This window comes from Cellulosimicrobium composti, from assembly GCF_009711085.1.
GTDB lineage: Bacteria > Actinomycetota > Actinomycetes > Actinomycetales > Cellulomonadaceae > Cellulosimicrobium > Cellulosimicrobium composti.
The window spans coordinates 1-57,671 of record NZ_WMKA01000008.1; the positions used below are offsets into that span (position 1 = coordinate 1).

Annotated in this window: 45 protein-coding genes (1 of these 45 running past the window's edge); 19 read left to right on the forward strand and 26 right to left on the reverse strand. The window is 75.5% G+C overall.

Going from position 1 to position 57,671, the window contains the following annotated elements; all coding sequences use genetic code 11:
• Window positions 1-68: 68 nt before the first annotated feature.
• Window positions 69-836, reverse strand: coding sequence for a PAQR family membrane homeostasis protein TrhA (gene trhA, locus GJV82_RS05330; RefSeq protein ID WP_404812926.1), 768 nt, complete (start codon window positions 834-836; stop codon window positions 69-71).
• Between the two features lie 279 nt (window positions 837-1,115).
• Here trhA and GJV82_RS05335 point away from each other — a divergent pair, with 279 nt between their 5' ends.
• From GJV82_RS05335 to GJV82_RS05345, 3 genes are all read left to right on the forward strand, one after another.
• The gene (locus GJV82_RS05335) at window positions 1,116-1,877 is read left to right on the forward strand and encodes an isoprenyl transferase (protein WP_318657308.1); all 762 of its coding nucleotides are present in this window, start codon (window positions 1,116-1,118) and stop codon (window positions 1,875-1,877) included.
• 56 nt (window positions 1,878-1,933) lie between these two features.
• Window positions 1,934-2,446 carry a MarR family winged helix-turn-helix transcriptional regulator gene (locus GJV82_RS05340; protein WP_155098512.1) on the forward strand — a complete coding sequence of 171 codons (513 nt, stop codon included), beginning with the start codon at window positions 1,934-1,936 and terminating at the stop codon, window positions 2,444-2,446.
• A gap of 79 nt (window positions 2,447-2,525) precedes the next feature.
• Window positions 2,526-3,728: a glycerate kinase gene (locus GJV82_RS05345; RefSeq protein WP_318657309.1), complete on the forward strand. Its 1,203-nt coding sequence runs from the start codon at window positions 2,526-2,528 to the stop codon at window positions 3,726-3,728.
• Window positions 3,729-3,833: 105 nt separating this feature from the next.
• Here GJV82_RS05345 and GJV82_RS05350 read toward each other — a convergent pair whose 3' ends face one another.
• Genes GJV82_RS05350 through GJV82_RS05365 form a run of 4 tightly spaced genes read right to left on the reverse strand, consistent with a single transcriptional unit; the run spans window position 3,834 to window position 9,100 of the window.
• The gene (locus GJV82_RS05350) at window positions 3,834-4,241 is read right to left on the reverse strand and encodes a RidA family protein (protein WP_024839438.1); all 408 of its coding nucleotides are present in this window, start codon (window positions 4,239-4,241) and stop codon (window positions 3,834-3,836) included.
• A gap of 40 nt (window positions 4,242-4,281) precedes the next feature.
• Complete coding sequence (locus GJV82_RS05355; RefSeq protein ID WP_155098513.1) at window positions 4,282-5,637, reverse strand: alanine racemase; 1,356 nt, start codon at window positions 5,635-5,637, stop codon at window positions 4,282-4,284.
• The gene (locus GJV82_RS05360) at window positions 5,634-7,328 is read right to left on the reverse strand and encodes an N-acyl-D-amino-acid deacylase family protein (RefSeq protein WP_318657310.1); all 1,695 of its coding nucleotides are present in this window, start codon (window positions 7,326-7,328) and stop codon (window positions 5,634-5,636) included. Before GJV82_RS05360 ends, GJV82_RS05355 begins: the two co-directional genes overlap by 4 nt.
• Entirely contained in the window at window positions 7,325-9,100 is a 1,776-nt protein-coding gene (locus GJV82_RS05365; RefSeq protein WP_318657311.1) for a beta-N-acetylhexosaminidase, read from the reverse strand. The genes GJV82_RS05360 and GJV82_RS05365 overlap by 4 nt, the downstream gene beginning before the upstream one ends.
• 108 nt (window positions 9,101-9,208) lie before the next feature.
• Here GJV82_RS05365 and GJV82_RS05370 point away from each other — a divergent pair, with 108 nt between their 5' ends.
• The 5 genes from GJV82_RS05370 to GJV82_RS05390 all read left to right on the forward strand — a co-directional run bounded on the left by GJV82_RS05370 (window position 9,209) and on the right by GJV82_RS05390 (window position 15,971).
• Window positions 9,209-10,240 (forward strand): LacI family DNA-binding transcriptional regulator, encoded by a 1,032-nt coding sequence (locus GJV82_RS05370; protein WP_155098514.1) that lies wholly within the window; start codon window positions 9,209-9,211, stop codon window positions 10,238-10,240.
• A 382-nt stretch (window positions 10,241-10,622) separates the two neighbouring features.
• A complete protein-coding gene (locus GJV82_RS05375; RefSeq protein WP_318657328.1) occupies window positions 10,623-12,332 on the forward strand; it encodes a glycoside hydrolase family 13 protein in 1,710 nt (569 codons plus the stop codon).
• A gap of 88 nt (window positions 12,333-12,420) precedes the next feature.
• Window positions 12,421-13,818, forward strand: a complete 1,398-nt coding sequence (locus tag GJV82_RS05380; protein ID WP_024839432.1) for an ABC transporter substrate-binding protein — start codon at window positions 12,421-12,423, stop codon at window positions 13,816-13,818.
• A 252-nt stretch (window positions 13,819-14,070) separates the two neighbouring features.
• Window positions 14,071-14,913, forward strand: a complete 843-nt coding sequence (locus GJV82_RS05385) for a carbohydrate ABC transporter permease (protein ID WP_155098562.1) — start codon at window positions 14,071-14,073, stop codon at window positions 14,911-14,913.
• Window positions 14,910-15,971, forward strand: coding sequence for a carbohydrate ABC transporter permease (locus GJV82_RS05390; RefSeq protein WP_024839430.1), 1,062 nt, complete (start codon window positions 14,910-14,912; stop codon window positions 15,969-15,971). The genes GJV82_RS05385 and GJV82_RS05390 overlap by 4 nt, the downstream gene beginning before the upstream one ends.
• Before the next feature lie 158 nt (window positions 15,972-16,129).
• Here GJV82_RS05390 and GJV82_RS05395 read toward each other — a convergent pair whose 3' ends face one another.
• Window positions 16,130-17,422 (reverse strand): alkaline phosphatase, encoded by a 1,293-nt coding sequence (locus GJV82_RS05395; protein WP_225873122.1) that lies wholly within the window; start codon window positions 17,420-17,422, stop codon window positions 16,130-16,132.
• A gap of 165 nt (window positions 17,423-17,587) precedes the next feature.
• Window positions 17,588-18,601, reverse strand: coding sequence for a DUF2804 domain-containing protein (locus tag GJV82_RS05400; protein WP_318657312.1), 1,014 nt, complete (start codon window positions 18,599-18,601; stop codon window positions 17,588-17,590).
• Between the two features lie 194 nt (window positions 18,602-18,795).
• On the opposite strand from GJV82_RS05400, the gene GJV82_RS05405 reads away from it, so the two are divergent.
• The 3 genes from GJV82_RS05405 to GJV82_RS05415 all read left to right on the forward strand — a co-directional run bounded on the left by GJV82_RS05405 (window position 18,796) and on the right by GJV82_RS05415 (window position 21,764).
• Window positions 18,796-20,013 carry a ferrochelatase gene (locus tag GJV82_RS05405; RefSeq protein WP_155098515.1) on the forward strand — a complete coding sequence of 406 codons (1,218 nt, stop codon included), beginning with the start codon at window positions 18,796-18,798 and terminating at the stop codon, window positions 20,011-20,013.
• Between the two features lie 17 nt (window positions 20,014-20,030).
• Window positions 20,031-20,765 carry a hydrogen peroxide-dependent heme synthase gene (gene hemQ / locus GJV82_RS05410; protein ID WP_115943030.1) on the forward strand — a complete coding sequence of 245 codons (735 nt, stop codon included), beginning with the start codon at window positions 20,031-20,033 and terminating at the stop codon, window positions 20,763-20,765.
• 165 nt (window positions 20,766-20,930) lie between these two features.
• The gene (locus GJV82_RS05415; RefSeq protein ID WP_024839425.1) at window positions 20,931-21,764 is read left to right on the forward strand and encodes a tryptophan-rich sensory protein; all 834 of its coding nucleotides are present in this window, start codon (window positions 20,931-20,933) and stop codon (window positions 21,762-21,764) included.
• Window positions 21,765-21,844: 80 nt separating this feature from the next.
• On the opposite strand, the gene GJV82_RS05420 is transcribed toward GJV82_RS05415, so the two are convergent.
• The 3 genes from GJV82_RS05420 to GJV82_RS05430 form a co-directional block, all read right to left on the reverse strand.
• Window positions 21,845-23,203: a Glu/Leu/Phe/Val family dehydrogenase gene (locus GJV82_RS05420; RefSeq protein ID WP_024839424.1), complete on the reverse strand. Its 1,359-nt coding sequence runs from the start codon at window positions 23,201-23,203 to the stop codon at window positions 21,845-21,847.
• Window positions 23,204-23,355: 152 nt separating this feature from the next.
• Window positions 23,356-24,150, reverse strand: coding sequence for an aldo/keto reductase (locus GJV82_RS05425; protein WP_024839423.1), 795 nt, complete (start codon window positions 24,148-24,150; stop codon window positions 23,356-23,358).
• Window positions 24,151-24,239: 89 nt separating this feature from the next.
• On the reverse strand, window positions 24,240-24,989 hold the full coding sequence (locus GJV82_RS05430) for a helix-turn-helix transcriptional regulator (RefSeq protein ID WP_115943027.1): 750 nt from the start codon (window positions 24,987-24,989) through the stop codon (window positions 24,240-24,242).
• A gap of 579 nt (window positions 24,990-25,568) precedes the next feature.
• Between GJV82_RS05430 and GJV82_RS05435 the strand changes: the two genes are divergently transcribed.
• The gene (locus tag GJV82_RS05435) at window positions 25,569-28,655 is read left to right on the forward strand and encodes a proline dehydrogenase family protein (protein ID WP_404812927.1); all 3,087 of its coding nucleotides are present in this window, start codon (window positions 25,569-25,571) and stop codon (window positions 28,653-28,655) included.
• Between the two features lie 2 nt (window positions 28,656-28,657).
• Here the strand turns inward: GJV82_RS05435 and GJV82_RS05440 are convergent, their stop codons facing one another.
• From GJV82_RS05440 to GJV82_RS05470, 7 genes are all read right to left on the reverse strand, one after another.
• Window positions 28,658-29,857 (reverse strand): DNA glycosylase AlkZ-like family protein, encoded by a 1,200-nt coding sequence (locus GJV82_RS05440; RefSeq protein ID WP_155098516.1) that lies wholly within the window; start codon window positions 29,855-29,857, stop codon window positions 28,658-28,660.
• 44 nt (window positions 29,858-29,901) lie between these two features.
• A complete protein-coding gene (locus GJV82_RS05445) occupies window positions 29,902-30,918 on the reverse strand; it encodes a LacI family DNA-binding transcriptional regulator (protein ID WP_024839419.1) in 1,017 nt (338 codons plus the stop codon).
• A gap of 66 nt (window positions 30,919-30,984) precedes the next feature.
• The gene (locus GJV82_RS05450; RefSeq protein ID WP_024839418.1) at window positions 30,985-32,538 is read right to left on the reverse strand and encodes a glycoside hydrolase family 1 protein; all 1,554 of its coding nucleotides are present in this window, start codon (window positions 32,536-32,538) and stop codon (window positions 30,985-30,987) included.
• Window positions 32,539-32,674: 136 nt separating this feature from the next.
• Window positions 32,675-33,595: a carbohydrate ABC transporter permease gene (locus tag GJV82_RS05455; protein WP_155098517.1), complete on the reverse strand. Its 921-nt coding sequence runs from the start codon at window positions 33,593-33,595 to the stop codon at window positions 32,675-32,677.
• Window positions 33,592-34,716: a carbohydrate ABC transporter permease gene (locus GJV82_RS05460; RefSeq protein WP_024839416.1), complete on the reverse strand. Its 1,125-nt coding sequence runs from the start codon at window positions 34,714-34,716 to the stop codon at window positions 33,592-33,594. Before GJV82_RS05460 ends, GJV82_RS05455 begins: the two co-directional genes overlap by 4 nt.
• A gap of 116 nt (window positions 34,717-34,832) precedes the next feature.
• Window positions 34,833-36,164 carry an ABC transporter substrate-binding protein gene (locus GJV82_RS05465; protein WP_024839415.1) on the reverse strand — a complete coding sequence of 444 codons (1,332 nt, stop codon included), beginning with the start codon at window positions 36,162-36,164 and terminating at the stop codon, window positions 34,833-34,835.
• Window positions 36,165-36,416: 252 nt separating this feature from the next.
• Window positions 36,417-36,917, reverse strand: a complete 501-nt coding sequence (locus GJV82_RS05470) for a DUF2505 domain-containing protein (protein ID WP_024839414.1) — start codon at window positions 36,915-36,917, stop codon at window positions 36,417-36,419.
• 144 nt (window positions 36,918-37,061) lie between these two features.
• Between GJV82_RS05470 and GJV82_RS05475 the strand changes: the two genes are divergently transcribed.
• Window positions 37,062-38,543, forward strand: a complete 1,482-nt coding sequence (locus tag GJV82_RS05475) for a sensor histidine kinase (RefSeq protein WP_024839413.1) — start codon at window positions 37,062-37,064, stop codon at window positions 38,541-38,543.
• Window positions 38,544-38,812: 269 nt separating this feature from the next.
• Here GJV82_RS05475 and GJV82_RS05480 read toward each other — a convergent pair whose 3' ends face one another.
• Window positions 38,813-39,061: a WhiB family transcriptional regulator gene (locus tag GJV82_RS05480; RefSeq protein ID WP_021481972.1), complete on the reverse strand. Its 249-nt coding sequence runs from the start codon at window positions 39,059-39,061 to the stop codon at window positions 38,813-38,815.
• Window positions 39,062-39,297: 236 nt separating this feature from the next.
• Here GJV82_RS05480 and GJV82_RS05485 point away from each other — a divergent pair, with 236 nt between their 5' ends.
• The gene (locus GJV82_RS05485; RefSeq protein ID WP_155098518.1) at window positions 39,298-39,753 is read left to right on the forward strand and encodes a hypothetical protein; all 456 of its coding nucleotides are present in this window, start codon (window positions 39,298-39,300) and stop codon (window positions 39,751-39,753) included.
• Between the two features lie 49 nt (window positions 39,754-39,802).
• On the opposite strand, the gene GJV82_RS20670 is transcribed toward GJV82_RS05485, so the two are convergent.
• From GJV82_RS20670 to GJV82_RS05510, 5 genes are all read right to left on the reverse strand, one after another.
• A complete protein-coding gene (locus tag GJV82_RS20670) occupies window positions 39,803-44,629 on the reverse strand; it encodes an FtsK/SpoIIIE domain-containing protein (RefSeq protein WP_155098519.1) in 4,827 nt (1,608 codons plus the stop codon).
• A gap of 118 nt (window positions 44,630-44,747) precedes the next feature.
• Entirely contained in the window at window positions 44,748-47,282 is a 2,535-nt protein-coding gene (locus tag GJV82_RS05495) for an ABC transporter permease (RefSeq protein WP_225873124.1), read from the reverse strand.
• 23 nt (window positions 47,283-47,305) lie between these two features.
• Entirely contained in the window at window positions 47,306-48,115 is an 810-nt protein-coding gene (locus GJV82_RS05500) for an ABC transporter ATP-binding protein (protein WP_318657313.1), read from the reverse strand.
• 296 nt (window positions 48,116-48,411) lie between these two features.
• Window positions 48,412-49,143 (reverse strand): response regulator, encoded by a 732-nt coding sequence (locus GJV82_RS05505; RefSeq protein ID WP_115943021.1) that lies wholly within the window; start codon window positions 49,141-49,143, stop codon window positions 48,412-48,414.
• A 57-nt stretch (window positions 49,144-49,200) separates the two neighbouring features.
• A complete protein-coding gene (locus GJV82_RS05510) occupies window positions 49,201-50,706 on the reverse strand; it encodes a sensor histidine kinase (protein WP_155098521.1) in 1,506 nt (501 codons plus the stop codon).
• Window positions 50,707-50,811: 105 nt separating this feature from the next.
• Here GJV82_RS05510 and GJV82_RS05515 point away from each other — a divergent pair, with 105 nt between their 5' ends.
• Both GJV82_RS05515 and GJV82_RS05520 read left to right on the forward strand, forming a co-directional pair.
• A complete protein-coding gene (locus tag GJV82_RS05515) occupies window positions 50,812-51,495 on the forward strand; it encodes a response regulator transcription factor (RefSeq protein ID WP_024839406.1) in 684 nt (227 codons plus the stop codon).
• Window positions 51,496-51,538: 43 nt separating this feature from the next.
• Window positions 51,539-52,867, forward strand: a complete 1,329-nt coding sequence (locus tag GJV82_RS05520) for an ATP-binding protein (protein WP_024839405.1) — start codon at window positions 51,539-51,541, stop codon at window positions 52,865-52,867.
• Between the two features lie 96 nt (window positions 52,868-52,963).
• Here the strand turns inward: GJV82_RS05520 and GJV82_RS05525 are convergent, their stop codons facing one another.
• The gene (locus tag GJV82_RS05525; protein ID WP_155098523.1) at window positions 52,964-53,476 is read right to left on the reverse strand and encodes a GtrA family protein; all 513 of its coding nucleotides are present in this window, start codon (window positions 53,474-53,476) and stop codon (window positions 52,964-52,966) included.
• Between the two features lie 114 nt (window positions 53,477-53,590).
• Between GJV82_RS05525 and GJV82_RS05530 the strand changes: the two genes are divergently transcribed.
• From GJV82_RS05530 to GJV82_RS05540, 3 genes are read left to right on the forward strand one after another with little or no spacing between them, the layout of a single operon-like run.
• The gene (locus GJV82_RS05530) at window positions 53,591-54,832 is read left to right on the forward strand and encodes a 5-(carboxyamino)imidazole ribonucleotide synthase (protein ID WP_318657314.1); all 1,242 of its coding nucleotides are present in this window, start codon (window positions 53,591-53,593) and stop codon (window positions 54,830-54,832) included.
• Window positions 54,829-55,365: a 5-(carboxyamino)imidazole ribonucleotide mutase gene (gene purE, locus GJV82_RS05535; protein WP_155098524.1), complete on the forward strand. Its 537-nt coding sequence runs from the start codon at window positions 54,829-54,831 to the stop codon at window positions 55,363-55,365. Before GJV82_RS05530 ends, purE begins: the two co-directional genes overlap by 4 nt.
• A gap of 47 nt (window positions 55,366-55,412) precedes the next feature.
• Window positions 55,413-55,970 (forward strand): hypothetical protein, encoded by a 558-nt coding sequence (locus GJV82_RS05540; RefSeq protein ID WP_155098525.1) that lies wholly within the window; start codon window positions 55,413-55,415, stop codon window positions 55,968-55,970.
• Window positions 55,971-55,999: 29 nt separating this feature from the next.
• Here GJV82_RS05540 and GJV82_RS05545 read toward each other — a convergent pair whose 3' ends face one another.
• Both GJV82_RS05545 and GJV82_RS05550 read right to left on the reverse strand, forming a co-directional pair.
• Window positions 56,000-57,448 carry an LCP family protein gene (locus tag GJV82_RS05545; protein WP_155098526.1) on the reverse strand — a complete coding sequence of 483 codons (1,449 nt, stop codon included), beginning with the start codon at window positions 57,446-57,448 and terminating at the stop codon, window positions 56,000-56,002.
• A gap of 4 nt (window positions 57,449-57,452) precedes the next feature.
• A protein-coding gene (locus tag GJV82_RS05550) for an LCP family protein (RefSeq protein ID WP_318657315.1) crosses the window boundary here: on the reverse strand, window positions 57,453-57,671 show its 3' portion. 1,074 nt of this gene lie beyond the right edge of the window; only the last 219 of its 1,293 coding nucleotides appear in the window; its start codon lies beyond the right edge, outside the window; its stop codon occupies window positions 57,453-57,455.

Below are 57,671 nucleotides of genomic sequence, written 5' to 3' on the forward strand. Positions count from 1 at the left end.
GCGGCGCGCCGGGGTCGTGGGGCGCGCGCCGGTCGGGTGGGTCGGCGTGCGGCTCGCCTCGGGCGGGGTCAGCGGGCGGCGACGGCCGCGATCATGATGGCGGCGAAGTGGCACGTGAAGCCGATGACGGTGAGCACGTGGAAGATCTCGTGGAAGCCGAACCAGCGGGGACTCGGGTTAGGGCGTTTGATGCCGTAGACGACGGCGCCGAGCGTGTAGGCGAGGCCGCCCACGGCGACGAGCCAGACGACCGCGGGGCCGTTCGTCGTCGTCCAGAACTGCGGCATGTATCCCACGGCGACCCAGCCGAGCGCGACGTAGATCGGGACGTACACCCAGCGCGGGGCGTCGAGCCACAGGATGCGGGCGAGCAGCCCGAGCACGGCGCCGCCCCACACGATGCACAGCAGGATCGTCGCGGTGCGCTGGGGAAGGAGGAGCACCGCGAGGGGGGTGTAGGTGCCCGCGATGATGAGGAAGATGTTCGAGTGGTCGGCGCGCCGCAGGATGCCCGCGACGCGGGGCGACCACGTGCCACGGTGGTAGACGGCGCTCGTGCCGAACAGCAGGCACGCGCTGAGCCCGAACACGGCGCACGCGACCTTGCCCGCCACGGGCGGGGCGACCACGACGAGCACGATGCTCGCGACGAGGGCGAACGGGAACGTCCCGGCGTGGATCCAGCCGCGCAGACGCGGCTTGACGGCCTCGGCGACCCTCTCGACCGCGTCGCCCACGCTCTCGCGGACGCCGCCCAGCGCCTGCGCCGGCACGTGCGACCGCTCGCCGTCGTCGGTCGGGCGCGGCGTGCGGTCGGGGTCGGTCGGTCGGTCCACGGCGTCTCCTCGTGACGGGCCGGCGGGCGGCGGGGCGGGTCACGATGCGCGACGGCGTCGCGCACTCGAACCTACGCCATCGTAAGTTACGGCATCGTAGGTTCGCGACCGGTGACCTCCGCACCGTGTGAAGATCCTGGGCAGGGGCGTGCGCGGCGCTCGACGGCCTGCGGTCGAGGGCCGACCGGGCGGTAGCGTGTGCCCGTTCGGCCCGCGCGTCCCGACCAGGGACCAGCCCGCCGGGCGACACACCCGTCCGCCCATGCCCGAGGAACCGTCGTGCGTCTGCCCCGCCCCGTCTACGGACTCTACGAGCGTCGCCTTGCCGCGACCCTCTCGCACGAGAGCGTCCCTCGCCACGTGGGCGTCATCCTCGACGGGAACCGCCGGTGGGCGCGCTCGTTCGGGGAGTCCACGGCGACCGGTCACCGCCGGGGCGCGGACAAGATCGCGGAGTTCCTCGGCTGGAGCGAGGACCTGGGTGTCGAGGTCGTGACGCTGTGGATGCTCTCGACGGACAACCTCTCCCGCTCGCAGGAGGAGCTCTCCGCGCTGCTCGACATCATCGAGGACGCGGTCCGCGACCTCGCCGACTCGGGCCGCTGGCGGCTGCGCGTCATGGGGCGCCAGGACCTGCTCCCCGAGCGGCTCGCGGGCGCGTTGCGGGACGCGCAGCAGCGCACGGCCGCGGTCGACGGTCTTCAGGTCAACGTCGCGATCGGCTACGGCGGGCGGCACGAGATCGCCGACGCCGTGCGGTCGTACCTGCGCGAGCAGGCCGACGCGGGCGCGCGACTGGAGGACCTCGCGGAGAACCTCGACGTCGAGCACATCGAGGAGCACCTGTACACCAAGGGCCAGCCGGACCCGGAGCTCGTCATCCGCACGTCCGGGGAGCAGCGGCTCGGGGGCTTCCTGCTCTGGCAGAGCGCGCACTCGGAGTTCTACTTCTGCGAGGCGTACTGGCCCGACTTCCGCCGGGTCGACTACCTGCGCGCGCTGCGCTCGTACTCCCAGCGCGAGCGCCGCCTCGGGCGCTGACACCCGGCACGCGCCGGTAAGGTCGATGCGAACGCATCGACCGCTCGGAGGCGCACATGGGGGAGCAGGGCCACGGCGGCGCCCGCCGGGCCGTCCAGACCTGGGAGTCGCTGTTCCGCGCGCAGGTCACGATCATGCGGCGGCTGCAGTCCGACCCGGTGTGGGACGGCGTGACGCTGCGCGAGTACGACGTGCTCTTCTCGCTCACCAAGGGCCCCGACGAGGGGATGCGCCTGCGCGACCTCAACGAGCTCATCCTGCTCAGCCAGCCGTCGCTGAGCCGCATGGTCGACCGTCTCGCGTCGCGCGGGCTCGTCGAGCGCCGGTCCGCGCCCGACGACGCGCGCGGCACCGTCGTGCGGCTCACCCCGGCCGGCGCACGCGTGCAGCGGTCGGTCGGCCGCGCGCACGCGCGTGCGATCGCGACCTACGTGGGCGGGGCGCTCGACGACGACGAGCTCGCGACCCTCCAGGACCTGCTCGAACGCCTGCGTGCGGCGCAGGCGTCCATCCCCGACGTGGCGCCCCCTGCGGCGTCCGACGCCGGCGAGGACGCTCCGGGCGCGTGAGCGCTGTGTGGCGGGGAACACGTCCGGTCCGTCCGTTCCCCCGCTGACCGGGACGGACCCCGCTGCCTAGGATGCGAGCGTGTCCTCAACGCCGAGCACCCACCCGACCCCCGCCGTCCCGCGTCGCCCCGACGGCCCGCTGCGCGTCGTCGTCGCGCCCGACTCCTTCAAGGGCAGCCTGAGCGCCGCGGACGTCGCGCACGCCGTCGCCGTGGGCGTGCGCAGCGTCGTCCCCGACGCCCAGGTCGTCGAGCTCCCCATGGCCGACGGCGGCGAGGGCACCCTCGACGCGCTCCTCGCCGTCTGGGGGGTCCCCGCGCGCGAGGTCGAGACGGTCGACGCGATCGGCCGCCCGCGCACGGCCCGCTACGGCGTCTCGCGCGACGGCCGGCTCGGGGTGGTGGAGCTCGCGGAGGCGAGCGGTCTGCCGCAGGTGAGCGACGTCGCGCTCCAGCCTCTGCACGCGCACACGCGCGGCACGGGCGCCGCGGCCGCGGCCGTGCTCGACGCCGGGGTCGACGAGGTGATCGTGTGCCTCGGCGGGTCGGCGTCGACCGACGGCGGCGCGGGCATCCTCACGGGGCTCGGCGCGCGGCTCCTCGACGAGCAGGGCGAGCAGGTGCCCGACGGCGGAGAGGGGCTCGCGCGGGTCGCGCGCCTCGACCTCGCGGGCCTGCACCCGCGGGCGCGCGACGTGCGGTGGCGGCTCGCGGTCGACGTGACCAACCCTCTGCACGGCGAGCGCGGCGCGGCGCACGTGTTCGGCCCGCAGAAGGGCGCCCAGGAGGCCGACGTGGCGTTCCTCGACGCGGCGCTGCGGCGCTGGGCGAGCGTGCTCGTCGAGGAGGCGGGCTTCGACGTGTCGGAGCTCGCGGGCGCCGGCGCGGCGGGCGGGGTGCCCGCGGCGATGGTCGGGGTCCTCGGCGCCGAGCTCGAGCCGGGCGCACGCCTCGTCGCGGAGGCGATCGGGCTGCCGCAGGAGATCTCCCGCGCCGACCTGGTCGTCACGGGCGAGGGGTCGTTCGACTCGCAGTCGGTCAACGGGAAGGTCGCGGACGCGATGGGCGCGCTCGCCGCCGAGGCGCCGCACCGGCCGCCGGTCGTCGTGCTCGCGGGGCGCGTGCTCCTGCCCGCGCACCAGGCGCGCGACGCGGGCATCGCGGCGGCGTTCAGCATCGCGCCCGGGCCGATCGAGCTCGACGAGCTGCTCGACCGGACGGCGTCGCGGCTCACCGACCTCGCCGCGACGGTCACGAGCCTGCACGTCGCGTCGCGGCGCTGACCCGCGGCCACACCCTCGACGGCGGCGCCTCGGTCGGCCACGGCCGTCGACGACGCAGGGCCCGGCCCCCGTGCGGGGACCGGGCCCTGCGCGGGCGTGGCCGGGTCAGTCCGTGATCGCGAACGCGTCGATCTCGACGAGCATCTCCTCGCGCGGCAGGCCCGTGAACACCGTGGTGCGGCTCGGCAGGACGCCCTTCGTGGTGTGCTGCGCGACGAACGCGCCGTACGCGTCGTTCATGACCGGGAAGTCCTCGCGCTTGGTGAGGTAGACGCGCAGCATGACGACGTCGTCGAACGTCGCGCCCGCGGCCTCGACGATGGCCTTGACGTTCTCGAGCGTGCGCGTGGTCTGCGCCGCGACGTCCCCCGGGTGGAGGTACTCGTTCGTCGCCGGGTCCACCGGGCCCTGGCCGGAGACCTGGACGAACGGGCCCTTGCGCACCCCCTGGTGGAACGTGTGCGCGGGCGCCGGGGCGTCGGGGGTCGAGATCGCGGTCTTCTCGCTGGTCATGCGGTGTCCTCTCGGGATGTGCCGGGTCGGGTCGGGGTGGTCACAGGTCGATCGTCGCGAGGTCCACGACCTCGTCGCCGCGCACGACGGCGGCCACGCGCCACCGGTCGAACGTCGTGCACGGGTGGGAGATGCCGAACCCGACGACGTCGCCGGGCCGCACCTGGGCCGTCGCCGGGCCCGTGGTCGCCTCGCCCGCGGCGAGCGCGAGGTAGAGGTGCTGGTCGTTGAGCGCGGTGACGCGCGTCCCGGCGAGCTCGCGCGGGGCGAGCCAGCCGTCGTCGGACTGCGAGCGCAGCCACAGCGCGACGGGCAGGTCGATGTCGAACGACACGTCGCGGCGCCCGACGCCGCAGATCGCGAGACCCGGCTCGGGCACGGAGAGGACCTGGCCCCACACGGTCGCGGCGCCGCGCAGCGGCTCGGCGCCGGGGATGCGGCTCCACGGGTCGGTGCGCCCGTAGAACCCGTGGTCGTGCGTCACGTACGCGCCCGAGCGCACGACGACGCGCGTCGCGACCTCACGCCCGTCGGGGCCCGGGACCGGCCCGGGGAGCGCGGCGAGCACGACGTCGAGGAACGAGCTGCCGCCCGCCGAGAGCACGAGCGGCTCGTCGACGCCCGCGAGGCTCTCCCGGGCGAACGCCGTGCCGAGGTCCCGCAGGTCGTCGCACCACGCGGCGACAGCGGCGAGCTCGTCGTCGCTCGTGCCGCCCGCGACCGACCCCTCGTACCCCGTGACGCCGAGCAGCCGGAGCCCGGCGGCCCGGACCGCGCGCGCGAGGTCGAGCGCCGCCGCGGTGCTCCGCACGCCGGTGCGCCCGCCCGGCACGCCGAGCTCGACGAGCACGCCGACGCGCGCGCGGGTCGCGTCGTCCGCGCCCGCGAGCCCGCGCACCAGCAGGTCGACGCCGTGCGTCGAGTCGACGCACAGCCAGACCTCGTCCTCGGCGCCGGCCGCGACGCGCGCGAGGTCGTCGCGCAGCCACGCGATCTCGCGCGGGTCGAGCAGCTCGTTGGCGAGCAGGACGCGTGGCACGCCCCAGTCGCGCACCGTGCGCAGCTGCGCGGGCGTCGCGACGGTCGCCCCCCACGCGCCCGCGGCGGCCTGGCGCGCGTAGAGCGCGCGCGACATCGTCGTCTTCACGTGCGGCGCGTGCTCGACGCCCCGCTCGGCGCACACGCGCGCCACGACGCCGACGTTGTGGTCGAGCGTCGCGTCGTCGAGCGTGAGCAGCGGCCAGGAGAACGGGTCGTCAGTCACGCGCGGCGTGCCCGCGACGACGTCCGCGACGGTCGCGAGGCCCGCGAGCCGCAGTCCCTTCGTCCGGGGCCCGACGACGTCACCCGCCCACGGGCGGTCGGGCTGGGCTGGTCCGGTCGTGGAGCCGGTCATGCGGTCCTCCGGGTGTCGGTGGTCGGGGCGGGTCGGGCCGGGCGCAGCGGGCGGCCCGGGAGCGCGTCGGTCAGGCGGCCGTCGCGCAGGACGGGCACGCCCGCGACGAGCACGTCGTCGACGCCCGACGCCGGGCGGCGCGGGTCCTCGTACGTCGCCTCGTCGCGCACGCCGTCCGGGTCGACGAGCGCGAGGTCCGCGACCGCGCCCGGGGCGACGACGCCGCGCCCGGCGAGCGCGAAGCGCTGCGCGGGCCGGGTGGACAGGTGCGTGACCGCGTCGTGCCACGTCCAGTCCCCGAGCCTACGCACGTGCTCGGCGAGGAAGCGCGCGAACGCGCCCCAGCCGCGCGGGTGGGGGCGGCCGCCGCCCCCGACGGGCGCGTAGATCGCGTCCGATCCGCCCACGTGCGCCGGGTGGCGCAGGAGGGCGCGCACCGACTCCGGGGAGTTGGTGGGCGGCTGCGCGAACACGCACGACGCGCGCAGACGCGTCGCGACGAGCAGGTGCACCGCCGCGTCGGCGGGGGACAGGCCGAGGCGCGCCGCGACGTCGGGCAGCGCCACGCCCTCGGTCCACGCGAGGTCCGCGGCGGGCTCGTCCGCGGGCGCGCCGGCGGCCGGCCCGGTGGGCACCGCCGCCATCGTCACGCGCGGCCACAGGTCGGCGAGGGCCGGGAAGTGCTCGCGGTGGAGGCGGTCGAGCACCGCGGGGTCGCGCAGCGCGCGCACCGTCGCGTCGACGTCCGCCACGGGGAGCCACGTCGGCAGCGAGACCATCGACAGGATCGAGCACCCGCGCAGGTACGGGTAGGAGTCGAACGTGACGTCGAGGCCCTGGGCGCGGGCGTCGTCGACGTAGCCCAGGAGCTCGGCCGCCGGCCCGTGGTAGTGCGACACGTGCGTCGCGGCCCCGGACGCGCGCGCGACGCGCACGAGCTCGGCGAACGCCGGACCCGCCCTGTCCTCGTACCCGCGCATGTGGGACACGTGCGGGAGCCCGCGCGCGGCGAGCACGCTCGTGAGCGCGACGAGCTCCGCCTCGTCGGCGTAGGCCGCCGGGACGTACTCGAGGCCCGTCGACATGCCGAGCGCGCCGTCGTCGAGCGCGCCGGCGAGCAGGGCCACCATGCGGTCGACCTCGCCGCGCGCCGCCGAGCGCGCCGCCGGGCCGAGGACCGCGTAGCGGATCGTGCCGTGCGGGGCGAGGTAGCCCACGTTGACGCGCGTCGTGCCGTCGTACGTCGCGAGCAGGTCGGCGACCGGTCCGCCGCGGAACGTGGGGTGCTCGCCGTTGATCGCGGCGAAGTAGCCCGACGCCCAGGCTGCCGCGTCGTGCAGGCTCCCGCCCGGCTCCGTGCCCGCGCCCCCCGCGGTCGACTCGCCCGGTCGGGGCGACGGCGCCCACGAGACGCCGTCCTGGCCCACGACGACGCTCGTCACGCCCTGGCGCAGCATCGCGAGCTGCACGTCCTCGTCGAGCACCGCGGCCTCGCCGTGCACGTGCGCGTCGACGAACCCCGGCAGCAGGAGGCGCCCGCCCGCGTCCAGCGCCGCGGCGGCGTCGGGCGCGCCCGCCGCGGCGGGCGCGACGCTCTCGACCCGGCCCGCGCGGACCGTGACGTCGACGGGCGGGGAGGCGGCGCCGTCGGGCTCGACGAGCCGGGCGCCCCGGATCACGAGCGCGCTCACGCCGGTCCCCCCGCGCCCTCGTCGCGGCCCTCGACCCAGCCACCGACGCCGCGCAGGCCGCCCGCGGCGAGCTCGGCCTCGCGGTCGCGCGGCCAGCCCGCGACGCCCGGGCGGGTCTGCCACGGGTGCGGCCCGTCGAGCGGGCGGTACTCCACGCCGGCCGCGTCGAGGCGCGGCAGGTGGTGGGCCTCCAGGCGCTCGCGGAACGCGCGCGACGCGGGCGACCCGGGGGAGCGGTCGGTCTCGGGCGACCACATGACCTCGGCGAACGCGGCGAGGCGCGGGAACGCGGCGTAGTCGACGCGACGCGCGGAGTCGAGGTGCTCGGACCACAGCTCGGCCTGGCCGCCGAGGAGGCGCCCCGGCGTCGTGCCGTCGTCGCCGGAGGGCGCGACCGCGGCCGGGAGCGGCTCGAACGCGTAGACGTCCTCGAGCGTCGTGAGGAAGCCGACCGGCACGGGCTCGTCCGGGGCGTCGCCGCCGCGGTGGTCGAGGTAGACGACCTGCTCGGGGGCCATGACGACGTCGTGCCCCGCGGCGAGCGCGTCGGCACCGACGGCCCAGCCGCGCCACGACGTGACGACGACGTCGCGCGGGAGCGCGGGCCCGAACGCCTCGTCCCAGACGACGGCGCGCCGGCCGCGGGACGCGACGTGCTCCGCGAGGCGCGCGAGGAACCAGCCGTGCAGGCCGCCCACGTCGTCGAGCCCGAGCGCCTGTGCGCGCGCGACGATCGCCGGGTTCTCGCGCCACAGGGTGGTCGGCACCTCGTCGCCGCCGATCGCGACGAACGGCGCGTCGAAGACCTCCAGCACCTCGTCGAGCACGTTCCGGAAGAACTCCAGGGACTCCTCGGACGGGTCGAGCACCTCCGTGCTCACGCCCCACGTGGTGCGGACCTCGTGCGGCCGCTTGCGCGTGCCGAGCCCGGGGTACGCCGCGACCGCGGCCTCGACGTGACCGGGCACGTCGATCTCCGGCACGACCGTCACGCCGCGCTCGCGCGCGTACGCGACGACCTCGCGCAGGTCGTCCTGCGTGTAGTAGCCGCCGTGCGGGCGGCCGTCGAAGACCCCGGCCCGCCACGTGCCGACCCCCGACTCGCGCCGCCACGCCCCGACCTCCGTGAGCCGCGGGTACCGCTCGATCTCGACGCGCCACCCCTGGTCGTCCGTGAGGTGGAGCTGGAGCACGTTGAGCCGGTGGGCCGCGGCGAGGTCGACGAACCGCAGCACGTCCGCGAGCGGGAGGAAGTGGCGCGCGACGTCGAGCAGCACGCCGCGCCACGCGAACCGCGGGTGGTCGGTGACGGTGACGTGGGGGAGGACCAGCGGGGGCGTCGTCGTACCGGGCGCCCGTCGCCCGGGGGCGCGGCGGAACGCGGCCGGGCCGGCGAGCTGGCGCAGCGTGTGCGCGGCGGCGTGCGCGCCGTCGAGGTCGGCAGCGGCGACGCGGACGCCCGCGTCGTCGACCGCGAGCCGGTAGCCCGACGCCGGGAGCGCCGCGTCGAGCGCGAACGTCACGGCGGGTCGGTCCGCGGCGCCGGGGTCGTCCGGGCCGCCCACGGGCGCGAGGTCGAGGCCGAACGCGTCCTCCGTCGCGCGCCGCCACCGCCGTGCGGCCGGGCGCAGCGCGGGGTCCGTGGCGACCCGGGTCCCGTCGGGGAGGGCGACGACGCCGTCGCCCGGCGACACCGACACGGGGGCGGGGACGAGCCCGAACGGGTCCGTCGCGGGCTCGGGGGACGACGCGGTCACCTTTTGGAAGGACACCGAACGAGCCTAGCCGCATCTCCCGACGCCGGGGAGCGCCGACGCAAGGATTCGTTTGGCGCCCGCGAATCACGCAAGCGGCTTGCAGTCGCGCGTATAGTCGGCGGCATGTCGAGACGTCTGGCGGAGGTCGCCACCAAGGTCGGTGTCAGCGAGGCCACCGTGAGCCGCGTGCTCAACGGCAAGCCCGGGGTCTCGCAGGCCACGCGCGACGCGGTGCTCACCGCGCTCGACGTGCTCGGCTACGAGCGGCCCACCAAGCTGCGCGGCGAGCGCGGCCGCCTCGTGGGCCTCGTGCTCCCCGAGCTCGTCAACCCCATCTTCCCGGCGTTCGCCGAGGTCATCGGGGGTGCGCTCGCGCAGCAGGGCTTCACGCCCGTGCTGTGCACGCGCACCGCGGGGGGCGTCACCGAGGCCGAGTACATCGACCTGCTCCTGGGGCAGCACGTGTCCGGCGTGATCTTCGCCGGCGGCTTCTACGCCGAGCGGCAGGCGGACCACGCGCACTTCCGCCGGCTCGAGAAGCTCGGGCTGCCCGTCGTGCTCATGAACGCGTCCATCGAGGACCTCGACTTCCCGCGCGTCTCGTGCGACGACCTCGTCGCGATGAACCAGGCGCTCGGCCACGTGCTCTCGCTCGGGCACGAGAGGGTCGGCCTCCTGCTCGGCCCCGCCGACCACGTGCCGTCGGAGCGCAAGCTCGCGGCGGCGCAGGCGTTCGCCGAGCGGCAGGGCCACGCGCTCGACCCGGCGCTCGTCGTGCACAGCCAGTACTCGCTCGAGAGCGGCCAGGCCGCCGCGAACCGGCTCCTCGAAGCCGGCGCGACCGCGATCGTGTGCGCGAGCGACCCGCTCGCCCTGGGCGCGATCCGAGCCGTGCGACGGGCCGGCCTGGACGTCCCGGCGGACGTGTCCGTCGTCGGCTACGACGACTCGAACCTCATGAACTCCACGGACCCGGCGCTGACGACCGTGCGCCAGCCGATCGAGCCCATGGGCCGGGCGGCGGTGGACCTGCTCGCGAGCATGATCGCGGGCGCCGACGTCTCGCGCGACGAGCTCCTGTTCGAGCCGGAGCTCGTCGTGCGCGGGTCGACCGCCGCGGCCCGCGGCGCCGGCCGCGAGGCCGTCGGGTCGTAGCACACGCACCCTTGTTCTCCCGGGCCCCGGCCCGGCGCCGTCGCGCGCCGGGCCGGGGCCCTCGTCGTGCGCGGGTCGATCGCCCTCCTCGCACGCCGCGTCAGTCTCTCGGCGTCGAGAGATAGCATTTCGATAACGGCCTTGTCGGGTTCTTGCGCGCTTCCTGTCGTCTAGTTACAGTCGTCTCGACGGCGCGGTCGACACCCCGGTGCACGACGGCCGTCCCGGGGCCCGCCCCGGTCCGGCACCGCACGCGGTGCAGCAGCAGGCGAGACGTGCCCCGCGCGCCCTCGCTCCCGAACTCACGGAAGAGGACGCGGTGAGCAACGACCACCCCCGAGTCGCCGACGGCGCACCCACCCCCGAGGCGACCGCCGGTCCGGTGGGAGCGGAGCGGGCGGCGTCGACCGACTGGTGGCGCAGCGCCGTGATCTACCAGGTGTACGTGCGCAGCTTCGCCGACGGGAACGGCGACGGCACGGGCGACCTCGCGGGCGTGCGCCGGCGCCTGCCGTACCTGCGCGACCTCGGCGTCGACGCGATCTGGTTCACCCCGTGGTACGTGTCCCCGCTGGCCGACGGCGGCTACGACGTCGCGGACTACCGCGCGATCGACCCGCAGTTCGGCACGCTCGCCGAGGCGGAGGCGCTCATCGCGGAGGCCCGCGCGCTCGGCATCCGCACGATCGTCGACGTCGTCCCGAACCACGTGTCGTCCGAGCACGAGTGGTTCCGGGCCGCGCTCGCCGCCGGGCCGGGGTCGCCCGAGCGCGAGCGCTTCTGGTTCCACCCGGGCAAGGGCGAGGACGGGTCGCAGATCCCGACGCGCTGGGTCTCGGAGTTCCAGGGCAGCACGTGGACGCGCACGACGGACCCCGACGGCACGCCCGGCGAGTGGTACCTGCACGTGTTCGCGCCGGAGCAGCCGGACCTCAACTGGAACCACCCCGACGTGCGCCGCGAGCACGAGGACATCCTGCGGTTCTGGTTCGACCGCGGCGCGGCGGGCATCCGCATCGACTCGGCGGCCCAGCTCGTCAAGGACCCCGCGCTGCCCGAGGTGCCCGCGCACCCGGGCCCGGGGGAGCACCCGCACGTCGACCGCGACGAGCTGCACGACATCTACCGCGGCTGGCGCGCCGTCGCCGACTCGTACGAGGAGCCCCGCGTCCTCGTGGGCGAGGTGTGGCTCGCCGACCGCGCGCGGTTCGCGCAGTACCTGCGCCCGGACGAGATGCACACCGCGTTCAACTTCGACTTCATGGCGCGCCCCTGGGACGCGAAGGCCCTGCGCGAGTCGGTCCAGACGACGCTCGACGCGCACGCGCCCGTCGCCGCGCCCGCGACGTGGGTGCTGTCGAACCACGACGTCACGCGCCCCGTGACGCGCTACGGCCGCGAGGACAGCTCGTTCTCGTTCGCGGCCAAGCGCGCCGGGACGCCGACCGACCTCGACCTGGGGCGCCGCCGCGCCCGCGCCGCCGCGCTGCTCTCCGCCGCGCTGCCCGGGTCGCTCTACGTCTACCAGGGCGACGAGCTCGGGCTCCCCGAGGTCGAGGACCTCCCGCCCGACGCGATCCAGGACCCCATGCACGCCCGCTCCGGCGGTGTCGACCCCGGCCGCGACGGCTGCCGCGTGCCCCTGCCGTGGACGCGCGGCGGCACGAGCCACGGGTTCGGGCCCGACGGCGGGGCGCAGCCCTGGCTGCCCCAGCCGCCCGGCTGGGGAGAGGTGTCGGTCGAGGCCCAGTGGGACGACGACGCCTCGATGCTCGCGCTCTACCGTCGCGTCCTCGCGACGCGGCGCGCCGAGCCCGCGCTGCACGGCGGCGCGTTCCGCTGGCTCGACGCCCTCGACGGCGTCGCGCTCGGCGACGACGTGCTCGCCTTCACCCGGGGCGACGGGCGTGACGCGGTCACGTGCGTCGTCAACCTCGGGGCCGAGGACGTCCCGCTGCCGGCGGACGCCGTGGTCCTCGTGCGCAGCGACCTCGCCGCCGACGCCTCGGGCGGTCCCGGCGCGCCGCAGCCACCGGCGCCCCTGACCACCGACACCGCGGTCTGGCTCCGCGCGACCCCGTCGCGCCCCTGACCGCCACACCGGCGCGCCCCACCGGGCGGGCCGGCGACCCGCACCCACCCCACCCAGCACCCAGCACCACCGGAACCCAGGAGTGACGATGAAGTCCACACGTCAGGCGATCGGCCTCACCCTCGCGGGGGCCCTCGCGATCAGCACGCTCGCCGCGTGCTCGAGCGGCGGCTCGGGCAGCGACGACGAGAGCAGCGGCTCGGACGACGGGAAGGTCACCCTCTCGGTGGTGTCCCTGCTCCCGGGCTCCGAGCAGGAGGCGATCGACGCCTTCAACGCCCAGGTCGAGGAGTTCGAGGCCGCGAACCCGGACATCGACGTCGTGCCCGAGGAGTACGAGTGGAAGGCGACGACGTTCGCGCCCCAGCTCGCGGGCGGCACGCTGCCCGACGTCTTCGAGATCCCGTTCACCGACGCGAAGACGCTCGTGGAGAACGGCCAGCTCGCGGACCTCGACGAGCAGTTCCGCACCCTGCCGTACGCCGACCGCTTCAACCCGGCCATCCTCGAGGCCGGCACGGGCGCCGACGGCCACGTCTACGCGATCCCCGCCAAGAACGTCTACGGCGTGGGCCTGCACTACAACCGGGCGCTGTTCGAGTCGGCCGGCCTCGACCCCGACCAGCCGCCGACCACGTGGGACGAGGTCCGCGAGTACGCGAAGAAGATCGCGGACGCGAACCCCGGCGTCGCGGGCTACATGCAGATGTCGCAGAACAACACGGGCGGCTGGCAGCTCACGGTGAACACGTTCGCGCGCGGCGGCCGCACGCAGGAGGTCGCGGACGACGGCACGGCCACGTCGACCCTCACGAACGACGGCACGAAGGCCGCGCTCGAGTGGCTGCAGGCCATGCGCTGGGAGGACAACTCCCTCGGGAGCAACTTCCTCCTCGACTGGGGCACGATGAACCAGGCCTTCGCCGCCGGCCAGGTCGCGATGTACACGTCGGGCTCCGACGTGTTCACCTCGCTCGTGCAGACGAACGCGCTCGACCCGTCCACGTACGGCCTCGCCGCGCTCCCGCTCGAGGGCGACGACGCGGGCGTCCTCACCGGCGGCACGCTCGCCGCGATGCCGGCGACCGTGGACGAGGCGAAGAAGGAGGCCGCGATCAAGTGGATCGACTTCTTCTACCTCGGCAAGCTCGTCGACGAGAAGCGCGCCGTCGCCGACGCCGAGGTCCTCGTCGCGAACGACCAGCCCGTGGGCACCCCGGTCCTGCCGATGTTCTCCCAGGAGCAGTACGAGCAGAACCAGGAGTGGATCGCGGACTACATCAACGTGCCGCTCGACCAGATGACGAGCTACACGGACACGATGTTCGACCTGCCGCTCGTGGGCGAGCCGTCGCAGAAGACGCAGGAGATCTACGCGCTGCTCGACCCGGTCGTCCAGGCCGTCCTCACGGACGAGAACGCCGACGTGGACGCGCTGCTGGAGCAGGCGAACACCGAGGCGCAGGCCCTGCTCGACCAGGGCTGACCCCGCCGGGTCCGCAGCCCGGGCCGGCCGGCAGCGCCCCCTGCCGGCCGGCCCGACCCCACCGGTGCTCGACGGCGCGACGCACCTCGCGCCGTCGAGCACCTCCCACCGCACCGAAGGACGTTCTCCGTGACCGCCACCACCGCCCCGCCGCGACGGGGACCCGCCTCGCACGCGCGGGCCGACCGGACCGGCCGACGCCGCAGCCCCGTGACGTGGTTCCGCGGCGGCGGCCTGAGCAACCTCGTGTTCATGCTGCCGCTGATCCTGATCTTCGGCGTCTTCTCGTGGTTCCCGATCGTGCGCGCGGTGATCATGAGCGTCCAGGAGACGAACCTCGTGAGCGACCCGACGTTCGTCGGGCTGGACAACTTCCGCCAGGTGCTCGCCGACCCGCTCCTGGGCAAGGCCGTGCGGAACACGCTGTACTTCGCGTTCCTCGCCCTGCTGTTCGGGTACCCGGTCCCGCTCGTCGCGGCCGTGCTCATGCGCGAGGTCCGCCGGGCACGCGGCCTGTACTCGGCGCTCGCGTACCTGCCGGTCGTCGTGCCGCCGGTCGTGGCCGTGCTGCTGTGGAAGTTCTTCTACAACGGCAGCCCCACGGGCGTGTTCAACACGATCCTCGGCTGGGTGGGCCTCGGCCCGTACCCGTGGCTCCAGGACGCGTCGACCGCGATGCCGTCGCTCGTCCTCGCGGCCACGTGGGCCGGGGCGGGCGGCACGATCATCATCTACCTCGCCGCGCTCACCAGCGTCCCGCCCGAGCTCTACGACGCGTCCGAGGTGGACGGGGCGGGCCTGTGGCGCAAGATCTGGCACGTCACGCTGCCCGCGCTGCGCGGCGTCCTGTTCATCACGCTCATCCTCCAGGTGATCGGCACGGCGCAGGTCTTCCTCGAGCCGTACTTGTTCACCGGCGGCGGGCCGAACAACGCGACGCTCACCGTGCTGCTGCTCATCTACCGCTACGCCTTCCAGAACAGCCTCGGCGGCGACTACGGGGCGGCGACCGCGCTGTCGCTCATGCTCGCGGCCGTCCTCGCGGTGTTCTCGCTCGTCTACTTCCGGCTCACCCGGTCCTGGAGCACGTCATGACTCTCTCGCCCACCGACAACCCGAGCGAGATCGGCGTCGTCTCGCAGGACTCCGCGGCCACGACGGACGTCGCCGACGACGCGGCCGGGACCGCGCGGCGCGCCGCCGAGGCGAGCCGGCGCCGCCGCGAGGCCGAGCGCCGCACCGCCCGCGCACGGCGCCGCAAGGCGCTCGACGGCGTCGAGGACCGCGGTGCGCTCTCCGAGGCCGACTGGCGGCGCCCGTCCGTCCGGTGGGGGATGGGCACGACCCACGTGCTGCTGCTCGTGGTCCTCGTCGTCGCGGGACTCGGTCCCATGCTGCTGCTCGCGAAGTACGCGGTGACCCCGACGCAGGACATCCTGCGCACGCCCATGGCCGTGTTCCCGAACGGCATCGCGTGGGACAACCTCGACCGGGCGTGGAACGACGTGCAGGTCAGCCGGTACTTCCTCAACACGATCTGGCTCGCGGTCGGGTCGTGGGCGTCGCAGATCCTCGTCGCGACGACGGGCGGCTACGCGCTGTCGGTGCTGCGCCCGCGGTACGGGAAGGTCGTGCAGGCGCTCGTGCTGTCGACGATGTTCGTCCCGGCGATCGTGCTGCTCGTCCCGCTGTACCTGACGATCCTCGACCCGCCGCTGCTCGGGCGGTCGCTCATCAACAGCTTCTGGGCCGTGTGGCTGCCGGCGGGCGCGAGCGCGTTCAACGTGCTGCTCGTCCAGCGGTTCTTCGACAGCCTCCCGCGCGAGGTGTTCGAGGCCGCGCGCATGGACGGCGCCGGGCCGTACCGGTTGTTCTGGTCGGTCGTCCTGCCGATGTCGAGGCCGATCGTCGGCGTCGTCTCGGTGTTCGCCGTCATCGCGGCGTGGAAGGACTTCCTCTGGCCGCTGCTCGTGCTCAAGGACCCGGCGATCCAGCCGCTGTCCGTGCGCCTGCCGTCCATCGAGGCGTCGACCGACCTCGGCGTGTTCCTCGCGGCGCTCGCGATCTCCACGCTCATCCCCGTCGGGCTGTTCCTCGTGTTCCAGCGCATGTTCCTCCAGGGCGCGGGCCTCGGGGGAGCGGTCAAGGGCTGACCGAGCCTCCCGCCGAGCACGAGGTTGGTGTCGTCATCCGCCCGATGACGACACCAACCTCGTGCTCGACCGCGAGCACGGTCGTGCTCGGCGGTGCCCCGTACCGGGCCCAACCGCCCGACGACGTCGCGCGCGCCGGGCGGTCGGGTCGCGTCGCCTCAGCCGCGGCCCCGGCCCTGCATGGCGCGCAGGACGGCGTCGTGGACGTCGGTGTTGCGCTGCGCCCCGGCGAGGCGCTCGGCCCCCGGTCCCTGCGCGGTGATCGGCGTGGCCTCGCCCGTGTGGCCGCCCGTCGTCCAGTCGACCGTGAACTGCAGGTCGGAGCCGGCGAGGTCGAACGGCCCGTCCTCGGTCGTGGCGCCCTCGCCGCCCTCGTCCTCGGGGTCGACGTTCTCGATCGCGAGACCGCCGGTCGCGTGGTCGCCCACGACGAGCACGAGCGTGCCGCGGTTCCTCTTCGCGAAGTCGAGCGCGAGCGCGACGGTCTCGTCGAGCGCCTGACCCGCCTGGATCGTGCGCGTCGCGTTGCTGCGGTGCGCGAACTCGTCCACGGCCTCCTCCTCGACGAGCAGGAAGAACCCGTCGCGGTCGCGCGACAGCACGTCGAGCGCCTTCGCCGTCATGTCGACCAGCGGCACCTCGGGCTCGTAGAGGTCGCCCTCGCCCTCGTTCCGCTGCTCGAACATCTCCTCGTTCGCGAACAGGCCGAGCAGCTTGCGCCCGCGCGCGTCCGCGAGACCGTCGGCATCGCTCACGTACGTGTACCCGAGGTCCTGCGCGCGCTCGACGAGGTTGCCCGCCGTGCCCTTGCTCTCCTCGGTCGGGTCCTTCGCCGGGTTGTCCTCCCACGCGCCCGGCTCGCCCGCCGGGAACCACCAGTCCTCGCCGCCGCCGAGGATGACGTCGGGGCGCGAGCTCTCGAGGAACTGGCGCGCGATCTCGCTCTGGTCGCCGCGGTCGGGCACGTGCGCGCCGAACGCGGCGGGCGTCGCGTCGGTGACCTGCGCCGTCGTGACGAGCCCCGTCGCCTTGCCCAGGCCGCGCGCGGCCTCGAGCAGGGTCGGCACAGGGTTGCCGTCGGCGTCCACGCCCACCGCGCCGTTGTACGTGCGCACGCCGGACGCGAACGCCGTCGCGCCCGCCGCGGAGTCCGTGACGGCCTCCTCCGGGTCCGCCGAGTCGGTCGTGGTCCAGCCCGCGTGCTCGAGCGTGTTCATGGCGAGCTGGCCGTCCTTGCCGACCGTCGCGAGCCGGACGAGCTCGCGGTGCGACAGGCCGAGCCCGTCGCCCTGGATGAAGATGACGTTCCGCGCGCGGTCGTTGCCGTGCCCGTGGCCGCCGCCGCGGTCACCGCCACGGTCGCCCCCGCCGAACGGCAGGAGCATCACGAGCGCCGCGGCTGCCGCGACCCCCGTGGTCCCTGCGCCGAACCGTCCTCGTCGTGCGTGCATGAGCCTCTCCTTCCCACCGGCGTCGCTGCCGGTGACGGCGCGGCCGCCCAGGACGGGGTCGCCGTCGTGCACGGGTCGCGCCCGACGGCGTCGGTGCCGCCGGAACGTCCCACGCTAGGCAGGGGCCCGGCACTGGCAACCCGGGTCGGGGGGTTGCGCGGGACGTCACCAGCGGTTGTGGACCTCCTCGGCCCAGCCGTCCAGACCGGCGAACCGCACGGGTCCCGCGCCCGTCCCTCCGGGCGGGGTGAACGTGCCCGACCACGCGCCGAAGCACTGGTCCGTCGACGACGACACGACGCCGAGGTTCGTGCGCGTGACCTTCGTGTGGAAGCGCTCGAACGTCGCGTCGAGTCCGCCGCCGGTGACGCGCCACGGCCGGTCCGGGTCCGCGAGGTCGTAGTCCCACACGAGCTCGTCGGGGAGGTGGTGGAGGCGCCCGTCGACGAGGACCGCGTTCTCCGTCGACCCCGTGCCGACCGTCCACCTCCCCCCGACCTGGAGGCCGACGACGTGGCCGTGGCTCTCGCCCGACCCCGCGCCCCAGTTCCAGCGGACGTCGTACGGCCAGCGCCCGCGACCGTGGTCGAGCACGGCCCACGACGACCCGGCGGGCACGTCGACCGTCCGGCCGTCGACCCACAGCGTCCCGCGCGCCGGGCGGGCCACGTCCTTCACCGTGTACTGGAACCGGGTGTCGCTCCACGGCACGACGACGGCGAGCCGCTCGTGCCAGTGCGGGAGCTCGGCGACGACGTCGAACGAGACGTCGCGCGTGCGCGCCCGCAGGCGGGTGCCGCCCTCGACCTCGTCGAGGTCGATCGCGAGGGCCTTCGCGCGGGCGCGCGCCGGTCCGTCGCCGAGGGTGCCCGGCAGCACGACGCCCCGGGACGGCACGACGGTCGCGGCGGCGCCCCACGTGCGGCCCGACGCCCGGTCGAGCACCCAGACCTCGTGCACCGCGGCGTAGTCGATCGACGAGACCGTGAGCGCGAGGACGTGGGTCGGCGTCATGACGCCCCAGTACTCCCAGCGCTTGGTCCGCCCGCGGCCCCGCAGACCGCGGCCCACGCCGTCGGTGTCGACGAGCGGCCGGCGCGCCCAGCCGACGGCGCGCCGGTCGAGGCGGCCGTCGGGCAGGGTGAGCGGCACGCGCTCGGTGATCTCCGGGAGCGGCACTGCTCCACCTCCACGCGGTCCGGCTCGGGCGACGTGTGCACGGGCGTCGGTGCCCGGCGCGCCCGAGGAGCGAGCGGCCCGAGTCTAGGCGCGCCGCGGCGGGGGAGGAGGTGACACTCTGTCCCGTCAATGTCACGTCCGAGCCGTCCCGTTCCGGACGGGCGAGCCCCGGGCCGGGTGCCATGATCAGGAGCATGCCCCCGTTCTCCCCCCAGGACGTCGCTGCCACCGAGCGGGCCGCCGTGCCCGCCACCCCGGCGGCCGGCGTCGACACCGCGCCCGAGACCCCCGACCTGCGCCCCTACGACGCGCTGCTGCTCTACTCGTTCGGCGGGCCCAACAAGCCCGAGGACGTCGTGCCGTTCCTGCGCAACGTCACCGCGGGCAAGGGCATCCCGGACTCGCGCCTCGAGGAGGTCGGCGAGCACTACTACGGGTTCGGCGGCAAGAGCCCCATCAACGAGCAGAACCTCGCGCTCAAGGCGGCGCTCGAGGCCGAGCTCGCGCGGCGCGGGATCGAGCTGCCCGTCGTGTGGGGCAACCGCAACTGGGAGCCGTACACCGACGACGCGATCACCGAGCTCGAGGCACTGGGCGCGCGCAACGCCGTGGCGCTCGTGACGTCCGCCTACTCGTCGTACTCCGGCTGCCGCCAGTACCGCGAGGACCTCGCCGTGGTGCTCGACCGGCGCGGCCAGCTCGGTCCCGAGGGCTCGACGGGCGTGCAGTTCGACAAGGTGCGCTCGTACTTCAACCACCCGGGCTTCGCGCAGGCGAACGTCGACGCGGTCCTCGACGGCTACGCGGCGCTCGCGGAGAAGGGCGGCGACACGGCCGCCGCACGCCTCGTCTTCGTCACGCACTCCATCCCCGACACCATGGAGGCCGCGTCGCGCATCGCGTACGCGACGTACTCCGAGCAGCACCTCGACCTCGCGCGCGTCGTCGCCGCCGCGGTGTCCGAGCGCCTCGGGCACGAGGTCTCGTGGGACCTCGCGTACTGCTCGCGCTCGGGCCCGCCGAGCCAGCCGTGGCTCGAGCCCGACGTCAACGACCACCTCGAGGCCATCGCGCAGGACGGCGTCCGCGACGTCGTGCTCTCGCCGATCGGGTTCGTCTCGGACCACATGGAGGTCGCGTACGACCTCGACACCGAGGCGGTCCAGACCGCGACGGAGCTCGGGATGACGGCCGTCCGCGCCGGTACCGTGGGCACGCGCGAGCCGTTCGTGCGCGGGCTCGTCGACCTGCTCGTCGAGCGCGCCGCGATCGCGCGCGGCGAGGCCGTCGCCGAGGCCACGGTCGGCGACCTCCCCGCGTTCCGCTCGGTGTGCGCGCCCGGCTGCTGCCTGCGCCGCGACGGCGAGCCGAGCGGCGTGCCCGCGCTGTGCAGCACCGACGTCCACAGCTGACCCGAGAGGAACCCCCGATGAACGACGCCGCGCGTGTGCCCGCGGACCACGACCAGATCAACTCCACCATCCGCTACGCGATGTGGTCCGTGTTCGCGACGGCCGCGCCCCTGCCCGCCGACGCGGACGAGCGAGCGGGCCTCGTGAGCGACGCGCTGGCCGCCGTCGGCGGCGGGGACGACCCGGCCGCGACGGACGGCGACCTCGTGGTGCGCGGCTGGTACGACGTCGCGGGCCTGCGCTCGGACGCCGACCTCATGGTGTGGTGGCACGGACCCACGGTCGAGTCGGTGCAGCGCGCCTACCAGCACCTGCGCGCGAGCGGCCTCGGGGCGCACCTCGAGCCGGTGTGGTCGAACGTGGCGCTGCACCGCCCGGCGGAGTTCAACCGCGGCCACGTGCCCGCGTTCCTCGCGGGCGAGGCGCCGCGCGACTACCTGTCGGTGTACCCGTTCGTGCGGTCGTACGACTGGTACCTGCTGCCCGACGCCGAGCGCCGCACGATGCTGCGCGACCACGGCCTCGCGGCGAGGGACTACCCGGACGTGCGCGCCAACACCGTCGCGTCGTTCGCGCTCGGCGACTACGAGTGGATCCTCGCGTTCGAGGCGGACGAGCTGCACCGCATCGTCGACCTCATGCGCGAGCTGCGCGCGACGGAGGCGCGCCGCCACGTCCGCGAGGAGGTCCCGTTCTTCACCGGGCCGCGCACGACCCTCACCGCCTGGGCGGACCGCCAGCCCCTGGCCTGACCCCGCACCGCCCCGCGCCGCCCGGCGCCGAGAACGAGGTTGGTGCCGTTATCCCGCGGATAACGGCACCAACCTCGTTCTCGGCGGCGAGCAGGGTCGTTCTCGGCGGCAGGCAGAGGACGTCGCCCAGATGCTCAGCAGGCTGAGTGATGCGACGGTGGAGGCATGACCTCAGCTGCCGCCGTCCCGGCGGGCGCCGTCCCCGCGCCCGCGCCGTCCGACCGTGTCCGCCAGGTCGTCGTCCTCGTCGGCGCCCTCGTCGCGGCGGGCACCGCCGCGTTCGGCGCCGGAGCCTTCGGCGGCACGGCGGTCCAGGACGCGTCCGGCGGTGCCCTCTCCGCCGAGGCGACCCCCGTCGCGCCCGACAACCCGGCGTTCCGGATCTGGTCCGTGATCTACCTCGGGCTCTTCGCGTTCGCCGTCTACCAGGTGCTGCCGCGGCACGCGGCGAGCCCGCGCCTGCGAGCGACCGCGTGGTGGGTGCTCGCGTCCATGGTGCTCAACGCCGCGTGGATCGGCGTGGTCCAGGCCGGGTGGGTCCCGGTGAGCGTCGTGGTCATCGCGGCGCTGCTCGCCGTCAACGCCGTGGCCGTGGTGCGGCTCGTGCGGCTGCGCCCCGAGTCGACCGCGCAGGCCGTCGTGCTCGACGGCACGCTCGGCCTCTACACGGGGTGGGTGAGCGTCGCGACGCTCGCGAACGTCGCCGCGGCCCTCGCGGACGGGGGCGTGGGTGAGCTCGGCCTCGGCGCGACGGGGTGGTCGGTCGTGCTCGTCGCGGCGGCCGCCGTGCTGTCGGTCGCGTGGGCTCGGTTCACCGCCGGGCGGCGTGCGCTCGCGCTCGGCATCGGGCTCGCGATGTCGTGGGGGCTCGCGTGGATCGCGGTGGCCCGGTTCCAGGGTCCGCTCGTCGACACGACCGTGGCCTGGGCGGCCGTCGCGGCGTCCGCCGTCGCGCTCGTCGCGGGCGTCGTCGCCGCGACCCGCCGGCCCACGGACTGACCACGACCCCGCCGGCCCACGGACCGACCGGCCCCACCCGTGCCCGGCGGGACGCGCCGGGCACGGGCGGGCGCCGGCCGTCAGGGGTACAGGCCGCGGATCTGGTGCGCCTCCGCCACGCGCTGCACGCCGATGACGAGCGCGGCGTCGCGCAGGCTCAGCTCCTCGCGCCGCGCCAGCGCGGCGACCTCCTCGTACGCGTGGAGCATCCGGTGCTCGAGCTTCTCGCCGATCTCGTCGGCCGTCCACCAGTACGCCTGGTTCGCCTGCACCCACTCGAAGTAGGAGACGACGACGCCGCCCGCGTTCGCGAGGACGTCCGGCACGACCGTGACGCCGTTCTTCGCGAGCACGCGGTCGCCCTCGGCGGTCGTCGGGCCGTTCGCGCCCTCGACGACCCACCGCGCGCGCACGGTGCGGGCCGTGTCGCCGTCGAGCACGCCCTCGACGGCCGCCGGCACGAGCACGTCGACGTCGAGCGCGAGGAGCGCGTCGTTGTCCACCGGGTCCGCGCGGTCGAAGCCCACGACGCTCCCCGTCGCGGCGACGTGCTCGACGAGCGCCCGCACGTCGAGCCCGTCCGGGGCGTGCACCCCGCCGTACTGGTCGGAGACCGCGACGACGCGGGCCCCGCGGGCCGCGAAGATCGCGGCCGCGTGCGAGCCGACCTTGCCGAAGCCCTGGATGGCGACGCGCACGTCGGTCAGCGGCACGCCCGCCTCGTCGAGCGCCGCGGCGGTGACGTGCACGACCCCGGCGCTCGTCGCCGTCGTGCGCCCGAGCGACCCGCCCACGGTGATCGGCTTGCCGGTCACGACGGCCGGGATCGTGTAGCCCTGGTTGACCGAGTAGGTGTCCATGACCCAGGCCATGGTCTGCTCGCTCGTGCCCATGTCGGGCGCCATGATGTCCCGCTCCGGGCCGATCACCGGCATGATCTCCGACGTGTAGCGGCGTGTGACGCGCTCGAGCTCGGCCTCGGAGTAGCAGCGCGGGTCGATCGCGACGCCGCCCTTCGCGCCGCCGTACGGCAGGTCCACGAGGGCGCACTTCCACGTCATCCACATGGCGAGCGCGCGGACCTCGTCGATGTCGACGCTCGGCGCGTAGCGCAGGCCGCCCTTGCCCGGCCCACGTGAGACGTTGTGCTGCACGCGGTAGCCGTGGAAGAGGACGGTGCGGCCGTCGTCGCGCCGCAGCGGCACGGCCACGTTCACCTCGCGACGCGGGGTCGCGAGCATCTCGTGCAGACCGTCGTCGTAGCCGAGGAACTCGACCGCGCCCGCGAGCTGGGCGTGCGCGGTGTCGAGGGCCGACGCGGGCGGGGCCGCGCCGTCGGGGGCGCGGCGGGCGCCGGGCGGGAGGTCGGTCCGGGTCTGGTGGTCGGTCGGGGCGGGTTCGCCGCTCGTGGTGGTGGGCGGCACGGACGTCGTCGTCACGGTTCCTCCGGTTCGAGGTTCTCCGGTGCCGCGGGGGTGTGCGGCACCGGAGGCCACGCTACCGCCGGCGCGCGCGCTCGCCGGGCGGGCACGCGCCGGGGCGCGCGGGCGCAGGTGCGCCCCGGCCCCGGCGCGTCGCGCGCGGGTGCGGCTCAGCGGCCGAGCGCGTCGACCGCCGCGAGCTCGTCCGGCGTGAGGGAGAAGCCCGTGACCTGGAAGTTCGCCTCGATGCGCTCGGGCGTGACCGACTTCGGGATGACGACGAACCCGTGGTCGAGGTGCCAGCGCAGCACGACCTGGGTGGGCGTGACGCCGTGCGCGGCCGCCACCTCGGCGAGCACGGGCGCGTCGAGGTCGGTGCGCTTGAACGGGCTGTACCCCTCCAGCACGACGCCGCGCTGCGCGAGCTCGTGCGCGATCCGGTGGTCGTAGTCGGCGGGGCTCCACGGGATCTGGTCGACGGCCGGGGTCTCGCCCACCTGGTCGGAGAGCACGTCGACCTGCTCGACCGAGTAGTTGCTCACGCCGATCGAGCGGACCAGGCCCTCGTCGCGCAGCGCGACGAACTGCTCCCAGACCCACGGCGACGCCTCGCCCGACGGCGGCCAGTGGATGAGCCACAGGTCCACGTAGTCGGTCCCGAGGTCGCGCAGCGACGCCTCGATCGTCTCGCGCTCGCGGCCCGCTGCGTCCGGCGGAAGCTTCGTGGTGACGAACACGTCGGCGCGGTCCACGGACGAGTCGGCGAGCGCGCGGCCCACCTGCGACTCGTTGCCGTAGCCGGTGGCGGTGTCGACGTGCCGGTAGCCGACGTCGAGCGCGTGGCGCACGGCGCGGTACGCGTCGTCGCCCTCCGACTGCCAGGTGCCGATGCCGAGGAGCGGCATCGTGCCGCCGGGCAGCTCGACGGTCGGGACGGTTCCGGGGGAGGGGCTCGTAGAGGTCATGGCGTCAGTCTCCGCGTGCGACGGCGTCGCTCGCCACCGCGGGGCCGCCCGGCGCACGCACGACGAGCGCGCGACCCGGCACGGTGCCGTCAGCGGCGCGTGCGCCGCCGGTACTGCGCCGGCGTCTCGCCCGTGAGGCGTGCGAACGTCCGCGTGAACGACGGCTGGTCGTAGAAGCCGCTGTCGGCCGCGACGTCGCCGATCGGCCGCGTGGTGCCGGCGAGCAGCCGCGTCGCGTGGTCGACCCGCGTGCGCAGCACGAGCTGGCGGGGCGTGAGGCCGTACACGCGCCGCACGCGCCGGTCGAGCACCGCGGGCGTGGCCCCGGCCGCCTCGGCGAGCCGCGTCGTCGTCCAGCGCGCCCCGAGGTCCGCCTCGACCGCGGCGACGAGCGCGGCCATCGAGCCCATCGTCGCGTCGTCGGCCGCGCCCGCGCGCAGGTCGTGGGAGACGGACACGATCCCCACGAGGCGACCGGCGTCGTCGTGCACGGGGAGCTTCGACGTGAGGAACCAGCCCGAGGTGCCGCCGAGCCGGCGGATGCGCTCGAGCTCGCCGCGCAGCGACCGGCCCTGCAGGACCTCGGCGTCCTGCTGCTCGTAGCGCTCGGCGAGCTGCGGCACGAACAGGTCGCGCGCCCGGCGCCCGAGCACCGCGCGGCGCGAGCGCTCGTTCGTGCGAGCGACGAACACGGGGTTGACCGCGGCGTAACGCCCCGTGACGTCCTTGGCGCAGAACATCGTGTCCGGCAGCTCGTCCATGAGCGCGACCATCGCGGGGCTGAGCGCGGCGAGCAGCGCCACGCCCTCGGGCCACAGGTTGTCGCGGACGGGTGCCATGTCGCCCCGGATCGTACAAGACGAGTCAGCGCGACCCGGGGCACCCTGGGAGGATGAGCAACGACGCGCCCGCACGGCCGCTCCCCACCCCCGGAGCCGCCGGCGACCCGACCCGCACCCCGGTCCAGACCTCCCCGGACGACCTCGTGGAGGACGCGGTGGCCCTCGCCCGCCGCTGGCTCGCCGCGAGCACCGCGGACGACGCGGGCGACGCGCGGGCCCGCCGCACGGCCGAGCGGCTCGGCGCGCTCGTCTCCGACCCGGCGGGCCTCGAGCTCGCCGTCCGGTTCGTCGACGACGTCGCGCGGCCGCAGGACGTGCACGTCGCCGCCCACGCGCTCGGCCGCCTCGGTGAGCTCGCCGGCAGCGCCGGCTCGTTCCTCGGGCCCGTTGACCGGACCCTGCTGCGGGTCGGGGCGCGCGTCGCCCCCGTGCTGCCGCGCGTCGTCGTGCCCGCCGCGCGCGTGCGCCTGCGCCAGCTCGTCGGGCACCTCGTGGCCGACGCCGGTCGCGGCCTCGGCCCGCACCTGGCCCGCACGCGCGCCGAGGGCTANCCTGCGCCAGCTCGTCGGGCACCTCGTGGCCGACGCCGGTCGCGGCCTCGGCCCGCACCTGGCCCGCACGCGCGCCGAGGGCTACGCGCTCAACGTCAACCTCCTCGGCGAGGCGGTGCTCGGCGAGGCCGAGGCCGACGCGCGCCTCGAGCGCACGATCGCGCTCGTACGGCGGCCCGACGTGGACTACGTCTCGGTCAAGGTGTCGTCCGTCGCGTCGCAGCTCGTGCCGTGGGACCTCGACGGGTCGTGCGCGCGCGTCGTCGAGCGCCTGCTGCCCCTGTACCGGGCGGCGCGCGACCACGGCGTCTTCCTCAACCTCGACATGGAGGAGTACAAGGACCTCGCGCTGACCACGGCCGTCTTCCGCGAGGTGCTCGCGCACGACGACCTGCGCGACCTCGAGGCCGGGATCGTGCTCCAGGCGTACCTGCCCGACGCGCTCGGGGCACTCGACGGGCTGACGCGCTTCGCGACCGAGCGCGTCGCCGCCGGGGGAGCGCCGGTCAAGGTGCGGCTCGTCAAGGGCGCGAACCTCGCGATGGAGGCCGTCGAGGCCGAGCTGCACGGGTGGCCGCAGGCGCCGTACCCCAGCAAGCCCGACGTCGACGCGAACTACGTGCGCCTGCTCGACCACGCGCTGCGCGCCCCGCGGACCGACGCCGTGCGCATCGGCGTCGCGAGCCACAACCTCTTCCACGTCGCGCTCGCCGTGCTCCTCGGCCGGGCCCGCGGCGTGAGCCACGCGCTCGACGTCGAGATGCTCCAGGGCATGGCCCCCGGCGAGGCGCGCGCCGTGCGCGACGAGGTCGCGGCCGACCGCGTCGAGACCGGCCCGCACGCCGGGCGCGGCGGCCGCGTCGTGCTGTACACCCCGGTCGTGCGCGACGAGGACTTCGACGTCGCGATCTCCTACCTCGTGCGCCGCCTCGAGGAGAACGCCGCCGAGCAGAACTTCCTGCACGCCATGTTCGCGCCCGGCGGCGCCGCCCCGACCAGCCCGATGGACCGGCAGGAGGCCGCGTTCCGCGCGTCGGTGCGCCACGGGGTGCGCTGGACGGAGGCCGACGTCGCCCCGCGCCGCCGCCCCCGCACGCACGAGGAGCCGCCGGCCGACGGGTTCGCCAACGCACCCGACACCGACCCGGCGGTCGAGGAGTCGCGCGCGTGGGCGCGCCGCGTCACCGGTCCCGGCTTCGGGGACGAGCCCGTCCGCACGCCCGAGCTCACCACGACCGCCCAGGTGGACGACGCCGTCGCGACCGCCGTGCGCGCGACCGCCGCGTGGGCGCGGGTCGCCCCGGCCGCCCGCGCCGCCGCGCTGCGCGCCGTCGCCCGGCGGCTCGAGGCCGCGCGCACGGACCTCGTCGCCGCGATGGTGCACGAGCCGGGCAAGACCGTCGCCGAGGCCGATCCCGAGGTGAGCGAGGCCGTCGACTTCGCGCGGTACTACGCGCGGTCCGCCGAGGAGCTGGACCGCGTGCCCGGCGCGCGCTTCACGCCCGACGGCGTCACGCTCGTCACGCCGCCGTGGAACTTCCCCGTCGCGATCCCCGTGGGCGGGGTCCTCGCGGCGCTCGCGGCCGGGTCGGCCGTGCTCGCGAAGCCCGCGCCGCCGACCCCGCGCTGCCTGGAGGTCGCCGTGGACGCGGTCCACGCGGGCCTGCGCGACGCCGTCGCGGCGGGACCGCAGGACTTCGCCGGGCTGGGCGCCGTCTCGGTGACGGACGTCGTGCAGTACGTCCGCGTGCCCGACGACGACCTCGGCACGCACCTCGTGACGCACGACGACGTCGCGCGCGTCGTGCTCACCGGCTCCATCGAGACCGCGCGCCTGTTCGCGCGGTGGCGACCGTCGCGCCCGGTGCTCGCCGAGACGTCGGGCAAGAACGCGCTCGTCGTCACGCCGTCGGCGGACCTCGACCTCGCGGTCGCGGACCTCGTGCGGTCGGCGTTCGGGCACGCGGGGCAGAAGTGCTCGGCGGCGTCGCTCGCGATCCTCGTCGGCTCGGCGGGGGACCCGCGGACCGAGACCGGGCGGCGCGTGCGGCGCCAGCTCGTGGACGCGGTGCGGTCGCTCGCCGTCGGGCCCGCGACCGACGTCTCGACGACCGTGGGCCCGCTCACGGAGCCCGCGTCGGGCAAGCTGCTGCACGCGCTGACGACCCTGGAGCCGGGGGAGTCGTGGCTCGTGCGGCCGCGGCCGCTGGACGGCGGGCCGGACCTGGACGGCCGCCTGTGGACGCCCGGCCTCAAGGAGGGCGTCGCGCCCGGGTCGCCGTTCCACCTCACGGAGTACTTCGGCCCGGTGCTCGGGATCATGACGGCCGCGACCCTCGACGACGCGATCGCGCTCCAGAACGCCGTGCCGTTCGGCCTCACCGGCGGGATCCACAGCCTCGACGACGCCGAGGTCGCGCGGTGGCTCGACGCCGTCGAGGTCGGCAACGCCTACGTCAACCGGCACATCACCGGCGCGATCGTGCAGCGGCAGTCGTTCGGCGGCTGGAAGCAGTCGGTCGTCGGGCCCGGCGCCAAGGCGGGCGGACCGAACTACGTGGCGCAGCTCGGTCGCTGGACCGACGCGGAGGGTGACCCCGGCGTGGCCGACGCCGACGCGCCGCCCGCGCGCGAGACGTCGCCCGACGCGTGGCTCGCGTGGGCGTGCGCCGACGACGCCCGCTGGTGGGACCAGGAGTTCTCCGTGGAGCACGACCCCTCGGGCCTGCGCGCCGAGTCGAACGTGTTCCGCTACCGGCCCGTCGACCTCCTCACGGTGCGGGTCGGCGCGGACGCGCGGCCCGTCGAGGTCGAGCGCGTGCTGCACGCCGCGCGGACCGCGGGCGTGCCGGTCGTCGTCGTGCCCTCGACGGGCGACGGCGCCGTGAGCGACGAGGAGCTCGCGCGCCGGGTCGCGGGCGGCGCCGTGCGCGGGCGCGTGCGCGTCGTCGGCTCGGCGCCCGGGCTGCGCGAGGCCGCGGCCGAGCGCGTGGGCGACGTGACCGTCCTGGACCACCCCGTGGTCGCGAGCGGGCGGCGCGAGCTGCTCACCGTGCTGCGAGAGCAGGCCGTGAGCCGTACCCGGCACCGCTACGGCCACGTGCGCGACTGACGCTAGCCGGACACGCTCACGGACGCCGCGCCGCGGAACGCGCGCAGGCGCTCGGCCTGCGCCGCGACGGCGTCCGTCAGCGGCGCGCCCCACCCGGCCCACGGGTCGACGCGCACCGTGAGCCGGCGCCCCGACGTGCGCGGGCGCCACGTGCCGATGACCTCGCCGTCCGCGAGCACCGCCCCGGGACGCCCGAGCACGCGCCACAGGTCCTTCGCGTGCGCGTCGTCCGGGACGAGCGTCGCGCGGTCGCGCAGCTGCAGCGCCAGGTCGTACGGGCCGACGAGCCGGACGACCGGCGCACCGTCGGCGCCCTGCGCGTCGCGCACGCGCTCCGCCGCTCCCGGGAGGCGCTCGGCGTCGTCGGCGAGGGCCCAGCGCTCCGCCGGCCGGTCCCCGCCCGCTGCCGCGTCCGGCACGTCGACGCGCACGGCGTCCTCGGGCCAGCGGGCGCGTACCTCCTTGACCGGCGCGTCGAGGAACGCCGCGACGTCCTGCACGCTCGCGGCCGGGAAGAACCGCAGGTAGCCCCGCACGACGTCGAGCCGCGGGACGGCCTCGTCCCCGAGCCGCCCGTACCGCGGCGGGTCGAGGCCGGGCACGCGGCGCAGCACGGGCGGGGACGTGCCGGGCTCGAGCTCGAGGCCCGCCTGGAGCGCCGCGAGCCGGAACGTCTGCTCGTAGCTGTGCGTCGCGCCGCACGGACGGCACCAGCGCAGGTGCGGCTCGGGCAGGCGCGCGGTGAGCCGCGTCGAGAGGTCACCCTTGACGGTCGGCTCGACGACGATCTCGCGCTCCAGGTCCGTCTCCGTGCGCAGCGCGTCGAGCACGGCGATCCCCGCGGCGCGCAGCGGGCGGCTCGCGTCGAAGACGCGCTTGGCGGCGTCGGCCTCCGAGAAGGGGGCCGTCGCGACGGCGACCTCCGCCAGGTCGGCGCGGCGGTAGACGTGCGGCGCCCCGCGCAGCGACCACACGAGCGCCAGGTCGTCCGGGAGGCTGCCGGGCTCCACGGCGGGCGCACCGCGCAGGGCCAGCGCCCAGGCAGCACCGTCCGGTCCGGTGTCCTGCACGCCCAGGTCGAGGGCCGCGACGTCGGACGCCGACGCCGCGGACCCGGGCGCGCGGTCGAGCTCCTGGGCGAGCCAGCGTGCGGCGAGCACGTCCGCGCGCGACGCCGTGACGAGCGACGAGGAGAGGCTCATGACCCCCAGGCTACGAGCGGCCTCCCACGCGCGCGGGTGGGAGGTCAGACGGAGTCGCGCTCGACGAGCTCGGGCGCGAGCACCTGCGACGCGATCTCGTCCCCGCGCCCGGCGACGAGGTCGAGCAGCAGGTCGGTCGCGCCGCGCACCATCTCCACCATCGGGTTCTGGACCGTGGTGAGCGGAGGCGACGTCGTGGCCGCGTTCGCGAGGTTGTCGAACCCGACGACGGACACGTCGCCCGGCACGTCGCGCCCGTGGGCCGCGAGCACGCGCAGCGCGCCCTCGGCCATGAGGTCGGACGCCACGAACAGGCCGTCGAGGTCGGGGTGCGCGGCGAGGAGGCGCTCCATCGCGGCCGCGCCGCCCGCGACCGCGAAGTCGCCGATCTCGACCGCGTCGTCGGCGAGCCCCTCCTCGCGCAGCACCTCGCGCCAGCCCGCCAGGCGGTCCACGCCCGCCGTCATGTCCTGCGGGCCGGCGATCGTCGCGACGCGGCGCCGGCCCGCCGCGACGAGGCGACGCGCCGCGAGGCGACCGCCCTCGACGTTGTCCACGTCGACGTAGAGCAGGTCCGGCGTCGGGCGGAACGGCCGCCCCACGAAGACCGCCGGCAGGCGGGCCGCGAGCAGCGCCTCCTCGAGCTCGTCGTCACGGTGGTGCGACGCGACGATCGCGCCGTCGACGTGCCCGCTGCTGAGGTACCGGACGATGCGGCCCGGCTGCTCGTCGGGCCGGGCGAAGAGCAGCACGAGCTGCAGGTCGGTGCCGCCCAGCGCCGCGCTGACGCCGCGCATCGTGCCCGCGAGGAACGGGTCGGTAAGGATCCGCTCGTCCGGCTCGGGGACCACGAGGGCGATCGAGTCGGTGCGGCGTGTGACGAGCGAGCGGGCGGCGCGGTTGGGCGTGTAGCCGAGCTGGGCGACGGCGGCGTCGACCGCGGCCTGGGCCTCGGGCGACACGCGCAGACCGCCGTTGATGGCGCGCGACGCGGTCGAGCGCGAGACGCCCGCCGTCTGGGCCACCTCGTCCAGGGTCGGCGCGGAGCGCAGGCTGTTCATCAGACCATTATCCCGCGCACGTGCGCCGGGCCGCACCGCCCCGCTCACCGTGTCCTCACCCCCGCCTCACTCCGCCACGGCGTCCGCGGCCGGAGCGGCGTCCGCGACCGGGGCGGGACGCGCCGGGACCGCGTTGTCGCGCGCGACCTGCGCATACCACGCGCCGCTCGCCTTGACCGTGCGCTCCTGCGTCTCGTAGTCGACGCGCACGATCCCGAACCGCTTCGTGTAGCCGAGGGCCCACTCGAAGTTGTCCAGGAGCGACCACGCGAAGTACCCCCGCACGTCCGCGCCCGCGTCGATCGCGTCGCGCGTGGCGCGCAGGTGCGCGTCGATGAACGCCAGACGGTCCTGGTCGTCGACCGAGCCGTCCGCCTCCACCCGGTCCGGGTAGGCCGCGCCGTTCTCGGTGATGTACATCGCGACGCCGCGCGGCCCGGTGAAGTCCCGCTGGAGGCGGGTCAGCAGGCGCGTGAGCCCCTCCGGCTGCACCTCCCAGCCCATGTCCGTGAGGGGCAGGCCGCGCGAGTGGCCGTGCACGCCGTCCGCCGCGGGGTAGGGCGACGACGTCGCGCGCACCGGTGCCTCGGCGTCGGGCTCGTCGCGCACGCCCTCGGGGCGCGTGCCGCCGGCCGTGCCCGGCGTCTCGGCCTGGGGGTGCGCGGAGACGGCGCCGCCGTTGTAGTAGTTGACGCCCAGCGTGTCGATCGGGGTCGAGATGATCTCGAGGTCGCCGTCCTTGACGTGGTCGAGCAGACCGTACGGTGCGACGTCCTCGAGGACGTCCGCGGGGTACTCGCCGTGGAACACGGGGTCGAGGAAGATCCGGTTGAACTGCCCGTCGATGCGGCGCGCCGCGTCGACGTCGGCCGGGTCCTGCGGGTCGACCGGGTCGGCGACCGTGAAGTTCAGGGTCAGGCCGAGGTTCGCCTCCGGCGCGCGCTCGCGCAGCGCCTGGACCGCGAGGCCGTGACCGAGCAGGAGGTGGTGCGCCGCCGCGAGGCCGTCCTCGCGCGACTGCCGGCCCGGGGCGTGGACGCCCGCGGTGTACCCGAGGAACGCGGAGCACCACGGCTCGTTGAGCGTGGTCCACACGCCGACGCGGTCGCCGAGCGCCTCGTGCATCGTCACCGCGTACTCGGCGAAGAGGTACGCCGTGTCGCGAGACGTCCAGCCGCCCTTCTCCTCGAGCGCCTGCGGCAGGTCCCAGTGGTACAGCGTCAGCCAGGGCAGGACGTCGGCCTCGAGGAGCTCGTCCACGAGCCGGTCGTAGAACGCGAGACCTGCCGGGTTGGGCGCGCCGCCGTCGGGACGCACGCGCGCCCACGACGTCGAGAACCGGTAGGCGCCGAGGTTCAGGTCGCGCAGGAGCGCCACGTCCTCGCGGTACCGGTGGTAGTGGTCGCACGCGACCATGCCGTCGTCCCCGTTCACGACGGCGCCCGGCACGCGCGCGAACGCGTCCCACACGGAGTCCCGACGGCCGTCGGTGTGCCCGGCGCCCTCGATCTGGAACGCGGCCGTCGCGGCGCCCCAGAGGAAGCCCTCGGGCATCTCGACGCGTCCGGTCGCGGTCGCCGGGTTCGGGGGGAGGGGCGCGGACGGGACGAAGCTGGTCATGGTCGATTGTCCTCCGAGAGGTCGGGGTGTGGCACGCGGACGGGCCGGTGGGGCCCGCCCCGCGGGACGGTCGGGGCACGGCGGGTCCGCGTGCCGGGGTGCCGGCACGCGGACCGCCGCGCTGCGGCGCCGGGCGTCAGCCCTTGACGGCGCCCTGCATGATGCCCGCCACGAGCTGGCGGCCGGTGAAGATGAAGATGACGATGAGCGGCAGCGTCACGAGGAAGATCCCCGCCATGACGAGCGAGTAGTCGACGAAGAAGTTCGCCTGGAGGGACCGCACGACGAGCGGCAGCGTCGGGTTGTTCTGGTTGAGCACGATGGACGGCCAGAAGAAGTTCGTCCACTGCTGCACGAACGTGAACAGGCCGAGCATCGCCGCGGCCGGGCGCGCCGCGGGCAGCGCGATCGACCAGAAGGTGCGGATCATCGACGCGCCGTCCACGCGGGCCGCCTCGATGAGCTCGTACGGCAGCGCCTCGCCGAGGTACTGCGTCATCCAGAACACGCCGAACGCCGTGACGAGCGCGGGCACGATGACGGCCTGGAGCTTGCCGATCCACCCGAGGTCGGACATGAGGATGTACATCGGGATCACGCCGAGCTGCGTCGGCACCGCCATCGTCGCGATGACGAAGACGAGCAGCGGCCCGCGCCCGCGGAACCGGAGCTTCGCGAACGAGAAGCCCGCGAGCGTCGAGAAGAGCACGACCGACAGCGACGTGAGCACCGCGATGACGACCGAGTTCCAGGCGGCCTTCCAGAAGTTGATCGCCTCGGAGCCCATGACGTCGGCGAATCGGTCGAACAGAGTCGCGTCCGGCAGGAGCTGCGGCAATGCGCTGCGCGAGATCTCCTCCGGCGTGGACGACCCGAGGATCAGGGTGAAGTACAGGGGGAACACCGAGACCAGCAGGACGATCCCGAGGATCGTGTACGTGACCCAGCGCGGGCGGCGCTGCGTGCCGCCGACGTTCTTCCCGGCGCTGCGGCGTCGGGCGGCGGCGCGGGCCGCGCCCGGGCCGGCGGTCTGGGCGATGACGGGGACGGAGCTCATCGCTTCCTCCGGTCGGTCGTGCTGGCGGCGGTCGGGACGGACGCCTCGGTGCCCGCGGCGGCGCGCTGGGCGTTCATGGCGCCCTCGGCGCGCAGGCGCTTGCTCGCCTCGTGGCGGCGGCGCACCCAGCGCGGCGGCCTGGGCTGCGCGGTGGACGTGGCGATCCGCCGCGTGACGAGGAAGTTGACGATCCCGATGAGGATGATGAGGAGGAACAGCAGCCACGCGACGGCGGCGGCGCGGCCGAAGTTCTTCTGGTTGCCCCACGCGACGTCGTAGAGGTAGAGCACGGTCGTCATCCACTGGCGGTCCGCGCCGCCCAGGCCCTGCGCGTCGAACATGCGCGGCTCGTCGAAGATCTGCAGGCCGCCGATCGTCGACGTGATGACGACGAAGATGATCGTCGCGCGGATCTGCGGCACGGTGACGGAGAAGAACTGGCGCACGCGCCCGGCGCCGTCGATGATCGCGGCCTCATACAGCTCGCGCGGCACGGCCTGCATCGCGGCGAGGAAGATCAGGGCGTTGTAGCCGGTCCAGCGGAAGTTGACCATCGAGGCGATCGCGACGTGGCTCGCGAGCGCGTCGGCGTGCCAGCGGATCGGGTCGATGCCCACGAGGCCGAGCAGCTCGTTGATGAGCCCGTACTGGTCGGCGAACAGGCGGCCGAAGATCATCGAGACCGCGACGGGAGCCACGACGTACGGCAGCAGGACGCCCATGCGCCAGAACGTCGCGGCGCGCAGGTTCTGGTCGAGCAGCGCGGCGATCGCGATCGCCGCGATCACCTGGGGCACCGAGGACAGCAGGAAGATCGAGACGGTGTTGCGCAGGGACTTCCAGAACGTGGGCTGCGCGAGCACGTCGGTGTAGTTCTGCAGGCCGACGAAGTCGCCCTGGCCGCCGAGCAGGTTCCAGTCGTAGACCGAGACCACGGCGGTGTACACGAGCGGGAAGAGGCCCGTGACCGCGAACAGGACGAAGAACGGCGAGATGTAGAGGTAGGGCGAGAGCTTGACGTCCCAGCGGCTGAGGCGCTGGGAGAAGCCGACGCGGCGCGGCGTGCGCGGGGTCGGCCCGCTGAGCCCGGGCGAGGGCTGGGTGGGCGTGAGGACGGCCATGTGGGGTTCCTGGGCTGGTGTCTGGGTGGCTGCGGGTTCCACGGGAGCCGCGTCCGGCGTGCGGACGCGGGCGGGGCCGGGGCGGCAGGTGCTGCTGCCGCCCCGGCCCCGTCAGGTCACAGGCCCAGGTCCTGGAAGGACTGGAGCGTCTTCTGCCACGAGGACGCGGCGTCGTCCGTCTTCTCGACGTCCACGCGCTTGATGCCGTCCTGGACGGTCTGGTGGATCGAGAAGTAGTTCGCGCCCTTGAACGGCGCGCCGTCGATCGCGAGCGCACGGTTGACGAAGATCTGGCCGACCGGGGCGTCGTTGAAGAAGTCGTTCGTGAACGACTGCACGGCGTCGGACTCCTGCGCCTCGAGCTGCGACGGGAACGTGCCCGCGTTCTCGAACGCCGTCGTCTGCTGCGCCGGGTCGGTCAGCCACGCGGCGAGCTCCTTGGCCGCCTCCGCGTTCGGGCCCGAGGCCGGGACCGTGAGGAACGAGCCGCCCCAGTTGAGGCCGCCGCCGGGGAAGACGTCCGCGACGTTCCAGCCGGTGACGCCGCCCGAGCGCTCCTCGACCGGGCCGGTCATCCACGCGGGGCAGATCATCGTCGCGAAGCCGTCGTTCTGGAACGCGGCGTCCCAGTCGCCCGACCACTGCTCGAGGCCCGCGGAGAGGCCGTTCGTCGTCGACTGCTCGACGACCGTGTCGTAGATGTCGATGATCGGCTGGTTCGTCGCGAGGTCCTTGGGCGTGCCGTCGGACTCCTCGTAGGCGTTGTCGATCTGGTTGACCATGGCCTGCGAGATGGACATCGCCGAGTCGTACCAGGCGGAGTCGCTCGCGGCGACGAAGGTCGCGCCCGCGGCGAAGTAGTCGTCCCACGTGGCGTCCTCGCCACCGAGGAGCTCGGCCACGGCGGCGGGGTCGCTCGGCAGGCCCGCGGCCTCGAAGAGGTCCTGGCGGTAGCAGATCGCGCTCGGGCCGATGTCGGTGCCGTAGCCGATGACCTTGCCGTCGGTCGTCGTCGCCTGCTGGACCTTCCAGTCCACCCAGCGACCCTCGAGCTCGGGGTCGGTGAGGTCGGTGAACAGGTCGGGGTACTGCATGAGCTCGGGGAGCCAGTCGACCTCGATGGCCTCGATGTCGGCCAGGCCCTCGCCGCCGGCGGCGAGCTTGGTCGTGAGGTTGGTCCGCGCGTCCTCCGACTTCGCGGCCTTGGTCTGCTTGACGGTGACGTTCGGGTGCGACTCCGAGTACGCGGCCAGGAGCTCGTCCGAGTAGCCGAAGTCGTTGAACGTGGCGACCGTGAGCGTGATCTTCTCGTCGCCCGAGCCCGTCTCGGCGTCGTCCGAGCCGGACCCGCTCGAGCACGCGGTCAGGGTGAGGGTGATGGCCGCGAGGCCTGCGACGGCGGCGATCGCCTTGCGGGGCCGGCGGGTCGTACGGGTGCTGCTCAGCACGGTGACTCCCTTGTCGGTGGGGCGGGGTCGTGGCAGCGCTCCCACTCCTAAGTGGTAGCGCTTCCACACAACGGCCCGATGGTGCGTTCCCCGGGGAATCCGTGTCAAGCCGCAGGCCGTGAGGGGCGTGGTGTGGTCGCGCTCCCACTCGGACGTTTCCGCAGGTCAGTGCGACGCGGGTCCCTACCGGCCGGTCGGTGTCCGGGGAAATCGTTACCGGTTCGAGACCGCCCCCGGAGCGTGGCTACCGGGTCAGCGCGCGAGCCACTCGCGCCCGGCGGACTCCTCGGCCGCGAGCGCGGTGCGCACCGCCTCGGCGGCGGCCTGCTCGATCGCGCTGCCGAACAACGGCACCGACGCCTTGACGTCGCCGTCGTAGCGCTGGACGGTCCCGTCGCCGTCGGGGGAGAGCGTCACGGTGCCCGTGAGGCGCACCGGGGCGCCGGTGATCTCGAGCGAGACCGTGCCGGCCCGCTCGCCGTCGCGCTCGGGCTCGTACGCCTCGGCCTGGCGGATCTCGAGCTGCCCGCCCACGAACGAGCGCACGTGCGCCGGGATCTGGTCCGTCGGCAGGGTGCGGCGCACCGTCACCGTGAAGCCCTCGACCGGCCCGCCCGTGACGTCGACCTGCTCGACGTGCGCGCCGGACCCGCCCGACCGGGCCGCGCGCCACCGGACGAACTCCTCGTCCGCGAGCATCGCGCCGACGGCGGGGACGGGGGCGGGATAGCGGAGCTCGACGCTCAGGTGCACGGGACCTCCTCGGGCCCTCGCCGACCCTCACGGGGCCGGGCGACGGGTCGGTCGACGGTTCGGGCGACGGTTCGGGCGACCGCGTGCGGGCGCTGATGGGGACTCTACCGGTCCGACCCCTCTACGCTGGGGTCCGTGTCTGCCATGAGTGATCTCATCTCCCGCCACGCCGACCTCAGCCCGGCGGACAACGAGTGGTTGCACCTGCTCGTGGGGGACTGGCAGGTGATCTCCGACCTCGCGTTCGCCGACCTCGTGCTGTGGCTCCCCACGACGGACGGCAACTTCGTCGCCGTCTCGCAGTGTCGCCCGTCGACCGGTGCGACCGTGCACTACGACGACATCGTCGGGTCGCTCGCGCCCGAGGGTCAGCGCCCCCAGCTCGAGCGCGCCCTCACCGAGGCGCGCTCGCAGCGCTCGCGCGAGCCGCGCTGGTTCGGCGCGTACGCGGTCCGTGAGGAGGCCATCCCCGTCGTGCACGACGGGCGGGCGATCGCGGTCGTCGCGCGGCAGACGAACCTCGGCAGCGGGCGCACGCCCAGCCGGCTCGAGCTCAACTACGTCGAGGCCGCGGACGACCTCATCGCGATGATCTCGCGTGGCGAGTTCCCGTTCCCCAACGCCGCGACGGGCCCGCGGCGCGGCGCCCCGCGCGTCGGCGACGGCCTCATCCGGCTCAACTCCGAGGGCGAGGTCCTCTACGCGAGCCCGAACGCGCTGAGCTGCTTCCACCGGCTCGGCGTCATCGGCCCGCTCGTCGGGCGCTCGCTCGCCGAGGTCACCGCGGACCTCATCGAGCACCAGACGCCGGTCGACGAGTCCCTCCCGCTCGTGGTCATGGGCCGCGCGCCGTGGCGCACCGAGATCGAGGCGCAGCGCGTCGCGCTCTCGCTGCGCGCGCTCCCGCTCACGGAGTCGGGCCAGCGCATCGGCGCGGTGCTGCTGTGCCGCGACGTGTCGGAGCTGCGTCGCCGCGAGCGCGAGCTCATCACCAAGGACGCGACGATCCGCGAGATCCACCACCGCGTGAAGAACAACCTGCAGACCGTCGCCGCGCTCCTGCGGCTCCAGGCCCGCCGCATGGACGTGCCCGAGGCGCGCGCCGCGCTCGAGGAGGCCATGCGACGCGTCGCGACGATCGCGCTCGTCCACGAGAGCCTGTCGCAGACGCTCGACGAGGAGGTCGAGTTCGACGACATGGTGGGGCGCGCCCTGCGCCTCGCCGCCGACGTCGCGTCCGCCGACACGAGCGTCCGCACCGTCCGCACCGGCAGCTTCGGCCTCGTCCCCGCCGAGGACGCGACCCCGCTCGCGCTCATCCTCACCGAGCTCGTCACGAACGCCGTCGAGCACGGGCTCGCCAAGCAGGACGCGGGGACGGTCGAGGTCGCGGTCGAGCGCGACGGGTCCGCGCTGCGCGTCGTGGTCGCGGACGACGGCGTGGGCATGCCCGACGGCGACGTCGCCCGGGCGGGCAAGGCGGCCAAGAGCGGCCTCGGGACGCAGATCGTGCGGACGCTCGTGACGAACGAGCTCGGCGGGACGATCGAGTGGTCGCCGCGGCCGGGCGGCGGCACGCAGGTCGTGCTCTCCCTCGTCCTGCGCGACGCGAACCGGCAGGGCTGACGGCCGTCCTGCGGGACGTGAGCCGGCGGGGCTGACGGCGAAGGATGCGCGCGTCGGGGGACGGCGCTGCTGCACGTCGGCGCGGATGACGTGCCGGCCGGTCGCGCCGGCCGGGCTGTCGTGCCGTCGGGGCTGCGGTGCACGTCGGCCGCAGACGCGCCGTCGCGTGGGCGGTGGTGCCGGGCCGCCGGCCGGGTGCGGGAACGACGACGGGCCGCCACCCGCGAGGGTGACGGCCCGTGGTCGACGTTCTCGACGCGGGGTGGGGCTCAGCCGGCGCGGCGCGCGCGGGCGGTGCGCCGCTTGAGCGCGCGGCGCTCGTCCTCGGACAGGCCTCCCCAGACGCCGGCGTCCTGGCCGGACTCGATGGCCCACTTCAGGCACGTGTCGACCACGTCGCAGCGGCGGCACACGGCCTTCGCCTCCTCGATCTGCAGGAGCGCGGGCCCCGTGTTGCCGATCGGGAAGAAGAGCTCGGGGTCTTCGTCGAGGCAGGCTGCGCGGTGGCGCCAGTCCATGATCGTCGTCTCCTTGGCAGAGGGGAGCCTGGTCGCGAGGTGATGACTCGTCGCGGGGCAGCCCGGCATGGGTCTGCCCGGACCAAGGCTCGAGGCGGGGGTGATTGATGCTTGAACCAGGTTCACACCTCGTGAAGCACAGCACAAGAGGTGACGAGAAAGTTTCCGCCGCATGAATCGTGAGGTCTTCGTCACACGGGTGTGAAGCCGCAGGTCGGCGCGTACGCTGGGTTCTCGTGCCCTCCCGCGACCGTTCCGCAGCATCGCCCGCACCGCGCCCGACGCCGCCCCCCGGCGGCCCCTCGTCGCGGCCGGCCGCGCTCACGGCGCTCGTGGCGGGCGTCGGCGTCGAGATCGTCGCCCTCGTGGTGGGTGCCCTCGTCATCCTCGTCGAGCTCGTCCGTGGCGGGTCGCAGTCCGCGGGCGTGAGCGGGTTCCTCGTGGTCTTCGCGCTCGGTGTCGCGGCCGTGCTCGCCGCGAGCGTGCGCGGCCTGCTGCGGGGCCAGCGCTGGGCGCGCTCCCCGGTCGCGACCTGGCAGATCCTCCAGGGCGTCGTCGCCGTCTCGTCCCTGCAGGTCGGGGTGACGCCGTGGGTCGTCGCGGCCCTCGTGCTCGCGCTCGCGGTGCTCGTCCTGCTCATGCTGCGCCCCGTGGTCGAGGCGACGACGCGGGACGCGCGACCGGCTTCCTGAGCCGCCGCGACACCTGAGCCCGACCGCTGCCGGGGTGCCGCCCCCGGCGTCACGGGACCGCGACCTGGACGGGCGCGAGACGCGCGCCGTCGACGAGCACGCCGCGGCCCGGACGTGGGCGCCCCGGCTCGGCGAGCCAGGCGAGGGAGTGCCCGAACACCTCGGAGCTGCCGCGCTCGCCCGGGGCCAGCACGACGCCGGTCCGGGCGCCCCGCAGGTCGGCGAGCGGCCCACGCAGCGCCGTCGCGGCGCTCGCGGTGGTCGCCGTCGCGACGAGCACGATCCCGTCCCGGGCCAGCGTCGCGAGACGGTCGGCCTCGAGGACGCACAGCTGGGCGAGCACGTCCAGGTCGTCGACCGCGACCACGCCGGGCGCAGCGCCGCCGCCGGTCGGGCCGTGAGTCGGGTCGCCGCCGCCGGACGGGGCGTGTGTCGGGTCGCCGGAAGGTCTGCGGGGCGGGTGGACGGGCGGGCCGGAGGCAGCGACGGCGTCGAGCAGCGCGGCGACCTCCGACGGGGTGAACCGCCGCGCCGTCGGCGTGCCGCGCGGCGCGAGCGCGGCGACCGCGCCGTCACGGGCGACGACGCCCCGCAGCGCACCGGCGCGCGCGACCTGCTGGACCACGAGCCGCAGCGCGCTCGTGCGACCGCTGCCCGGCGGGCCGACCACGAGCGCTCCGCGCGACACGTCGAGCGACAGGGTGCGGGCGTCGTCCCCGCCGAGCCCGACCAGCACCCGCAATCCTTCCGCGCTCGCGGGGCCCGCGCGGCGGTCGTCGGGAGGGCCTGCGCCCGGGCCGGGTCCCACGCTCGACCCCGGCTGCGGCGGCCGGGCGGGGTCCAGGTGCAGGTGCGGGTCGGAGCGGTCGAGGTCGGACGCGTCGACGCGGTCGGGGAGCCGCGCGAGGCGCATCACGCCCGGCCACCCGCCGGTGACGCGTACCGTGCCCGGCTCTTCGCCGCTCTCACGCACCTGCGCACGGAGGTGCGCTCGCCCGCCGGGTCGCGCGTCGGCGTCGGCGTCGGGGGTCGGGCGCACGGGCGGGTCCGTCTCCGGGCCCGGTTCGGCGGCCCGCGGCAGCGCGACCTGGCACAGCAGCGGGTCGTCCGGCCCGAGCCAGACCGCGCGGCCGGCAGGACCCCCCTGCCCGGCGAGCGCGCTCGGGACGCCGAGCGACACGTCGTCGTGGCGGTCGCGCGACGCGAGGACCACGCGCACGCCGACGTGGGCCGCGAGCCCGCCGACCGTCGGCCCGCTCCCCGCCAGCGCGACCGCGGTGGTGCCCTCGGCGAGGACGTCGGCGAGCAGGTCGGCGCCCGCGCCACCGGCCACGTCCGCGAGCGCGGCCCGGACCGCCTCGACGTCGTCGACGACGAGGAGCCTCCGCGCCCCGGTGCCGGCAGGGCCGGACGATTGCCCGTCGTGGTGAGCGGTGGCGCCTGGCGGCTGCCCGCGGTCGGGACCGGCGAGGCCGGGCGGCCGTCCCTGGGCGTCGTCGTGACCAACGAGGCCGGGCGGCCGTCCCTGGGCGTCGTCGTGACCGGCGAGGAGCCGCAGGAGCCGGACGAGCCGGCGCACGTCGCCGCGGCCCACGACCGTGCCCGTCCCGGGGTGTGACGAGAGGTCGGCGAACGCCCCGACGGCGTGGACCGCCCATCCGCGCTCGAGCGCCGCCCACGCCGCGGTACGCAGCGCGCTCGTGCGGCCCGACCGGGCGCGGCCGAGCACCGCGAGGTGCCCGTCGGTCGGGTCCCACCGGAGCACCGCGCGGCGTTGCTGCGCGGGCACGTCGCCGAGCGCGAGAGGCAGCCCCGCAGGGTCGCTCGCGCCGGACCTGTCAGCACCGTCCTGCCCGACGGCGGAACCGCTCGGCCCGACCTCGGCGCGCTCGAGCTCGTCCGCACCGACGTGCGTCGGCAGTGGAGGGAGCCAGGGTGGCGGCGGCGTGCGCGCGCCGCGGCGCGCGGCGACCTCGCGCGCCGCGTCCACGAGACGTGCGAGCGCATCGCCAGCCGTCGCGTCGCCCGCCGTCGCGTCGCCCGACGGAGGGCCGGCCGACCGGTCACCCACGGTCAGGTCTCCCGACGGGACCGCGCGGCGACCGGTCGGACCGCCGCCCGACAGGCTCGGCGTCGCGCTGCGGGGGACGTGCCACGGCGGTGCGAGCCGCGCCCCGGGCGCCGCGGCGGGCGTCTCGCCGCTCGCGCGGGCGCACTGCACGGCGAGGGGAGGCTCCGCGCCGCGGCGCAGGACGAGGCGCCCGGGCGCCCACGCCGGGACGAGTGCGGCGTGCGGACACTCGACGACGTCCCGGGAGTCGGCGACGTCGACCACCCGCAGGGCGAGTCGCAGCGTGATGTTGGCGCGCACGTCCGCGCTCACGGCTCCTGCCGGCCGCTGCGTCGCGAGCACGAGGTGCACCCCGAGCGCGCGCCCCTGAGCGGCGACGCGCAGCAGACCGGGGAGGAGCTCGGGCAGGTCGTCGGCGAGCGCGCGGAACTCGTCGACGACCACGACGAGCCGGGGCAGCCGACCGCGCGGCAGGTCGTCGACGCTCGTCGCCCCGGCCGCCGTGAGGACGCGCTCGCGGCGGTGGAGCTCGGCGCGCAGACCGTCGAGCGCGCGGCGGGCCAGGCCGGGGTCGAGGTCGGTCACCTGGCCCACGACGTGCGGGAGGCGGCCGCACGCCCCGAAGCTCGTGCCGCCCTTGAAGTCGACGAGCGCGAACGTCACCTCGTCGGGGGAGCGCCCGAGCGCGAGCCCCAGGACGAGGGTCTGCAGCAGCTCCGACTTCCCGGCGCCCGTCGTCCCGGCGACGAGCACGTGCGGGCCGTCCTCGACGAGGTCGACCGTCACGGCTTGTCCGTCCGCGTCGACGCCGAGGACGGTGCGGAGGCCGCGCCGGTCGCGGCGCGGCGCGTCGTCCCAGCGCGCGCCGACCCATCCCGCGAGGTCGTGGCGCGCCCGGGGCGCGCCGAGCAGGTGGCCGAGCGCGACGTCGGGCGGCAACGACGGGGCGGTCGGGTCCGCGGGGTCGGCCCCGCCCGACGGCGTCCCGCCCAGGCGGCCGAGGTGGGCCGCGGCGGCGAGGCGGCGCGCGAGCGCCTCGGCCCACGCCGTGCCCGCCGCGACGTGCTCGCGCTCTGTCCGGGCGCCGTCGGGGCCGACGAGGACCGCGGCAGCGCCGGTGACGTCCAGCACGGTCCGACACCACGCGGGGACGTGCGCGGCGTCCTCGACGACGAGGAGGACGTCCGTCCCCGCGGCGCGCAGTCGCTCCCACGCGGTCGCGAGCTCGCCGGGCGGCGCGTGCCCGTCGACGACGAGGACCCCGGGTGCGCGGGACGGTGCCGTCCCGTCGGCGACCGGGACCCGGGGCGCGTCGGACGGTGCGGGGCTCGCGACGGCGCTCGCCGCCCGCGCGACGGCGGTCGCGGGGCTCCCCGGCACGACGTCGGCGAGGTCGGCGACGGCCGACGCACCGGGCAGCCACCGGCACCACGCCCAGTCCGCCGCGGCGGGTGGCGGGTGCCGCACGGTGAGCGCGGCGCCCGCGGCCAGGTGCTCGGCCAGCACGGCGCGCGCGGCGCCGAGCGCCCGCGGCCGGGGCCCGACGACCGCGAGGCACCCGTCCGGGAGGCGGGGAGGTACCGGGCCGGCCGGTGCGTCGCCACCGGCCGGGTCTCCGGCCACCGGCCCGACCGCGCCCACGCCCGACGGCCCACCGGCCGAGCCGCCGGGAGCCCTCCCGGTGGAACGGCCGGGGTCCCGGCGGGGCCCGAGCGCACCACCCACGGCGGGTGCGAGCCGCGCGACGGCGGCCCACGTCAGCACGTCGGCGGGCCGGGGAAGCAGCGGGTCGAGGTGCGCCGCCACTGGTGCGTCGGCGACCCCGGGACGTGCGCCCCCGCCGGGCTCGGCCACGACGAGGGCGCCCTGGCGAGCGGCGGCGCGGCGCCGTCGCGCCTCGACCAGCGCGGGCACCACGAGCGCGAGCGGCCCGACCAGCGCGAGCAGCGCGTACAGCGGCTGACGGAAGGCTGCCGCGAGGGCGAGCGACGCGGCGACCGGCGCGAGCGCGGTCGTGAGGTGCGCGGCGCCCGGACGGCCCGGGCTCGTGCCGCCGGTCGTCGGCAGGGCCGGTCCGGTGCGCGGTCCGTGCGCGAGCCCGGGGCGCGGGCGCAGGGCGTAGACGCCGCGCGGGGCGACGAGCGCGTGACCCGGGCGCCACGCCGTCGTGCGCCACCGCGGGACCACGCGGCCCGCCCGGACGGAGCGCGCGAGGAGCGTCCCGGCGTCGTCGGGGACACGACGCGTGCCCCGCGGCGCCCGGACGCGGACCCGGGTCCCGCGGCGACGGGCGCGCCAGCGGACGTCGAGTCCGTCGAGCGCGACGCGGCCGCGCGCGCTCGTCAGCGCGACGACGCGCCCGGCGTCCGCGCCGCCCACGACCGCGAGGTGCAGCGGGGCGGCGAGGACCTCGTCGGCGCGTGCGGGGTCGTCGGCGCCGTGCGCCCCCGCCGCTCCCGGCTCCGCGCCGGACGACCGCCGGCCGACGCCGGACGGCTCCCGGGCGGTCGACGGCCCACCCCGGACGGCGAGCGTCGCGCCGGGGAGCAGGGGGCGGGTGCCGCACCGCTGGTCGTCGTCGACGGCGACGCCGTCCACCACCAGAGGCGCCGTGCGGAGCTCGGGACGGCACGCGAGGCGCGCGAGCGCGGCGCGCGCGTCGCCCAGGCGGGCACCGGCGTCGAGCAGGACGTCGGTGCCGGGGTGGACGGTCACGCGCAGCGCGCCGGGCGCAGCGACCGGCGTGACGGAGGGCGGCGGTCCGGCGGGGTGGGCGGACGCGGCGGGTGGCAGGACGAGCGGCACCGCGCGATCGTGCCCGGCGTACGCCGCCCCGCTCCACGCACGAGCGCGCCCCTGTGGACGGGTGATCCGTCCACAGGGGCGCGCGTCGAGAGTGGGCCGGTGGTGTCCCGTCGTCCGGTCAGTCCACGGCGAGCGCCGCGACCGGCGAGGTGCGGGCCGCCGTCCGGCCCGGCACGACCGACGCCACGAGCCCCGCGACGAGCGCCACGACGAGCACGAGGGCCACGTCCCGCCACGGCACCGCGAGCGACACGTCGCCCATGATGCTCAGCGCGGTCGCCGCGCCGGCCCAGCCGTACAGCACCCCGAGCGCGATCCCGAGGACGGCGCCGACGCCCGCGATGAGCATGCCCTCGATCGCGAGCATCCACCGCAGCTGCGCCCGGCTCAGGCCGATCGCGCGCAGCGTCGCGGACTCGCGCCGCCGCTCGATGACCGACAGCGACAGCGTGTTCGCCACGCCGATGAGCGCGATGACGACCGCGACCGCGAGGAGCCCGACGATGACGCCGAGGATCGTGTCGATCACGCTCTCCATGAGCGCGCGCTCGACGGCCGCGCCCGCGACCTCGACCGGGACGTCCACGTCGACGATCGCGTCCTGGATGGCCGGGACGGCCTGCGTCGGGTCGGCCGACTCGTCGAGACCGACCCACAGGCGCGACGTGACCGCACCCGGGTCGAGCGCCCGCGCGTCGTCCGTCGCGAGGAGCCACGACCACCCGACCGCCCCGGTCCGCGCCACGACGTCGAGCGTCGCGCCGTCCGGCCCCGTGAGCTCGAGCCGCTCGCCGTCGGCGATGCCCCACGACTCGGCCTCCTGCTCGGACAGCATGAGCGTGCCCTCGGCCAGGGGCGCGAGCGACTCAGGAGTGCGGACGACCTCGCGCGCCTGCTCGGGGTCGACGCCGTGGACCGTGAGCTGGGTGCCGTCCGGCAGCGTCGCCTCCGCCGCGACGAGCTCGACGACGCGCGCGACGCCCTCGCTCCCGGAGACGGCACGCACGGCCTCGCCCGGGACGGCCTCGCCCGAGGACCCGTAGAGGTCGGTCGCGACGAGGACGTCCACCGGGTACTGCTCGTCGAGCGCGGTGTCGAGCGACGTGCGGGCGCTCGCGGCACCGGTCGACATCATCGCGACGAGCGTCACGCCGATGAGCAGCGCGGTGCTCGTCGCGGTCGTGCGCCGCGGGTTGCGCAGCGTGTTCGCGGTGGCGAGGCGCGCCGTCGACCCGGTGCCCGCGAGCAGGCGGCCGACGAGGGACACGACGCCGGGGAGCCAGAACACGGCACCGACGAGCACGCCGACGAACGACAGGGCGCCGCCCGCGACGCCGGCGAGCAGACCGATCTCGGGGTTCCCGGTGGTGCCGAGCCAGATGCCTCCGCCGAGGACGGCCAGGCCGGCGACCGTCAGCAGGCTCGCGACGACGAGGCGCGCGCGGCCGCCGCCACGGGCGAGGCTCGGCGCGTCGGCCGGGCGCAGCGCCTCGAGCGGGGCGACGCGCGTCGCGGCGCGGGCCGGGGCGAACGACGCCACGACGGTCACGACCGTGCCGACGAGCAGCGGGACGAGCACGACGACGGGGGTCACGGCGATGGTCGCCGGGATCGGGACGCCCAGGTCCGCGCCGCGGGCCACGAGGAGCGCGACCTGCGTGAGCAGAGCACCGAGCAGGATGCCGCCCACCGAGGACACGACGCCGAGGATCGTCGCCTCGGTCAGCACGGAGCGCGCGAGCTGCGACCGGTTCGCGCCCACGGCGCGCAGGAGGGCGAGCGTGCGCGTGCGCTGCGCGACGAGCACCTGGAACGTGTTCGTGATGACGAGCGCGGCGACGAGCAGGGCCACCGCGGCGAAGCCGAGGATCACGTAGGTGAAGACGTCCTGGTCGCCGGTCATCTTGCGCGCCTGCTCCTGCGCGTGCTCGTCCGGGGTCACGGCCTTGGCCTCGTCCGGGGACGCGGCCACGAGCGCGGCGCGCACGGTCTCGAGGTCCGTGCCGGGCGCGAGGCCGACCATGGCCGCCGAGTAGGTGCGTGCGGGCTCGTCGGGCATCGACTGCGCGGCCTCCCACGCGGCGACGTCCTCGGCCGTCACGACGACGGCGCCGCCCATCTGGGCGTACGCGCCGTACGGGTCGGCGGTCGTGCCGACGACGCTCAGCTCGTCGCGGACCTCCTCGTACGCGCCGCCGTCGGGCGCGGAGCCGTCCCACACGTTGCGCGAGCTCGTGACGGCGTCGCCGATCCCGACGCCCAGGCGCTCGGCCACGGCCTCCGGGAGCGCGACCTGCCCGGTCGCGGTCGGCATCGAGCCCTCGACGACCTCGAGGGCCTGGAAGCGGGGGTCGGACGGCGCGGGGACGCCGAGCTGGAACACGCGCTTCGAGCCGTGGGACAGGTCGAGGTAGGTGAACTGCACCGCGTCGACCGCGTCCACGCCCGGGACGGAGCGCAGGGCGTCGACGTCGTCGGCGGTCAGGTCGGCCGGCGCGGACACGACGAGGTCCGCGCTCGCGAACTGCGCCGCGATGGAGTCGTTCGTGGTCCGGGTCATGACGTCGCCCGCGATGAGCGTCGCCGTGACGAACGCCGTCCCGATGACGATCGCGACGCCGGCCGCGACGAGGCGGCCGATGCTGCGGCGCATCTGCGCCAGGGTGAGGCGGAGCATCAGGCGCGCACCGCCTGCGGCACGTCGGCGCCGGGAGCCTCCAGCGTGCGCAGGGCGTCGAGCCCCGCGAGCACCGACTCGGGCGTCGGGTCGGTGATGTCGCCCGCGATCCGCCCGTCGGCGATGAGCACGACGCGGTCCGCGTACGCCGCGGCCGTCGGGTCGTGCGTGACCATGATGATGGTGCGGCCGAGCTCGCGGACCGAGCGGCGCAGGAAGCTCAGCACCTCGGCGCCCGACCGCGAGTCGAGGTTGCCGGTGGGCTCGTCCGCGAACACGACCTCGGGCCCGGCGATGAGGGCGCGCGCGATCGCGACGCGCTGCTGCTGCCCGCCGGACAGCTCGCTCGGGCGGTGGGCGAGGCGCGCCTCGAGGCCCAGCGTGCGCACGAGCGTGTCGAGCCACGCGCGGTCGACCTTGCCGCCCGCGAGCTCGACGGGGAGCGTGATGTTCTGCTCGGCCGTGAACATGGGCAGGAGGTTGAACGACTGGAACACGAAGCCCACGCGGTCGCGGCGCAGCTGCGTGAGCGCGTTGTCGTTCAGGCCGGTGACCTCGGTGTCGCCGATGAAGGCGTGGCCGCTCGTCGCCGTGTCGAGGCCCGCGAGCAGGTGCATGAGCGTCGACTTGCCCGAGCCGGACGGGCCCATGATGGCCGTGAAGTGACCGCGCTCGAAGTCGACGTCGACGCCGTCGAGCGCGTGGACCGCCGCCTCGCCCTTGCCGTAGGTCTTGCGCAGCGAGCGGGCCCGCACCGCGGGCGGGCCGGCGGGGGCCGGGTCGGTGGGTCGGTACACGGTGGTGTCCACGTCGTCTCCTGGGGCGTCGTCGTCGGTCGTGCGGCGCGCCCGACCTGCGGTCGAGGGCGTGCGCCGGGATCGTGGACGACGCTACGGAGCGGGGGCGGTCCGCCGCGTCCGGCGACGGTCGGGTCCTGCGCGCGGGGCGGGTCATCCCGTGGTCGTAGACGCGTCCCGCGCCGGGCGGACGGCGCCCCACCCAGGGCGGACGCGCGGACGGCGCCCCTCCTGGCGGCGGACGCGCGGACGCCCCGCGGGTCGCGGTGACCGGCGGGGCGTCGGGGGGTCGCGGAGGCGCGCTCGGATCAGCCGCCGGGGCGCACGAGCCCCGTCTCGTACGCGGTGACGACCGCCTGGACGCGGTCGCGCGCGCCGAGCTTGGCGAGGATGCGCCCGACGTGCGTCTTGACCGTCGCCTCCGCGACGAAGAGGTCGCTCGCGATCTCGGTGTTGGAGCGACCGCGCGCCATGAGCACGAGCACCTCGCGCTCGCGCTCGGTGAGGCCCTCCACGGCCGCGTGCGCGGGCGAGTCCTCGACCTGCTCGGCGGGCAGTGCCGTGACGAGGTGCTCGAGCAGGCGGCGCGTCGACGACGGCGCGATCACCGCGTCCCCGCGGTGCACCGTGCGGATCGCGGCGAGCATCTCCTCGGGCGGGGCGTCCTTGAGCAGGAAGCCGCTCGCGCCGGAGCGGATGGCCTCGAGCACGTACTCGTCGAGGTCGAACGTGGTGAGGACGATGACCTTGGGCGCGTGGCCGCCGTCGGCCGCCGCCGCGGTGAGCCGCGCGGTCGTCTGCAGCCCGTCGAGGTGGGGCATGCGCACGTCCATGAGCACGACGTCGACGGGGTGGTCGGCGAGCAGGCGCAGCGCCTGCAGCCCGTCCCCGGCCTCGACCGCGACGGTGAGGTCCGGCTGCGAGTCGATGACCATGCGGAAGCCCGCGCGCACGAGCTGCTGGTCGTCGACGAGCGCGATGCGCACGGGGTCGTGGGTCTCCGGGGCGTACGCCCCGTCGGGGAGGACGGCGTCGGTCATGGTGTCCTGTCGGTCGGTCGGGGCCGGGGTCCGGTCGCGGGGAGGTGCGGTGGCGCGTCAGGCGGGCGTCGGGGGCGGGGGTGGCGGCGGGACCGCCGCGCCGGGCGGGCGCGCGGGGCCCATCCTGCCCGACGGCGCGGGCGCGGGCAGGACGGCCGTCGTGGCCGCCGGGCCGGACACGGCTGCCGGGCCGGGCGCGGCACCCGGGGCGGGCGGGACGGGGAGGCGCAGGTGCACGCGGAAACCGCCGCCCGGCCGCGGGCCGACCTGGACCGTGCCGCCGAAGAGCGCGGCGCGCTCGCGCATCCCGAGCACGCCGTAGCCACCGGGCCGCGCGTCCGTGTCGGCCGCGGTCGAGGCGCCGCGCCCGTCGTCCTCGACCTCGAGGTCGAGCGTCGTGGCGCCCCAGCGCACGACGACCGTGACCTCCGGGTCGGGGCCCGCGTGCTTGAGCACGTTCGTCAGGGCCTCCTGGCACACGCGGTATACCGTGAGCCCCGCGCCGGGCGGGAGCTGCCGCGCGTCGCCCACGCGGACGAAGGACACGCGCAGGCCGCTGTCCCGGACCTGCGCGACGAGGGACTCGAGGTCCGCGGTGTCGGGCTGCGGCGCGCGCTCGAGCGCCGCCGTCGCGCCGCTCGCCGGCCCGGACGCGGGCGGGCCGTAGGGCGAGCCGGCGCTCTCCCTCGGCGCGGTGCCGCGGCCGGCGGGCAGCGCGAGCGTGCCGCCCGGGCCGACGGCGGGAGCCGGGCCGGGGACCCGCGGCGCCTCGGACCGCAGCACGCCCAGCAGGCGTCGCATGTCGGCGAGTGCCGTGCGCCCGGTCTCGGACACGGTCGTCAGCGCGCGGGCCGCGGCGTCGTGGTCGTGCGCGGCGGCGTACCGGCCGCCGTCGGCCTGGGCGATGATGACGGAGAGCGAGTGCGCGACGATGTCGTGCATCTCGCGCGCGATGCGTGCGCGCTCGGCGGCCGTCGCGATCCGCGCCTGCTGGTCGCGCTCGACCTCGAGCCGCTCCGCGCGGTCGACGAGCGCGGCGATCGTCTCGCGGCGCGAGCGCCGCACGAGTCCGAACGCCCAGACGGCGAGGAACGTCATGCCGCCGAACGCGGACGTGAAGAACACCATCATGGCGAGGTCGGCGAGGCGGCCCGAGAGGAGGCCTAGCGCGACGCCCAGCACGACGGCGCCGGCGAGCGAGGACGCGATCGCGGTGCGGTGCGCCCAGCGCGGCCCGTACACCGTGACGGAGTAGAGCGCGACGAGCACGGCGAAGTCCGCGGGGAAGATGAGGAGGTAGCCCGCGAGCAGGTGCGCGAGCGCGACCGCGTACACCGTGATCGCCGACGCGAGCGGCCGCGACCGCCGCCACGGCAGGGGGAGGAGGAGCAGGACGGCCCAGAACGCCGCCCACCCGCCGTGCGTCGCGTAGCCGCTCGCCCCGGACGCCGAGAACGCCGCGGACGCCGGGACGAACACCACGGCGAGGACGAGCGTGACGGTGAGGTCCACACCGAACCGGTGCTGGTCGGACCACTGCCCGAGCCGCTCGTACCATCCCATGCGCTCCAGCCTAGGCAGAGGGTGCGCGCGGGGCGTCCGACCAGGGTCGCAGAGTTCACGCGACACGATGGGACCGAAGTCGTACTGATGCCCTAGCATGAGCGAATGACCCACGTACTGCTAGCGGAGGACGACCCGGCGATTGCCGAACCTTTGGCGCGCGCACTGACACGTGAGGGTTATAACGTCGTCGTCCAAGGAACAGGTCAAGGGGCGATCGACTCGGCCGGCGGCGCCGACATCGTCGTGCTCGACCTGGGCCTCCCGGACATGGACGGCCTCGACGTCGCCCGCGAGATCCGGCACAAGGGCCTCACCACCCCGGTGCTCGTCCTCACCGCGCGCGCCGACGAGGTGGACCTCGTCGTGGGCCTCGACGCGGGCGCGGACGACTACGTGACGAAGCCGTTCCGGCTCGCCGAGCTGCTCGCGCGCGTCCGGGCGCTCCTGCGGCGCTCGCACGGGGAGCAGGTCGACGAGGAGGAGCTCGCCGCGCAGGACGTGCGCATCGACGTCTCCGCGCACCGGGCGTTCCAGGGCGACCGCGAGCTGCACCTGACCACCAAGGAGTTCGAGCTCCTGCGCGTGCTCGTCGCGAGCGCGGGGTCGGTCGTCGTGCGCGACGCCCTGATGCGCGACGTGTGGGGGTCGGAGCCCGTCGGGTCGACGAAGACGCTGGACATGCACGTGTCGTGGCTGCGCCGCAAGCTCGGCGACGACGCGAACGCGCCGCGCTACATCTCGACCGTCCGCGGTCTCGGCTTCCGCTTCGAGACCGGCGAGAGCTGACCGACACCCACCGGGGACGAGGACACGGGGAGCGAGGGGAAGCGTGCGGCGTCGGATGCTGCAGGCGACGGTGGCGGCCGTGGCCGTCGCGGTCATCCTCCTGGGCTTCCCGCTCGCCTTCTACGGGGCGCGGTTCGTGCTCCAGGGCGAGGTCGACGACGTCACGTCGCGCGTCGAGCGCCTCTCGCGCTCGATCGACGCGCGCCTCGCCGCGGGGGACGACATCCCGGACTACGTCATCGAGGACGCGGTCCAGCCCCGCGCGAGCGACCCGCCCGCCCAGGTCTACGTCACCCTGCCCGACGGCACCGTCCTCACCGCCGGTGAGGAGATCACGGGCCGGGGGATCGAACAGCCGGTCCACTCCGAGTCCGGCGCGCTCGTCACGCTCACCGTCTCCTACTGGGACGCCTACCTGCGGGCCGCGCAGGTCGTGCTGCTCGTCGTCGCGGCGGCCGTCGTCGCGTTCGCCGCGGGCATCGGGATGGCGGTGTGGCAGGCCAACCGCATCTCCGCGCCCCTCGTGTACCTCGCGGCGTCCGCGGAGCAGCTCGGCTCGGGACAGGTGCGCCCACGGCTCGAGCCGTCCGGCGTCGAGGAGATCGACCTCGTCGCCGCCGAGCTGGCGCGCAGCTCGGACCGGCTCGCGGGACGCCTCGCGGCCGAGCGCCAGTTCGCGGCCGACGCCTCGCACCAGCTCCGCACGCCGCTCACCGCGCTGAGCATGCGGCTCGAGGAGATCTCCCTCGCGTCCGACGACCCGGACGTGCAGGAGGAGGCGCGGATCTCGCTCGAGCAGGTCGAGCGGCTCGTCGGGGTCGTCGACGACCTCCTCGCCTCCTCGCGCCGCGCGCAGGGCGGCACGACGGAGGCCGTGAACCTCCTCGACGTCGTGCACCAGCAGGAGGAGGAGTGGGTGCCGACGTTCGAGAAGGCCGGGCGCCGGCTCGTCGTCGACGTGCCCGCGGAGTACCAGGTGCTCGCGACTCCCGGCGCGCTCGCGCAGGTGCTGGCCACGCTCATCGAGAACTCGCTCAAGCACGGCGGCGGCACGACGACGGTCCGCGCGCGGCCGTCGGGCACGAGCGGCGCGATCGTCACCGAGGTCTCCGACGAGGGCGACGGCGTCCCCGACGACCTCGCGCCCCGCATCTTCGAGCGCGAGGTCACGTCCGGGGCCGGCACGGGCCTCGGCCTCGCCCTCGCGCGCGACCTCGCGGCGTCCGACGGCGGCCGGCTCGAGCTCGCGCAGCGCCGCCCCGCGGTGTTCGCACTGTTCCTCGCGGGCGTCCCGCGCCGCCTCGACCCGCGCGTGGTGCTCCCCGCGGGCACGGTGGTGGCGTCCGGTCGCCGGCGTCGTCGCCGCGGCTGAGGCGCGCGCTCCCCGCTCACCGGGCTCCCGATCACGGGTCCCTGCTCGCCGGCGGGCCGGTGCTGCCCGGCCCCCTGACCGGGCTCGGGTGCCGGATCAGGCGCCGGGCGTCGTGGCGGGCTCGGGCGTCCGGTCGCCCGTGAAGACGAGGCGGCGGTAGGCCAGGTAGCGGAACGCGGTGCCGAGCGCGAGACCCACGACGTTCGCGGACACGTTCTTGGCGAGCGGCGACGTGAGACCGAGCGCGTAGGTGGAGATGGCGAGGCACCCGACGGCGATGAGCATGCCCCCCACGTTGACCACGACGAACGCGGCGAGCTCGCGGCCGCGCGTAGCCGTGCGTCGCGCGGAGAAGGTCCAGTACCGGTTGCCCACCCAGGCGACGAGCGTCGCGACCGCGACCGACAGGACCTTGGCCGTGAGGGGCTTGTGCCCGAGGACCTCGCCCGGGCCGAAGCTCAGCAGGTTGAACAGCCCGAGGTCGACGACGTAGGCGACCGCGCCGACGGACCCGAACTTCGCGAGCTCGCGCACCCGGGCGAGCACGCGCTCGCGGCGCGGCGCGGGTGCCGCGAGGGCCTCCGTCCGCCGGTCCAGGTCGCTCGTCATCCCTCGAGGCTACCGGGCGTCCCGCGGCCGTACCCCGGCGGGCGCCGGGACGCGGGCGTCCGACGAGCGGGCGGCGCGCGGGCGCGCGGCGCCCAGGCACTAGGGTGGGTGCACGTGGCAGCCCCAGTGATCGCCGTGGTCGGCGGAGGACAGCTCGCACGCATGATGGCCCCCGCGGCCGGCGAGCTCGGTGTGCACCTGCGCGTGCTCGTCGAGGCCGCGGACTCGTCCGCCGCCCAGGTCGTGGTCGACGCGCCCGTGGGCGCCGCATCCGACGAGGCAGCGGTCCGCGCCCTCATCGCCCCGGCCGACGGCGCGCCTGCGGCCGTCCTCACGTTCGAGCACGAGCACGTCCCGAACGCGCTGCTCACCGACCTCCTCGAGCACGGGACGCCCGTGCGGCCCGGCCCGGACGCGCTCGTGCACGCGCAGGACAAGATCGTCATGCGGCGCCGGCTCACCGAGCTGGGCGTGCCGTGCCCGCGCTGGGCCGCGCTCCCCACGGACCCGGCGGACGCCCGGACCGCGCTGACCGGCTTCCTCGCCGAGGTCGGTGGCGAGGCCGTCGTGAAGACGGCGCGCGGCGGTTACGACGGCAAGGGCGTGCGCGTCGTGTCGCTCGCCGCGGGCGGGCCCGAGCAGGTCGCGGAGTGGATCGAGGCGGCGGCCACGGGCGGCCCCGAGCTGCTCGTCGAGGAGAAGGTGCCGTTCACGCGCGAGCTCGCGGTGCTCGTCGCGCGGCGACCGAGCGGCGGCGCCGAGGGCCGCGGCGAGGTGCGCACGTGGCCCGTCGTGGAGTCGATCCAGCGCGACGGCGTCTGCGCCGAGGTGATCGCGCCCGCTCCCGGCCTCACCGACGCCGAGGCGGAGCGCGCGCGCGACGCCGCCGTGCGGATCGCGGAGGGCCTCGGGGTGACCGGCGTGCTCGCGGTCGAGATGTTCGAGGTCGCGGGCGAGGACGGTCCGCGCGTGCTCGTCAACGAGCTCGCGATGCGCCCGCACAACTCGGGGCACTGGACCATCGACGGCGCGGTGACGAGCCAGTTCGAGCAGCACCTGCGCGCCGTCCTCGACCTCCCGCTCGGGGACACCGCCCCGACCGCGCGGTGGACGGTCATGGCGAACGTCCTCGGCTCGACGCTCGACGAGCTGACCGACGCGCTGCCCGCGGTGCTCGCCGCGTACCCTGACGCGAAGGTCAACCTGTACGGCAAGGGCGTGCGCCCCGGGCGCAAGCTCGGCCACGTGAACGTGAGCGGCGACGACCTGGACGAGGTCCGGCGTCGGGCGCTCGCCGCGGCCGCCGTCCTGCGGGGCGAGGACCCCGAGGGCACCCCGAACGAGGAGCGAGCATGAGCGAGAACCCTGTCGTCGGCATCGTCATGGGGTCGGACTCCGACTGGCCCGTCATGGAGGCGGCGGCCGACGCGCTCGCCGAGTTCGGCGTCCCCGTCGAGGTCGACGTCGTGTCCGCGCACCGCATGCCCGTCGAGATGATCGACTACGGCCGGACGGCCGCCGAGCGTGGCCTGCGCGTGATCGTCGCCGGCGCCGGGGGAGCGGCCCACCTGCCGGGCATGCTCGCGGCCGTCACGCCCCTGCCCGTCATCGGGGTCCCCGTGCCGCTGCGCCACCTCGACGGCATGGACTCGCTCCTGTCGATCGTGCAGATGCCCGCGGGCGTGCCCGTCGCGACGGTCTCCGTCGGCGGGGCGCGCAACGCGGGTCTGCTCGCCGCGCGCATCCTCGCGGCCGGCACGGACGACGACGCCGCGCGCCTGCGGGACAAGATGGTCGCCTTCCAGGCGGACCTGGGCGACCAGGCCCGCGCGAAGGGTGCACGCCTGCGCGCGTCGCGGTCAGAGGAGCCACGCACCGCGCGGTCCTGACGCGCCGAAACCTGCAAAGGATGGGCGGCAGACGACATACTTCGGTCATGAGGAAGCATCCGCCCCGTCCGATTCACGTCGTTGCTGTGATGTCGACGCTTCTCGTGCTCGGAGGCTGCGCGGCCGGGAGAGCCGCACAGGTGGAGACTCCTGGCGCGACAGCCTCCGTTCGGTCGGTGGAAGGCTCGACGACGGTCCTCGAGCCCCTGGAGGCGGAACAGGTTTCGAGCGACGACCCTGTGTACGGCGCGGCAGTCGAAGCGGCGCTCGCCCGTGCGATCGGCGACCAGCAGACGCCGTATGCGCTGCGCTCGGACTCGATCGACGAACTCGTGCTCGTGACCTGGGGCAGTTCGACGTGCCCCGAGGTCCCTCGTTCCGGTCGGTGGCTCGAGGCGGACCCGCCCTACACGGCAAGGTTCCTCGTCGAGTTCTCGTCGTCGACGTTCCAGGACACGTCACCGGACGAGGCATTCGTCCACGCGTGCACCGACGACCTCAGCCCCGGTGTCTTTCGGGTGGCCGTCGGTGACGTGCCAGCAGGACTCCTCCGGGTGGAGTTCCAAGAGGTGCGACGTGTGGGTGGCGTCGACGTTCCGGGCTAGCTCCTGTCGCGGCAGTCGGTGGTAGCCAACTACTGAGGCAAGCCGCCGACTTGGCCTGGTGGGAGCTTTCCATCCCGGACGTCGACCCAGAACTGGCCGACGGTGTCGGGGTCCAGCTGCACGGTCGACCCCACGTTGCCGCCCGGGCGGTAGTCGGGGTTCGAGATCGGCGGTGTGCCCGTGATGCCGTCGGGACCGTTCGCCTTGCGGAACGCGAGCGCGAGCTTGCCCAGGTCGATGATGCCGGTGCTCTGGTCGACCGTGAGGGATCCGAGACCCGAGTCCAGCAGCGAGACCTGGTCGCCCGGGCGGAACAGGATGCTCGGGTTCGCCGCCTTCGAGCTGATGGCGCCGATCACCTGGCGCTGGCGCTCGGCGCGTCCGATGTCACCCTTCGGGTCGGAGTAGCGCATTCGCGAGAACGCGAGCGCGGTGTGGCCGTCGGCGACGTGGCACCCGGCCGTCCAGACGAGCTCGCTCCTCGGGTCGTTCACGTCGTAGTCGAGGCACAGCTCGACGCCGCCGACGGCGTCGACGATGCCCTCGACCCCGCCGAACCCGACCTCGACGTAGTGGTCGACCGTGAGGCCGGTGAGCTGCTCGACGGTCTGCACGAGCAGCGGCGGGCCGCCCCACGAGTAGGCCGAGTTGAGCTTGCTCGCGCCGTTGCCGGGGATCTCCGCGTACGTGTCGCGGGGGAGGCTGATGAGCGCGACCGGGCCGCTCGGCGGGGCGTGCAGGATCATGATCGTGTCCGTGCGCGCGCCCTCGGTGCCGTCCTCGCTGATGCCCTCGCCGCGCGCGTCCGAGCCGGCGAGGAGGTAGGTGTTCCCGGGTGTGCCGGGCGCGCCGGAGAGGGCCTCGACGTGCTGGATCTTGCCGTTCGCCCAGATGAGCAGGCCCACCGGCCAGGCGAGGAGCGCGACGATCACGACGCAGGCGACGAGCCCGACCACGCGGCCCTTGCGGACGCGGAAGCCGCCCCCGCCGGTCCGCGGTGCGGCCGGGCCCGACGGCGGTCGACCGCCCCGGTCTCCCGGCCCGCCCGTGCGTGGGCGCGGGGACGCGCTCGGGCGGCTCCGCGGCGACGTCGGCACGGCCTGGGCGCCCGCGCGAGGCGCGGACGAGACGCGCGGGGGAGTCGACGCTGCTTGTCCGGGCTGGCGCGCCGGAGCGACGGACGGGGGGAGGCCCGACGCCGCCGAGCTCGTTCGCGCGCGCGGGCTGCGGGCGGGAGGCGCGGGCGGGGGCGTGCCCTTGCGCGCCGGGGTCACGGGGATCTCGCGCGACGACTGGCGCTTGATGCGCGGCTCGAGCCGCACGGCGTCGTCGGGGGCGGAGGGACGGGGTCGCGCCTGGGCGCGTCCGCTGTTGCCCACCGCGATCGCGTCGTCGACCGACGACGGCCGCGGGGCGCGGCCGCCCTGCGGCGTGAAGCTGGGAGGGAGCGACCGGGGGTCGCGCGACGGGTCGGTCATGGCGTCACCCGCACTGCGCGGTCTCGTCGGCGGCGGAGAACGCCTCCTTGCCGGCTTCCTTCGTCTGCACCGGGGCGGGCTCCGAGGACGCGTCGTCCGGCGGCACGTCTGCGCTCTCCCCGGCCTGTGACGGCGGCTCCGTGGCCTCGACCGCGCCGTCGGGTCCGCCAGTCTCGTCGGCGGCGGGTGCGGGCGCGACGATCGGCTCGTCGGCGCGCACCTT

Coding starts and splice junctions, on each gene's coding strand:
- GJV82_RS05355 (WP_155098513.1), bottom strand. CDS start 5,637: ATGACCGGCTCCACGACCGGACCAGCCCAGCCCGACCGCCCGTGGGCG.
- GJV82_RS05495 (WP_225873124.1), bottom strand. CDS start 47,282: ATGCGCCGCAGCATCGGCCGCCTCGTCGCGGCCGGCGTCGCGATCGTC.
- GJV82_RS05475 (WP_024839413.1), top strand. CDS start 37,062: ATGAGTGATCTCATCTCCCGCCACGCCGACCTCAGCCCGGCGGACAAC.
- GJV82_RS05540 (WP_155098525.1), top strand. CDS start 55,413: ATGAGGAAGCATCCGCCCCGTCCGATTCACGTCGTTGCTGTGATGTCG.
- GJV82_RS05390 (WP_024839430.1), top strand. CDS start 14,910: ATGACTCTCTCGCCCACCGACAACCCGAGCGAGATCGGCGTCGTCTCG.
- GJV82_RS05395 (WP_225873122.1), bottom strand. CDS start 17,422: ATGCACGCACGACGAGGACGGTTCGGCGCAGGGACCACGGGGGTCGCG.
- GJV82_RS05370 (WP_155098514.1), top strand. CDS start 9,209: ATGTCGAGACGTCTGGCGGAGGTCGCCACCAAGGTCGGTGTCAGCGAG.
- GJV82_RS05450 (WP_024839418.1), bottom strand. CDS start 32,538: ATGACCAGCTTCGTCCCGTCCGCGCCCCTCCCCCCGAACCCGGCGACC.
- GJV82_RS05385 (WP_155098562.1), top strand. CDS start 14,071: ATGCTGCCGCTGATCCTGATCTTCGGCGTCTTCTCGTGGTTCCCGATC.
- GJV82_RS05350 (WP_024839438.1), bottom strand. CDS start 4,241: ATGACCAGCGAGAAGACCGCGATCTCGACCCCCGACGCCCCGGCGCCC.
- GJV82_RS05380 (WP_024839432.1), top strand. CDS start 12,421: ATGAAGTCCACACGTCAGGCGATCGGCCTCACCCTCGCGGGGGCCCTC.
- GJV82_RS05460 (WP_024839416.1), bottom strand. CDS start 34,716: ATGGCCGTCCTCACGCCCACCCAGCCCTCGCCCGGGCTCAGCGGGCCG.
- GJV82_RS05515 (WP_024839406.1), top strand. CDS start 50,812: ATGACCCACGTACTGCTAGCGGAGGACGACCCGGCGATTGCCGAACCT.
- GJV82_RS05430 (WP_115943027.1), bottom strand. CDS start 24,989: ATGGCACCCGTCCGCGACAACCTGTGGCCCGAGGGCGTGGCGCTGCTC.
- GJV82_RS05545 (WP_155098526.1), bottom strand. CDS start 57,448: ATGACCGACCCGTCGCGCGACCCCCGGTCGCTCCCTCCCAGCTTCACG.
- GJV82_RS05425 (WP_024839423.1), bottom strand. CDS start 24,150: ATGACCTCTACGAGCCCCTCCCCCGGAACCGTCCCGACCGTCGAGCTG.
- GJV82_RS05480 (WP_021481972.1), bottom strand. CDS start 39,061: ATGGACTGGCGCCACCGCGCAGCCTGCCTCGACGAAGACCCCGAGCTC.
- GJV82_RS05455 (WP_155098517.1), bottom strand. CDS start 33,595: ATGAGCTCCGTCCCCGTCATCGCCCAGACCGCCGGCCCGGGCGCGGCC.
- GJV82_RS05445 (WP_024839419.1), bottom strand. CDS start 30,918: ATGAACAGCCTGCGCTCCGCGCCGACCCTGGACGAGGTGGCCCAGACG.
- hemQ (WP_115943030.1), top strand. CDS start 20,031: ATGAACGACGCCGCGCGTGTGCCCGCGGACCACGACCAGATCAACTCC.
- GJV82_RS05525 (WP_155098523.1), bottom strand. CDS start 53,476: ATGACGAGCGACCTGGACCGGCGGACGGAGGCCCTCGCGGCACCCGCG.
- GJV82_RS05405 (WP_155098515.1), top strand. CDS start 18,796: ATGCCCCCGTTCTCCCCCCAGGACGTCGCTGCCACCGAGCGGGCCGCC.
- GJV82_RS05510 (WP_155098521.1), bottom strand. CDS start 50,706: ATGGGATGGTACGAGCGGCTCGGGCAGTGGTCCGACCAGCACCGGTTC.
- purE (WP_155098524.1), top strand. CDS start 54,829: ATGAGCGAGAACCCTGTCGTCGGCATCGTCATGGGGTCGGACTCCGAC.
- GJV82_RS05440 (WP_155098516.1), bottom strand. CDS start 29,857: ATGAGCCTCTCCTCGTCGCTCGTCACGGCGTCGCGCGCGGACGTGCTC.
- GJV82_RS05505 (WP_115943021.1), bottom strand. CDS start 49,143: ATGACCGACGCCGTCCTCCCCGACGGGGCGTACGCCCCGGAGACCCAC.
- GJV82_RS05340 (WP_155098512.1), top strand. CDS start 1,934: ATGGGGGAGCAGGGCCACGGCGGCGCCCGCCGGGCCGTCCAGACCTGG.
- GJV82_RS05415 (WP_024839425.1), top strand. CDS start 20,931: ATGACCTCAGCTGCCGCCGTCCCGGCGGGCGCCGTCCCCGCGCCCGCG.